The 55,058-nt window shown below is 70.2% G+C and carries 56 protein-coding genes (2 of these 56 only partly in view); 22 read left to right on the top strand and 34 right to left on the bottom strand.

What is annotated here, in order from left to right; all coding sequences use genetic code 11:
• From JMJ56_RS02250 to JMJ56_RS02215, 8 genes are all read right to left on the bottom strand, one after another.
• Positions 1–21 carry the 5' portion of a molybdopterin-dependent oxidoreductase gene (locus JMJ56_RS02250; RefSeq protein ID WP_202829974.1) on the bottom strand. The gene continues 2,691 nt to the left of window position 1, outside the view, so only the first 21 of its 2,712 coding nucleotides appear in the window; it begins with the start codon at positions 19–21; its stop codon lies off the left edge, out of view.
• Entirely contained in the window at positions 18–842 is an 825-nt protein-coding gene (locus JMJ56_RS02245) for an FAD binding domain-containing protein (RefSeq protein ID WP_202829973.1), read from the bottom strand. The genes JMJ56_RS02250 and JMJ56_RS02245 overlap by 4 nt, the downstream gene beginning before the upstream one ends.
• Before the next feature lie 12 nt (positions 843–854).
• Entirely contained in the window at positions 855–1,970 is a 1,116-nt protein-coding gene (locus tag JMJ56_RS02240) for a hypothetical protein (protein WP_202829972.1), read from the bottom strand.
• Positions 1,971–2,253: 283 nt separating this feature from the next.
• Positions 2,254–3,717 carry an L-lactate permease gene (locus JMJ56_RS02235; protein ID WP_202829971.1) on the bottom strand — a complete coding sequence of 488 codons (1,464 nt, stop codon included), beginning with the start codon at positions 3,715–3,717 and terminating at the stop codon, positions 2,254–2,256.
• Between the two features lie 87 nt (positions 3,718–3,804).
• The gene (locus JMJ56_RS02230; RefSeq protein ID WP_202829970.1) at positions 3,805–4,920 is read right to left on the bottom strand and encodes an Ldh family oxidoreductase; all 1,116 of its coding nucleotides are present in this window, start codon (positions 4,918–4,920) and stop codon (positions 3,805–3,807) included.
• A gap of 3 nt (positions 4,921–4,923) precedes the next feature.
• A complete protein-coding gene (locus tag JMJ56_RS02225; protein WP_202829969.1) occupies positions 4,924–5,907 on the bottom strand; it encodes a Bug family tripartite tricarboxylate transporter substrate binding protein in 984 nt (327 codons plus the stop codon).
• Positions 5,907–6,809: a fumarylacetoacetate hydrolase family protein gene (locus tag JMJ56_RS02220; RefSeq protein ID WP_202829968.1), complete on the bottom strand. Its 903-nt coding sequence runs from the start codon at positions 6,807–6,809 to the stop codon at positions 5,907–5,909. The genes JMJ56_RS02225 and JMJ56_RS02220 overlap by 1 nt, the downstream gene beginning before the upstream one ends.
• Before the next feature lies 1 nt (position 6,810).
• Positions 6,811–7,692: a TauD/TfdA dioxygenase family protein gene (locus JMJ56_RS02215; RefSeq protein WP_202829967.1), complete on the bottom strand. Its 882-nt coding sequence runs from the start codon at positions 7,690–7,692 to the stop codon at positions 6,811–6,813.
• Positions 7,693–7,857: 165 nt separating this feature from the next.
• On the opposite strand from JMJ56_RS02215, the gene queA reads away from it, so the two are divergent.
• Genes queA through queF form a run of 3 tightly spaced genes read left to right on the top strand, consistent with a single transcriptional unit; the run spans position 7,858 to position 10,491 of the window.
• Positions 7,858–8,904 (top strand): tRNA preQ1(34) S-adenosylmethionine ribosyltransferase-isomerase QueA, encoded by a 1,047-nt coding sequence (gene queA, locus JMJ56_RS02210; RefSeq protein ID WP_202829966.1) that lies wholly within the window; start codon positions 7,858–7,860, stop codon positions 8,902–8,904.
• The gene (tgt, locus tag JMJ56_RS02205; RefSeq protein ID WP_202829965.1) at positions 8,901–10,028 is read left to right on the top strand and encodes a tRNA guanosine(34) transglycosylase Tgt; all 1,128 of its coding nucleotides are present in this window, start codon (positions 8,901–8,903) and stop codon (positions 10,026–10,028) included. Before queA ends, tgt begins: the two co-directional genes overlap by 4 nt.
• On the top strand, positions 10,021–10,491 hold the full coding sequence (gene queF / locus JMJ56_RS02200; protein ID WP_202829964.1) for a preQ(1) synthase: 471 nt from the start codon (positions 10,021–10,023) through the stop codon (positions 10,489–10,491). The genes tgt and queF overlap by 8 nt, the downstream gene beginning before the upstream one ends.
• On the opposite strand, the gene JMJ56_RS02195 is transcribed toward queF, so the two are convergent.
• Complete coding sequence (locus tag JMJ56_RS02195) at positions 10,488–11,144, bottom strand: hypothetical protein (protein ID WP_202829963.1); 657 nt, start codon at positions 11,142–11,144, stop codon at positions 10,488–10,490. The genes queF and JMJ56_RS02195 overlap by 4 nt on opposite strands.
• A 141-nt stretch (positions 11,145–11,285) precedes the next feature.
• Here JMJ56_RS02195 and queG point away from each other — a divergent pair, with 141 nt between their 5' ends.
• Positions 11,286–12,317, top strand: a complete 1,032-nt coding sequence (gene queG, locus JMJ56_RS02190; RefSeq protein WP_328702237.1) for a tRNA epoxyqueuosine(34) reductase QueG — start codon at positions 11,286–11,288, stop codon at positions 12,315–12,317.
• Positions 12,317–13,021 (top strand): 7-cyano-7-deazaguanine synthase QueC, encoded by a 705-nt coding sequence (gene queC, locus JMJ56_RS02185; protein ID WP_202830843.1) that lies wholly within the window; start codon positions 12,317–12,319, stop codon positions 13,019–13,021. The genes queG and queC overlap by 1 nt, the downstream gene beginning before the upstream one ends.
• Positions 13,022–13,292: 271 nt before the next feature.
• Here the strand turns inward: queC and JMJ56_RS02180 are convergent, their stop codons facing one another.
• The 12 genes from JMJ56_RS02180 to JMJ56_RS02125 form a co-directional block, all read right to left on the bottom strand.
• Positions 13,293–13,493, bottom strand: coding sequence for a hypothetical protein (locus JMJ56_RS02180; protein WP_202829962.1), 201 nt, complete (start codon positions 13,491–13,493; stop codon positions 13,293–13,295).
• A gap of 206 nt (positions 13,494–13,699) precedes the next feature.
• A complete protein-coding gene (locus tag JMJ56_RS02175) occupies positions 13,700–14,098 on the bottom strand; it encodes a hypothetical protein (RefSeq protein WP_202829961.1) in 399 nt (132 codons plus the stop codon).
• A complete protein-coding gene (locus tag JMJ56_RS02170) occupies positions 14,095–16,362 on the bottom strand; it encodes a xanthine dehydrogenase family protein molybdopterin-binding subunit (protein WP_202829960.1) in 2,268 nt (755 codons plus the stop codon). The genes JMJ56_RS02175 and JMJ56_RS02170 overlap by 4 nt, the downstream gene beginning before the upstream one ends.
• The gene (locus tag JMJ56_RS02165) at positions 16,359–16,817 is read right to left on the bottom strand and encodes a (2Fe-2S)-binding protein (RefSeq protein ID WP_202829959.1); all 459 of its coding nucleotides are present in this window, start codon (positions 16,815–16,817) and stop codon (positions 16,359–16,361) included. The genes JMJ56_RS02170 and JMJ56_RS02165 overlap by 4 nt, the downstream gene beginning before the upstream one ends.
• Before the next feature lie 80 nt (positions 16,818–16,897).
• The gene (locus tag JMJ56_RS02160; RefSeq protein WP_202829958.1) at positions 16,898–18,979 is read right to left on the bottom strand and encodes an acetate--CoA ligase family protein; all 2,082 of its coding nucleotides are present in this window, start codon (positions 18,977–18,979) and stop codon (positions 16,898–16,900) included.
• On the bottom strand, positions 18,976–19,923 hold the full coding sequence (locus JMJ56_RS02155; RefSeq protein ID WP_202829957.1) for a substrate-binding domain-containing protein: 948 nt from the start codon (positions 19,921–19,923) through the stop codon (positions 18,976–18,978). Before JMJ56_RS02155 ends, JMJ56_RS02160 begins: the two co-directional genes overlap by 4 nt.
• Positions 19,920–22,016, bottom strand: a complete 2,097-nt coding sequence (locus JMJ56_RS02150; protein ID WP_202829956.1) for a xanthine dehydrogenase family protein molybdopterin-binding subunit — start codon at positions 22,014–22,016, stop codon at positions 19,920–19,922. Before JMJ56_RS02150 ends, JMJ56_RS02155 begins: the two co-directional genes overlap by 4 nt.
• Entirely contained in the window at positions 22,016–22,474 is a 459-nt protein-coding gene (locus JMJ56_RS02145) for a (2Fe-2S)-binding protein (protein WP_202829955.1), read from the bottom strand. Before JMJ56_RS02145 ends, JMJ56_RS02150 begins: the two co-directional genes overlap by 1 nt.
• A gap of 5 nt (positions 22,475–22,479) precedes the next feature.
• On the bottom strand, positions 22,480–23,439 hold the full coding sequence (locus JMJ56_RS02140; RefSeq protein WP_202829954.1) for a Bug family tripartite tricarboxylate transporter substrate binding protein: 960 nt from the start codon (positions 23,437–23,439) through the stop codon (positions 22,480–22,482).
• A gap of 34 nt (positions 23,440–23,473) precedes the next feature.
• Positions 23,474–24,226, bottom strand: a complete 753-nt coding sequence (locus JMJ56_RS02135; RefSeq protein ID WP_202829953.1) for a proteasome-type protease — start codon at positions 24,224–24,226, stop codon at positions 23,474–23,476.
• Positions 24,227–24,233: 7 nt separating this feature from the next.
• On the bottom strand, positions 24,234–25,172 hold the full coding sequence (locus JMJ56_RS02130; RefSeq protein WP_202829952.1) for an alpha-E domain-containing protein: 939 nt from the start codon (positions 25,170–25,172) through the stop codon (positions 24,234–24,236).
• Complete coding sequence (locus tag JMJ56_RS02125) at positions 25,172–26,668, bottom strand: circularly permuted type 2 ATP-grasp protein (RefSeq protein ID WP_456318775.1); 1,497 nt, start codon at positions 26,666–26,668, stop codon at positions 25,172–25,174. Before JMJ56_RS02125 ends, JMJ56_RS02130 begins: the two co-directional genes overlap by 1 nt.
• 201 nt (positions 26,669–26,869) lie before the next feature.
• Between JMJ56_RS02125 and JMJ56_RS02120 the strand changes: the two genes are divergently transcribed.
• Together JMJ56_RS02120 and JMJ56_RS02115 are read left to right on the top strand one after the other, a co-directional pair.
• Complete coding sequence (locus tag JMJ56_RS02120; protein WP_202829951.1) at positions 26,870–28,480, top strand: thiamine pyrophosphate-binding protein; 1,611 nt, start codon at positions 26,870–26,872, stop codon at positions 28,478–28,480.
• Between the two features lie 210 nt (positions 28,481–28,690).
• Positions 28,691–30,418, top strand: a complete 1,728-nt coding sequence (locus tag JMJ56_RS02115; protein WP_202829950.1) for a carbohydrate-binding domain-containing protein — start codon at positions 28,691–28,693, stop codon at positions 30,416–30,418.
• 45 nt (positions 30,419–30,463) lie between these two features.
• On the opposite strand, the gene JMJ56_RS02110 is transcribed toward JMJ56_RS02115, so the two are convergent.
• Positions 30,464–31,888, bottom strand: a complete 1,425-nt coding sequence (locus JMJ56_RS02110) for an amidase (protein WP_202829949.1) — start codon at positions 31,886–31,888, stop codon at positions 30,464–30,466.
• Positions 31,885–32,085 carry a hypothetical protein gene (locus JMJ56_RS02105; RefSeq protein ID WP_202829948.1) on the bottom strand — a complete coding sequence of 67 codons (201 nt, stop codon included), beginning with the start codon at positions 32,083–32,085 and terminating at the stop codon, positions 31,885–31,887. The genes JMJ56_RS02110 and JMJ56_RS02105 overlap by 4 nt, the downstream gene beginning before the upstream one ends.
• 136 nt (positions 32,086–32,221) lie before the next feature.
• Here JMJ56_RS02105 and JMJ56_RS02100 point away from each other — a divergent pair, with 136 nt between their 5' ends.
• Both JMJ56_RS02100 and JMJ56_RS02095 read left to right on the top strand, forming a co-directional pair.
• Positions 32,222–32,836: a hypothetical protein gene (locus JMJ56_RS02100; protein ID WP_202829947.1), complete on the top strand. Its 615-nt coding sequence runs from the start codon at positions 32,222–32,224 to the stop codon at positions 32,834–32,836.
• A gap of 64 nt (positions 32,837–32,900) precedes the next feature.
• Positions 32,901–33,107 carry a PsiF family protein gene (locus JMJ56_RS02095; RefSeq protein WP_202829946.1) on the top strand — a complete coding sequence of 69 codons (207 nt, stop codon included), beginning with the start codon at positions 32,901–32,903 and terminating at the stop codon, positions 33,105–33,107.
• Here the strand turns inward: JMJ56_RS02095 and JMJ56_RS02090 are convergent, their stop codons facing one another.
• The 3 genes from JMJ56_RS02090 to JMJ56_RS02080 form a co-directional block, all read right to left on the bottom strand.
• Positions 33,108–35,027, bottom strand: coding sequence for an AsmA family protein (locus tag JMJ56_RS02090; RefSeq protein WP_202830840.1), 1,920 nt, complete (start codon positions 35,025–35,027; stop codon positions 33,108–33,110).
• Between the two features lie 334 nt (positions 35,028–35,361).
• Complete coding sequence (locus JMJ56_RS02085) at positions 35,362–36,060, bottom strand: GntR family transcriptional regulator (RefSeq protein ID WP_202829945.1); 699 nt, start codon at positions 36,058–36,060, stop codon at positions 35,362–35,364.
• 122 nt (positions 36,061–36,182) lie between these two features.
• Complete coding sequence (locus JMJ56_RS02080) at positions 36,183–37,166, bottom strand: Bug family tripartite tricarboxylate transporter substrate binding protein (RefSeq protein ID WP_202829944.1); 984 nt, start codon at positions 37,164–37,166, stop codon at positions 36,183–36,185.
• A 53-nt stretch (positions 37,167–37,219) separates the two neighbouring features.
• On the opposite strand from JMJ56_RS02080, the gene JMJ56_RS02075 reads away from it, so the two are divergent.
• The gene (locus JMJ56_RS02075; protein WP_202829943.1) at positions 37,220–37,969 is read left to right on the top strand and encodes an aspartate/glutamate racemase family protein; all 750 of its coding nucleotides are present in this window, start codon (positions 37,220–37,222) and stop codon (positions 37,967–37,969) included.
• Between the two features lie 145 nt (positions 37,970–38,114).
• Positions 38,115–38,930, top strand: coding sequence for an alpha/beta hydrolase (locus tag JMJ56_RS02070; protein ID WP_202829942.1), 816 nt, complete (start codon positions 38,115–38,117; stop codon positions 38,928–38,930).
• A gap of 1 nt (position 38,931) precedes the next feature.
• Here JMJ56_RS02070 and JMJ56_RS02065 read toward each other — a convergent pair whose 3' ends face one another.
• Both JMJ56_RS02065 and JMJ56_RS02060 read right to left on the bottom strand, forming a co-directional pair.
• A complete protein-coding gene (locus JMJ56_RS02065; protein ID WP_202829941.1) occupies positions 38,932–39,876 on the bottom strand; it encodes a YsnF/AvaK domain-containing protein in 945 nt (314 codons plus the stop codon).
• Entirely contained in the window at positions 39,873–40,316 is a 444-nt protein-coding gene (locus JMJ56_RS02060; RefSeq protein ID WP_202829940.1) for a YsnF/AvaK domain-containing protein, read from the bottom strand. The genes JMJ56_RS02065 and JMJ56_RS02060 overlap by 4 nt, the downstream gene beginning before the upstream one ends.
• 194 nt (positions 40,317–40,510) lie before the next feature.
• Here JMJ56_RS02060 and JMJ56_RS02055 point away from each other — a divergent pair, with 194 nt between their 5' ends.
• The 6 genes from JMJ56_RS02055 to JMJ56_RS02030 are packed head-to-tail and all read left to right on the top strand — an operon-like array spanning position 40,511 to position 45,420.
• Entirely contained in the window at positions 40,511–41,683 is a 1,173-nt protein-coding gene (locus tag JMJ56_RS02055; RefSeq protein WP_202829939.1) for an ABC transporter substrate-binding protein, read from the top strand.
• The gene (locus tag JMJ56_RS02050) at positions 41,680–42,600 is read left to right on the top strand and encodes a branched-chain amino acid ABC transporter permease (protein WP_202829938.1); all 921 of its coding nucleotides are present in this window, start codon (positions 41,680–41,682) and stop codon (positions 42,598–42,600) included. Before JMJ56_RS02055 ends, JMJ56_RS02050 begins: the two co-directional genes overlap by 4 nt.
• Positions 42,600–43,508: a branched-chain amino acid ABC transporter permease gene (locus JMJ56_RS02045; protein WP_202829937.1), complete on the top strand. Its 909-nt coding sequence runs from the start codon at positions 42,600–42,602 to the stop codon at positions 43,506–43,508. Before JMJ56_RS02050 ends, JMJ56_RS02045 begins: the two co-directional genes overlap by 1 nt.
• A complete protein-coding gene (locus JMJ56_RS02040) occupies positions 43,501–44,256 on the top strand; it encodes an ABC transporter ATP-binding protein (protein ID WP_202829936.1) in 756 nt (251 codons plus the stop codon). The genes JMJ56_RS02045 and JMJ56_RS02040 overlap by 8 nt, the downstream gene beginning before the upstream one ends.
• Positions 44,253–44,960 carry an ABC transporter ATP-binding protein gene (locus tag JMJ56_RS02035; RefSeq protein ID WP_202829935.1) on the top strand — a complete coding sequence of 236 codons (708 nt, stop codon included), beginning with the start codon at positions 44,253–44,255 and terminating at the stop codon, positions 44,958–44,960. The genes JMJ56_RS02040 and JMJ56_RS02035 overlap by 4 nt, the downstream gene beginning before the upstream one ends.
• A gap of 25 nt (positions 44,961–44,985) precedes the next feature.
• A complete protein-coding gene (locus tag JMJ56_RS02030) occupies positions 44,986–45,420 on the top strand; it encodes a cupin domain-containing protein (RefSeq protein ID WP_202829934.1) in 435 nt (144 codons plus the stop codon).
• A 6-nt stretch (positions 45,421–45,426) separates the two neighbouring features.
• Here the strand turns inward: JMJ56_RS02030 and JMJ56_RS02025 are convergent, their stop codons facing one another.
• The 4 genes from JMJ56_RS02025 to JMJ56_RS02010 form a co-directional block, all read right to left on the bottom strand.
• On the bottom strand, positions 45,427–45,918 hold the full coding sequence (locus JMJ56_RS02025; protein ID WP_202829933.1) for a hypothetical protein: 492 nt from the start codon (positions 45,916–45,918) through the stop codon (positions 45,427–45,429).
• Between the two features lie 91 nt (positions 45,919–46,009).
• A complete protein-coding gene (locus JMJ56_RS02020; RefSeq protein WP_202829932.1) occupies positions 46,010–46,786 on the bottom strand; it encodes an enoyl-CoA hydratase in 777 nt (258 codons plus the stop codon).
• Positions 46,786–47,991, bottom strand: a complete 1,206-nt coding sequence (locus tag JMJ56_RS02015; RefSeq protein ID WP_202829931.1) for a flavin-dependent oxidoreductase — start codon at positions 47,989–47,991, stop codon at positions 46,786–46,788. The genes JMJ56_RS02020 and JMJ56_RS02015 overlap by 1 nt, the downstream gene beginning before the upstream one ends.
• Positions 47,992–48,025: 34 nt before the next feature.
• On the bottom strand, positions 48,026–50,344 hold the full coding sequence (locus JMJ56_RS02010; RefSeq protein ID WP_202829930.1) for a bifunctional salicylyl-CoA 5-hydroxylase/oxidoreductase: 2,319 nt from the start codon (positions 50,342–50,344) through the stop codon (positions 48,026–48,028).
• A 105-nt stretch (positions 50,345–50,449) separates the two neighbouring features.
• Between JMJ56_RS02010 and JMJ56_RS02005 the strand changes: the two genes are divergently transcribed.
• Genes JMJ56_RS02005 through JMJ56_RS01985 form a run of 5 tightly spaced genes read left to right on the top strand, consistent with a single transcriptional unit; the run spans position 50,450 to position 54,559 of the window.
• Entirely contained in the window at positions 50,450–51,193 is a 744-nt protein-coding gene (locus tag JMJ56_RS02005; protein WP_202829929.1) for an SDR family NAD(P)-dependent oxidoreductase, read from the top strand.
• On the top strand, positions 51,193–51,687 hold the full coding sequence (locus JMJ56_RS02000; RefSeq protein WP_236037380.1) for a MarR family winged helix-turn-helix transcriptional regulator: 495 nt from the start codon (positions 51,193–51,195) through the stop codon (positions 51,685–51,687). The genes JMJ56_RS02005 and JMJ56_RS02000 overlap by 1 nt, the downstream gene beginning before the upstream one ends.
• A complete protein-coding gene (locus JMJ56_RS01995; protein ID WP_202829927.1) occupies positions 51,684–52,496 on the top strand; it encodes an enoyl-CoA hydratase family protein in 813 nt (270 codons plus the stop codon). Before JMJ56_RS02000 ends, JMJ56_RS01995 begins: the two co-directional genes overlap by 4 nt.
• Before the next feature lie 51 nt (positions 52,497–52,547).
• Positions 52,548–54,167: a benzoate-CoA ligase family protein gene (locus tag JMJ56_RS01990; RefSeq protein WP_236037379.1), complete on the top strand. Its 1,620-nt coding sequence runs from the start codon at positions 52,548–52,550 to the stop codon at positions 54,165–54,167.
• Positions 54,164–54,559 carry a RidA family protein gene (locus JMJ56_RS01985; RefSeq protein ID WP_328702235.1) on the top strand — a complete coding sequence of 132 codons (396 nt, stop codon included), beginning with the start codon at positions 54,164–54,166 and terminating at the stop codon, positions 54,557–54,559. Before JMJ56_RS01990 ends, JMJ56_RS01985 begins: the two co-directional genes overlap by 4 nt.
• A 35-nt stretch (positions 54,560–54,594) precedes the next feature.
• On the opposite strand, the gene JMJ56_RS01980 is transcribed toward JMJ56_RS01985, so the two are convergent.
• On the bottom strand, positions 54,595–54,831 hold the full coding sequence (locus tag JMJ56_RS01980) for a hypothetical protein (RefSeq protein WP_202829926.1): 237 nt from the start codon (positions 54,829–54,831) through the stop codon (positions 54,595–54,597).
• A 17-nt stretch (positions 54,832–54,848) separates the two neighbouring features.
• Positions 54,849–55,058, bottom strand: the end of a protein-coding gene (gene pqqE / locus JMJ56_RS01975) for a pyrroloquinoline quinone biosynthesis protein PqqE (RefSeq protein WP_202829925.1). The gene runs 903 nt beyond the window's last position; the window shows 210 of its 1,113 coding nt (coding positions 904–1,113); its start codon lies off the right edge, out of view; the stop codon is at positions 54,849–54,851.

Here is a 55,058-nt window from a genome sequence, read left to right as displayed (position 1 = left end):
GCCGTCTATCGTGCAGCTCATGCGCCCGCGTCCAGTTCCGCTCGAATCTGCTCGGCGAATTGATAGGTGAGGTGCCGCTTGTAGGCAGGAGTGCCGTTGACGTCGTCGAAGAAGCCATCGTCCGGCACGCGGGCGCGAATGGCCCCGGCGAGTGTCCGGGCATCGGGCATGGCCGCGAAGTGCAGCCGCACCGGGCGCGGCGTCGACGCGGTGATGGTAAGCGTCAGGTTGCGCCGGCCCGGCGCCTGTGTGCCGATCAGCAAAGCGGCGGAACGGCCGAGATGGGTCAGCGTCATCCGCCGCATCGCATAGCGCTTGGACAGCGACGCGGCAGGAATCCCAATGCCGCGCAGCAGCTCGCCCGGCTGGAGGATGTTGCGGTGGTCGCCCGTGACGAACTCCGCGGCATCGACGCTGCGCGCGGCGCCGTCGCGGGACCAGAGCGTGTAACGGGCCTCGAGTGCCACCGTCAGCGCGATCAGAGCGCCGGCCGGCAGCGACATGCAGATGTTGCCGCCGACGGTCGCCGTGTTCATCACCTTGAAGGAGGCCAGGAGCGAACGGCAGCAGGCGCGCAGCAAGGGCCCTGCCGGCCACTCCGCCGGTGGGACGAAGCGGTCGAGGGCGATGATCGGGCAGGTCGCGGCGATCTCCAACCCCGCTTCCGCCACCGTCAGTGCCGGCCAGCCGAAGCCATCGAGATCGACCAGCGTGTCGAGCCCGGGCTGCGGCTCGGAGAACAGCCAGGTGCCGCCGCCGAGCCAGGCATGCCCCTTGGGCCAGCCGACGACCTCCGCAGGCGAGGATGGCCGCCTCACCTGCGTGATGCTGTGCAGGTCCATGCGCGGCGCTCCCTACGGCAGGTCGGCGAGCGAGGTGGGCCCTTCGCCCGGGGTGATCAGGGTCGGCCACTGGGTCGAGCCGAAGGGAACCCGGGGCGGCAGGTTCGTCGGCATGCCCTGGGCCTTGGCGATGCGCTCGATGCTGTCCCGCGCGTCGCCGCCCATCAGCTCGTAGTCCATCAGGTAGCGGCTGCCGAAGAAGGTCTCGCCCACCGTGCGGTCGGAGATGATGCGGGTGAGCGACTCCAGCATGTCGGCCGGGGTCGTAGTGAAGGAGACGGTCTCGATGAGGATGAGGCGCGAATTGATGTCCTGCGGCTGGAAGAACTGTGCCAACACGCTGAACAGCACGTTGTTCTGCCGGGCCACGTAGATGGTGTTGCTGGCGGCGTAGACCTTGCTCCAGTCGGCGCCGAGCATGCGCTTCCATTCGGCCAGAACGCGCATCCAATGGGTCACCTGGGTATCGGCTGCCCACCGGATGTTGTTCTTGAGCGCCGCTCGCTGCCGCGCGGCGAAGTCCTGCACCGCGGCGAAGGTGATGACCTTCTCGCCCAGGATGCGGTCGATGAAGGCGATGTTCTCGCGGATGAGCGCCGCGTTGTTGGCGCGCCACTCGGCCGGCAGGCTGGTCGCGTCGAGGCTGCCGAGCGCGGCCTGCAGCTTGACGCGATAGGCCGCGACCGAGGACTGCCAGGAGTTGTCGTCTGCCTTGCCGATATGCGGCCCGACGACCACGCCGAGCGCCATGACGCTGTGCCCGACGGACTTCAGGATCTGGTAGGCTTCCGGCACCTGCGGCCCCTCCAGCGACGGCTGGCCCGGCCGGTAGAGGATCATGCGGCCCCCGGCGCCCGAGAAGAGGCCGAGGATCACCGGATGCTGCGCCAGGATGCTGCCCTGCACGAGCTTGCCGGCACTGCCGTAGAGCTCGAACATGCCGGCGTTCAGCGCGACCAGGGTCTGGAACGCGACCCGGTCCGGGGACGGCACGGCCGCCCCGGTAATGACGTTCATATAGGCAGGAGCGGCCGGCTGAACCTGCGACCAGGCGGAAGCATGGACCATCGCCAGGGCGCTTGCCGCAAACAAGGTGGAGCGCAACCCGGCCAGCCGAAATAGTGTCAAGGTCGCCAGCTCCCATAGGCTTGGGACAGGAAACCTTCGCATGCCACTAGGCATATGCAGGATTTTCTGTCGTTGGTTCGTGTCCCACGGTTTTCGTATGAAAACCAGTATTATTCTGTTTTCATCCTCACCGTGCTTGATGGAAGAAGCCGATCGGTTAAGGGAGCCGCTTGGAGCGACTTCCGCTCGCGCTGACTTCCGCTCCGGCCTCCCGATGCGGGGCGCCAGCACGCCCGATCCGGCAGCCCGCCTCCGCGCCGCGTCCAGGAATCAACTTCGGCGCTTATACCCAGCCCATGGCAACCACGGTCGCCGCACCGAGCAAGACTGCGATGGCCGCAAGGGCGAAGGGCAGCATGGCCCCATAGGCATCGCGCTCGCGGCCCGGCGTGCCGGCGAGGCTGCACGCGATGGACATCCGCACCGGCGAGACCATGTTCAGCGACAGGGCCGCGGCATGCTGCAAGGCAATCGCGGCCGGGAGGTCGAGGCCGGCTGCGGTCGCCAGGCTGACCTGCGCGGTCATGAAGAGCCCGTTGGCGGCGTTGCTGCTGTTGGCCAGGGCACCGTAGACGGCCGAGACCAGCGGCATCAGCACGACCGCGACCCCGCCGAATGCGTGGAACAGGCCCCCGGCAAGGCCGGTGGCGATGCCCGAGCCGGACAGGATCTCGGCGATGGCGGAGAAGGTGAAGATGCTGAACACGGCGAGGCGGCCGGTCTTCCATGCCGTCCCGAGATCAGCCGCGAAGGCCCCTGCCCTGCCCCGTAGCAGCCCTGTGAGCACCGCCGCGACGATGAGCCAGGTGCCGGCATGGAGGAAGGGCGCCCAGGCCGGTGCGCCCTCGAAGGGTTGCATTCGCCCTGTATCGGCGAGGAACGCCTCGACGGGCGGGATCAGTCGGGTCGCCGCCAACCAGGCGATCAGCAAGGCGAAAGGCAGCATCCGGCGCGCCATCCGGATCAGGGTGCGGGCATCGGGGCGTTCGTCCAGCAAGTAGCGAAGCGCGATCACCGGGCCATAGGCGGCGAGCATCGCCGTCTCCGCTCCGAAAACGGCGGTTGCGGCGATCACCAGGCCGAGGCTGGCCCCGAGCCACAGGGCCTCGCTGGACCGCTCCCGCCAACCGGCCTTGAAGCCGGCCCGGTCCGCCAGGCGCCAGTAGAGCGCCAGCCAGGCGATGTTGAAGGCGACCACCAGGACACTGGTATGAATGACCAGCACGGCGGGATCGGTGCGGGCCAGGGCCGCCGCGACGATCGCGCCGCTGCCCATGGCGCCCCAGAGGATCATCGTCTGGCTCAGCAGGGAGAAGGCGAGAAGCTGGACCGGACCCATGCCGAACCGCCGCACCAGCGTCATGGTGCCGATGATGCCCACACCGAAGCCCGTCGCCGATTCCGCGAAGGGACCGATGAGGAAGCAGGCCGCGAACAGCAACCGCCGTGCGGCCTGGCCCTCCGGTGCGGCCGTCGCGGCTGGCAGGATGGCATCGCCGGTCCGCACCGCGATCTGCCAAAACAGCAAGCCGCCCATGATGTAGGGGACGACGACCCAACCGATCCAGGCGCCCCGGACCAGGGAAAGACCGGCATCCACAAGTTGGTAGCCCTGTGGCGCGGTCGTCAGGGCGACCACCAGCGAGACGGCGAGGCCGCACATCGATGCACCGAGCGCGCCCATGCGCCCGCTCACGATGGCGCCGATGACGACCAGCGCAGGCAGGCTCCAGACGAGGTAGATCAATGGCGGCCTTGCCCTGGCTGTGCTGCGTTGAGGTGCCGGTCGCGCACCGGAGCGGATGGGCAGCCAGGCGGCGCCGAGCCGACGGGTTCAGCCATTCGGCCTGAGCAGGTAGGGGGCGCCGGCGCGTTCGCATATGCCGCGGATGAGGGCATCCAGGCTGTCCGGCACCGGCACGCCCTGCGCCAGCCGCTCGGCCCGCATCCGGTCTTCCGGCTCGCCGGCCACCAGCACCGGCTCGGCGGGGTCGGCCGGCGGCGTGGCGTGCAGCACGTCGAGCGCATCGTCGAGATTGGCGGCGAAGGCGTCGGCCGTGCGGAAGGCGTCGGGATCGAGCGCCAGGAAGAAGTGCCCGATATTGTGCGGCTGGCCCGGCGCCTGCGTGCGGTTGCGGATCGGCGAGAAGCTGGCGCCGACCAGGGTGCCGGCCAGGATATGGACCATCATGGCCAGCCCGTAGCCCTTGGCGCTGCCCGTGGACTCCGCGCCGCCCAGCGGCGTGATGCCGCCTTCCGGGCGCTGGAAGACCAGGGCATTGGCCTCATGCGGATCGGTGACGCCCTGCCCGGCGCCGTCGATCACCCAGCCATCGGGCAGGGGCGCATCGTTCAGGTGATGCACCTTGACCTTGTTGGCGGCGACGGTCGTGGTCGCCATGTCCAGCACGAAGGGCGGATTGCGGCCGGCGGGTGCGGCGAAGGCGATCGGGTTGGTGCCGAGCACCGGCATGGCGCCGCGGGTCGGCACCAGCGACACGCCACGCGTCGAGGAGGTCACCAGGCCGATGGCGCCGCGCGCCGAGGCGATGCGGGCATAGGCGCCGGCAGCCCCGAAATGGTGGCTGTTGACGACGCCCACCGCGCCGACACCGAATTGCTTCGCCTTGTCCACCGCCATGGTCATGGCCATGGCCGAAACCGGGTGGCCGAGCCCGTCAGCGCCATCGAGCAGGGCGGTCGGCCCGGTGTCGCGCAGCGGCTTCGGCTGGGCGGCGAGCCGGATGCGTCCTTCGCGCACGCCCTCCTCATAGGCCATCAGCATCGACACGCCATGGCTGTCGATGCCCATCAGGTCCGTCTCCACCATGATGTCGGCGGTGGTCGCAGCGTGTTCCGCCGGCATGCCCCAGGCGCCGAGGATGGCGAGGATCTGGGCGCGGAGGGTTTCGGCCGGCACGCGGCGGCCGGTGGTGACGTTGCGGGCCATGGCTCAGTCCACCCTTGCGCCGGTGGCGCGCACGATCGGCACCCAGCGGTCGATCTCGGAGGCGATGAAGGCGCGGGTGCGCTCCGGCGTCATCCCCTCGGGGATGGTGTTGCCGAGGCCGGTGAGGCGGTCGCGCACCGCGGGCTCGCGCAGTGCCTCGGCGATATGCTCGTAGAGGAACTGGCGGATCGGCGCCGGCGTGCCGAGAGTCGCGGACCAGGGCGTCCAGGTCGTCGCCTGATAGGCCGGCAGCCCGGCCTCGGCGCTGGTTGGCAGATCCGGCGCGAGGGACGAGCGCTCGGGTGTGGCGATGACCAGGCCGCGCACCGTCCCGGCCTTCAGCGGCTCGGCGAGGAAGGAGATGGTATCGGCCTGGAAGGCGGTGCGCCCGGCGGCGAGGTCGGTAAAGGCGGCGGCCGAGCCTCGATAGGGGACATGCTGCGCCTGTACGCCGAGGAGCTGGACCAGCATGGCGCCAGCGATGTGCCCCGTCGTGCCGTTGCCAGAGGAGCCGTAGTCGTAACGGCCGGGATTGGCCCGCAGCAGCGCGGCGAATTCGGTGAGCGTCCTGATCGGCAGTGAGGGATTGACGGCGACCGCGATGGCCGAATGGCTGGAGATGGTGATGTGATCGACGCCGGTCAGTGGATGGACACGGAGACGGTCGCCATAGAGGCCGATATTCAGCGCATGCGAGCCGAGCGCGCCGACCAGCAGCGTGTAGCCGTCGGGTGCCGATGCGGCGAGCGTCTCAAAGGCCACGGTGCCACCGCCGGAGGGACGGTTCTCCACCAGGAATTGCTGGCCGAGCTGGGCGGAGAGCTGGCCGGCGACGACGCGCGCGTTGATGTCGGCATTGCCGCCCGGGGCCAGCGCCACGATGACCCGCACGGGGCGCGCCGGATAGTCGGAGCCCGGCGCCCTCGGCTGGGCCTGCGCGGTGCCGATGGCGAAGGCCGTCAGCGCCGCCGCGATCCATCTCGTCATCATCCGATCCCGTGCTCCAGCACGCCGACGCGCTCCACCTCCAGCCGCATGCGGTCGCCCGCGCGCAGATAGCGAGGCGGCTTGCGGAAATGGCCGGAGCCGGCCGGCGTGCCGGTTGCGATCACGTCCCCCGGCTGCAGCGCCATGTAGCGCGAGACATAGGCGATCAGCGCGGCGACGCTGAAGATGAGGTCCCTCGTATTGCCTTCCTGCACCAGCTCGCCATTCAGCCAGCAGCGCAAGCCGAGCTGCCAGGGCTCGCCAACCTCCTCGGCGGTGACGAGCCAGGGGCCGATCGGGCAAAAACCGTCCATCCCCTTGGCGAAGCTCGTCATCGGCAGGGGCTGGTCGAACTGGAATTCCCGTGCGGAGACGTCGTTCAGCACCGTATAGCCGGCGACATGCTCGAGAGCGGTGCCATCGCTCACCTGCCAGGCGGTGCGCCCGATGACGACAGCGAGCTCCACCTCCCAGTCCGGCTTGGTGACGCCGGGTGGGATGCGCACCACGTCGCCCGGTCCGCTGACCGAGGAGCCGGGCTTCAGGAACAGCCGCGGCGCCGTGGGCGCCGGGCCGCCGACCTCTTTCGCATGGTCCGCATAGTTGCGGCCGACGCCGATGACCTTGCCGGGCACCAGCGGCGCGCAGAGCGCTACCGAGGTCAGCGGGCGGCGCAGCGCCGCCTGATCCGGACGGCTGGCGAAGGCCAGAGCCCGGCCGGCGGCGACCATCGCCCCTTCCCCGGCGGCAAGCAGGCCGAGCATGGTGTCCGGCAGCGCCTCGGGCGGCTGGCCGGCGGCGGCGCGGGCGGCGTCGAGCGCGGGTTGCAGCGGTACGATGGCATCGCCGTGCACTGCCCCGATCCGCCGTGCGCCATCGGCGCGGAAGGTCGCCAGCTTCATCTCAGGCAGCCAGCGCGGCGTAGTCGAGCGTCGCCATGACCTGCACCCGCAGGATGGTGCGCGGCTCGTCCGCGGCATAGTCGGCAACGGCGTTGTGGGTGGTGCCGATATTGTCCCACATCAGCAGGTCGCCCGGTGTCCAGGCATGGCTGTGGAGGTATTTCGGCTGCGCCTGGTGTTGGAACAGGTATTCCAGCAGGGCGTCGCTCTCGCTGCGCTCGAGCCCTTCGATATGCATCGCGTAGCCAGGGTTGCAGTAGAGCACGCGGCGGCCGGTGATCGGGTGCGTACGGAAGATCGGCTGCGCGACCGGCGGCTTCTTTGCGCGCTGTGCCGGAGTCAGCGGGCCGCGGATGCTGCCCGGGCGCTGGCGCATCACGTCCCAGAATTTCTCGAAGTCGTGGATGGCGACGCGCCCTTCCAGCCGCGCCACCACCTCGGCCGGGAGGTCGTCATAGGCGGCGTGCATGTTGCGGAACTGGGTGTCGCCGAGCGGCCTGCCGTCGCGCTGCGGCACCTCCCTGGCATGCAGCACATTGGCCAGCGCGATCTCGGTCGAATAGGACATGTCGGTGTGCCAGCCCTGGCCGGCGTCGTTCAGCCCAGCGGGCTTGCCCTCGGCATCCTTCCGGTTCGAGAGGATCATGACCTCCGGGTGGCCAGGGGAATGGAACAGGTTCGCGACGTTCACCTCGAGCATGCCGAAGCCGCTGCCGAAGGCGGAAAGCTGCGGCGCATCGAGATCCTGACCGGGGAAGCAGAGTACGCCATGCCGGCCAAGAGCACGCAGCACGTCGCGCCGATCCTTGGTCGATAGCGGGGTCGCAAGGTCGATATCCTCCACCCTGGCGCCCAGTGCAGCGTTATTCGGAATGATCCGCATGGCTACGCCTCTCCCTTTCGGGGCAGCGTCAGGCGACCGCGCGCTTCCGTCAACCTTGCCGCACGGCGGTCGGCGGACAGGGGCAGGGACACGCCTCGCCGCCTTGGGCTTCAGGACGCGGCGGCGCGGTTGCCTTCTGCGCCCCACCGGGCTACCGCCCCGCCCATGCGCACCGAGGATTTCGACTTCGACCTGCCCGAGCGGCTGATTGCCCAGGCGCCGGCCCGGCCACGCGACGCGGCGCGGCTGCTGCAGGTGGGGCGCGACGGGCTGGCGGACCGCATCATCGGCGACCTGCCGGGCCTGCTCCGGCCGGGCGACATCCTGGTGGTCAACGACACGCGGGTGATCCCGGCCCGGCTGCGCGGCCGGCGCGGGGACGCCTCGGTCGAGATCATGCTGAACCGCGCCGAGGGCGGCGGGCTGTGGGAGGCGCTGGTGCGCAACGCCAGGCGGTTGCGCCCGGGCGACACGGTCGCCATCGAGGGCGCGCCCGGCCTCGCCCCACGCGTCGTCGAGCGCCGGGAGGGCGGCATGGCGCTGCTCGATTTCGGCCCCGATCAGGCGGCGCTGGCCGCGGCGCTGGAGGCGGCTGGCGAAGTGCCGCTGCCGCCCTACATCGCCCGTCCGGAGGGGCCGCTGCCGGAGGACCGGGAGGACTACCAGACCATCTTCGCGGCCCGCCCCGGCGCCGTCGCCGCGCCGACAGCGAGCCTCCACTTCACGCCTGCGCTGCTGGAGGCAATCGCCGCCCGCGGCATCGGCCAGGCCGTGGTGACGCTGCATGTCGGCGCCGGCACCTTCCTGCCGATGAGGGCCGAAGATCCGCGCGGGCACAAGCTCCATCCCGAATGGGGCGAGGTGACGGAGGAGGCCGCGGCTGCGATCAACGCCGCACGGGCGGCGGGCGGCCGCGTGGTCGCCATCGGCACCACGGCGCTGCGGCTGCTCGAGACGGCGGTGGGCGAGGACGGCGTGGTCCGGCCGTTCCGGGGGCTCACCGACATCTACCTACTGCCCGGCCACCGCTTCCGCGGCGGCGACCTGCTGCTGACCAATTTCCACCTGCCGCGGAGCACGCTCTTCATGCTGGTCTCGGCCTTCGCCGGCGTCGGGCGGATGCGGGCGGCCTATGCCCATGCGATCGCGGCCGGCTACCGCTTCTACAGCTATGGCGACGGCAGCCTGCTGGAGCGGGAGGAGGCCCCATGACCCTGCACTGGACCCCCCTCGCCCGCGACGGCGCCGCCCGTGCCGGCGTGCTGCACACCGCCCATGGCACGGTCGAGACGCCGGTCTTCATGCCGGTCGGCACCGCCGGCACAGTCAAGGCGATGACCGCCGATGCGGTGCGGACGACCGGGGCGCGGATGGTGCTGGGCAATACCTATCATCTCATGCTCCGTCCGGGGGCGGAGCGGGTGGGGCGGCTCGGCGGGCTGCATTGCTTCATGGACTGGCGCGGGCCGATCCTCACCGACAGCGGCGGCTTCCAGGTGATGAGCCTGGCTGGGCTACGCAGCATGGACGAGGAGGGCGTTACCTTCCGCAGCCATGTCGATGGCACGAAGCACCGGCTGACGCCGGAGCGGAGCGTCGAGATCCAGCGCCTGCTCGGCGCCGACGTGACCATGTGCTTCGACGAATGCACGCCCTTCCCGGCGACGGAGGAGCAGGTGGCGGCCTCGATGCGCCTGTCGATGCGCTGGGCGGCGCGGTCGCGGGCGGCCTATGAGCCGCGCGAGGGGCACGGGCTGTTCGGCATCGTCCAGGGCGGGGTGCATCCGGCGCTCCGGGCCGAAAGCGTGGAGGCGCTGACGGCGATCGGCTTCGAGGGCTATGCGGTCGGCGGGCTCGCGGTCGGCGAGGGACAGGCTGCGATGTTCGCGACGCTCGACTGCACCGTCCCGCTGATGCCGCAGGACGCGCCGCGCTACTTGATGGGCGTCGGCACGCCGGCCGATATCCTCGGCGCCGTCCGGCGCGGGATCGACATGTTCGACTGCGTCATCCCGACCCGCTCCGGCCGCACCGGGCGGGCCTATACCAGCCGCGGCATGCTGAACCTCCGCAATGCCCGCCACGCCGAGGACCCCTCGCCGCTCGACCCCGCCTGCGGCTGCCCGGCCTGCGCCCGGCATTCGCGGGCCTATCTGCACCACCTCATCAAGGCCGAGGAGATGCTCGGGCCGATGCTGCTGACTTGGCACAACATCCAGTACTACCAGGATTTGATGCGGGGCCTCCGCATTGCCATATGCGAGGGGCGCCTCGACGAGCATGCGGCGGCGCTGGAAGCGGGCTGGGCCCCGCTGCGCGAGGAGAATGATGGCTGAGGCGACCACCGACACCACCGGGCTGACCCTGCTCGGCCGCAACGCCGCCCTGCCGGCCAGCCCGGAGGAGGCGCGGCTCGAGCGCGTGCCGAACCCGCATCCGGGACTGCGCTATCTCGTGCGCTTCGCGGCGCCCGAGTTCACCTCGCTCTGCCCGCTGACCGGGCAGCCGGATTTCGCGCATCTGGTGATCGACTACGTGCCGCGCGGCTGGCTGGTGGAGAGCAAGTCGCTGAAGCTCTATCTCGGCGCCTTCCGCAACCATGGCGCCTTCCACGAGGCCTGCACCGTCGCCATCGGCCGGCGGCTGGTGGAGGAGCTTGATCCGGAATGGCTGCGCATCGGCGGCTACTGGTACCCGCGCGGCGGCATCCCGATCGATGTCTTCTACGCCACGGGGCCGGCGCCGGAGGGCGTCTGGGTGCCAGATCAGGGCGTGCCGGGGTATCGGGGGCGGGGCTAGAGCTCCGCCGCGATCTCCTCCTCGCTCATGAAGGGGAAGCGCAGCCAGAGCGTGCTCTTCGGGTCGCCAAGCGCCTTGATCCAGGCGGGGATCTTCCCGGCCGGCGCGGTTTTGATGCCGGTGACGGCACCCCCATTCGGGTATTGCCGCACCTGCGGGTTCATGAAGGAATGGCCTGCGCTGGCATGGCCGTACACGCCGTAGCCTTCCTGTGCCCAGGGCTTCATCGCTTCCGAGATGCGCCAGGCATAGCCGCCGTCGATGCCGCAGGTGCAGGCATAAAGCACGACCTTCACCGAATACTGGCCATAGGACCAGATGGCATTGGTCAGTTGGTCGATGGATTTCAGGGCGAAGCCGGCCGAGGGCATGCCGTCCTTGTAGCCATGGCCGAAATAGACGATGGCGTCGTACCAGCCATCGGCGGCGCCGATGGCGAGTGCGTTCAGGATCTGCGCGCGACGCTGGTCCCCGGGCAGGTGGTTGTCGAACTTGCACATGGTCACGTCGCAGCCGAGCTTCGTGTAGTACTTCTCGTACATGGCGGCGCCGGGGTGGAATGCCCCAGTCGCGTCATTACCTTGAGGATTGTGGACATCCGGTGCTTGGTTGTGCATCGGATAGAAGACAAAGCTGCGCTGCGGTGCGTCCATCGGTCGCCTCCTGCCGTCTCTTCCACAACATCCTAACCGTATTGTCCGACTACCCGATCTCATCTGCCCGTTATTATTGTTGCGACTCACCGGGCATCCCTCCTGTCGCCGGAAGGGCTTGCCGGGTGCTATGGAGGCCGTGTGACGAAGGACCTGATCCGCACCGAGGCCGGGCGCCTCGGCTTCGATGCCGTCGGCTTCACCGCCGCTACCCTGCCGGAGGAGGTGCGCGCCCGGTTGAACCGCTTCCTCGCCGAGGGCCTGCACGGCACGATGGGCTGGATGGAAGCACGCGCCGAGCAGCGGGCGCATCCCCGCGCGCTCTGGCCGGAGGCGGTAAGCGTGGTCTCGCTCGGCATGAGCTACGCGCCGGCGGAGGACCCGCTGGCGGTGTTGGAACAGCGCGACCGTGGCGCCATCAGCGTCTATGCGCGGAACCGCGACTATCATGACGTGGTGAAGTCCCATCTCAAATCCCTCGCCCGCTGGATGGTCGCCCGCTGGCCGGAGGCGCTGGTGAAGGTCTTCGTCGACACCGCGCCGGTGATGGAGAAGCCGCTGGCGCAGCAGGCCGGGCTCGGCTGGCAGGGCAAGCACACCAACCTTGTCAGCCGCCAGCACGGCTCCTGGCTCTTCCTCGGCGAGATCTACACGACGCTCGACCTGCCGCCCGACCCGCCGGGTAGGGACCGTTGCGGCAGTTGCAGCGCCTGCCTCGACATCTGCCCGACCCGCGCCTTCCCGGCGCCGCGGCGGCTCGATGCGCGGCGCTGCATCAGCTACCTCACCATCGAGCATCGCGGGCCAATCCCCGAGGAGCATCGCGCGGCGATGGGCAACCGCATCTATGGCTGCGACGATTGCCTCGCCGTCTGTCCCTGGAACAAATTCGCCCGTGCCCATAGCGAGCCTGCCTTCGCCCCGCGTGCCTCGCTCGATGCCCCGCGCCTGGCGGAGCTGGCAGCGCTGGACGATGCCGGCTTCCGCGCCCTCTTCACCGCAAGTCCGGTGAAGCGCATCGGGCGGGACCGCTTCGTACGGAACGTGCTGGTGGCGATCGGCAATTCCAGCGAGCCTGCGCTGCGCCCCACCGCGCAGGCCCTCGCCGGCGATGCCGACCCGGTGGTAGCGGAGGCGGCACGTTGGGCGGCAGGGAGGCTGGAAGCGGCATGATGCGCGACGACGCGGCGCTCGTATTGTTCAGCGGCGGCCAGGACAGCGCCACCTGCCTTGCCTGGGCGCTCACGCGCTTCGCCCATGTCGAGACGATCGGCTTCGACTACGGCCAGCGGCACCGGGTGGAGCTGGAGGTGCGGCAGACCTTCCGCACCCGGCTGCTCCACGAAAATCCTGGCTGGGCAGCGAAGCTCGGCGAGGATCATCTATTGGCGCTCGACGCCCTGCGCGCCGTCTCCGACACGGCGCTGACGCGGGAGACGGCGATCGCCATGCAGACGGACGGATTGCCGAACACCTTCGTCCCCGGCCGCAACCTGCTCTTCCTCACCTTCGCCGCGGCGCTCGCCTACCGGCGCGGGCTGAGGCACCTTGTCGCCGGCATGTGCGAGACGGATTACTCCGGCTATCCCGATTGCCGCGACGACACGCTGAAGGCGCTGCAGGTCGCACTCAATCTCGGAATGGACCGGCGCTTCGTGCTGCACACCCCGCTGATGTGGCGCGACAAGGCGGCGACCTGGGCGCTGGCGGCGCGGCTCGGCGGCGCGCCGCTGGTGGAAGCGATCCGCCTCGACACGCATAGCTGCTATCTAGGCGACCGCAGCAGGCTGCACGACTGGGGCCATGGCTGCGGCACCTGCCCGGCCTGCGACCTGCGCCGCAAGGGTTGGGAAGGTTGGCGGCTCACGGCAGACTGACCGCCCCGGCAGGCGACGCCACCGGGCGCATTGCGCTGGAGCGGGATGCCCCTGCTGCTGTTCCTGATCCTCTCCACCCTCGCCGCCTGTGGCCAGCTGCAACCAACCAGCGGCCCACCGACCTACAACGAACGCGGCATGGGCGGCAGCAACAGCGGCGCATGAGTGGCCGGAGCGGTACTCGCTCGGCCACGCTGGCGGAAGCCGCTCCAGACATTGTTGGACCGAACCAACTGCCTTGCTCGGATGGGCTTATCCGGGCGCGTCTGCCTTAACGCTTCGGATGTTCCACCTCGGCCTCGTCGGCCGGCGGGCAGACGGTGACCTGGCCGCCGCGGGCGTAGAATTCGGCGACCATGCGGCTCGCCTCATCCTCGCTCGGCTTGCCGCCGGCCTGCTCGCTGCGGGCGCGTTGCTCGGCGATGCGGTAGCGCGTGCGCTGCTGCTCCGCGCGCCTTGCGGCAGCGGACATCACCTTGTCTTCGGAGGTGGGATCGGGTTGTTCATCGGGGGAAGAGGCCATGCCGGCAACCTACCCAGCATGGTCCGAGCCCGCCAGCGCCCGGGCGTCACGTCGCCGTTAGCCGCTGCCGATGCTACCGGGATGCAATGCCGCAAACCTCCCACGCATGCCCTATCCGAAGCCTTAGCGAAACATACTACGACGACATCTGGCTACTACCGGTTCACCTGCCGCCGCACCTCGGCCAGGCTGGCGAGGCAGCCGGCTTCGTCGCCCCGACCTGCCCGCTCGCGCGCCTCGTTGAGCCGGGCGCGGGCCTGCACCACGCCATCGCCGCCAGCCCCGGCCTCGGCGGCACGCTGCGTCGCCTGGGCCTCGCGCGGCGCGGCCTGGAAGGGCCCGCTCGGCGGCGCAGGCTGGTTCGCCGGGGGCGGCTGCAACGCCTGGCTCTCCCGCGCCGCGGCGACGCCCTGCCCACCGGAGGAGGCGGCCGCCGCCTCCGCCCCGGCGCCGGACACTTGCCGCTCCAACGCCGCGATCTGCTCGGTGCAGGGCGAGGCGAGGGCCGGCCCGGCGAGCAGCGCCAGGCCAAGAAAGGTCAGGGCCGTCCTCATGTCGTCACCTGATCCCGGATCGGCAGCTGTCGTATCCGCTTGCCCGAGGCGGCGAAGATCGCATTGGCGATGGCCGGCGCGATCGGCGGCACCCCCGGCTCGCCCACGCCGCCAAGCGGCTGGTTGTAGTCGCGCGAGGGCAGCAGGTGGACGTGGATCTCGCGCGGCGCGGTGTCGATGCGCGTCAGCTCATAGGCGTCGAAATTGTTCTGCTGCACACGGCCATCCTTGAAGCTGATCTCGGCCGAGAGGGCGAGGCCAGTGCCCATGACGACGGCGCCCTCCATCTGGGAGCGGATGCGCTCCGGGTTCACCTGCGGCCCGCAATCGATGGCAATGTCAACGCGCGGGAAGCTCAGCTCGCCGCGGCTGCCGAGCTTCACTTCGATGGCGGCGGCGACATAGGAGACGAAGCTGTAATGCCCGGCGATGCCGAGGCCGCTGCCTTGCGGCATCGCCCTGCCCCAGCCAATGCCCCCGGCCGCCGTCTCGATCACCCGGCGCAGCCGGCCGGTATCGATCGGGTAGCGCTTCGGATCCTCGCCATGGTTCCAGACATCGCCGAGCGTGGTCGGGTCGACGACGCGGGGCGCGCCGATCAGCTCCAGCAGGTAGTCCTTCGGGTCCTTGCCCGCGGCATGCGCCAGCTCGGCGACGAAGGACTGGATGGCGAAGGCATGCGGGATGTTGGAGACGGAGCGGAACCAGCCGATCCGCGCATGCGCCTGCGCCTCGGGGTTCTCGATCCGGATGTTGGGGAGGGGGAACGGCGTGTTGACCAGCCCCATGCCGAGTTCGACCGGCAGCTCGTGCTTCGGGTCGGGCGCGAAGATGGAGCCGATGGTCGGTGCCACGCTGCGATGCAGCCAGGCGACCGGCTTGCCGGCGGCATCCAGCCCCGCCTCGATCCGCTCGACGGAGACGGTGTGGTAATAGCCGTGGTGCAGGTCGTCCTCGCGGGTCCAGGTCATCTTGACCGGGGCGCCGTCCATGGCCTGGCTGCACAGCCCCGCCTCGAGGACGAAGTCGGGCTTCGACTTCCGCCCGAAGCCGCCGCCGAGCAGCGTCACATGCACCGTGACCTTGTCCTCGGGAATGTTCAGTCGCTGCGCGAGACGGGTCCGCGTTGCCTGCGGCGCCTGGGTGCAGGCCCAGGCCTCGCAGCGCCCGCCGGCGATGCGGACGAGCGCGGCGGGCGGCTCCAGCGGCGTCTGGGCGAGGTGGGGGATGTAGTATTCCGCCTCGACGCGCTTTGCCGCGCCCGCCATCGCGCGGTCCACGTCGCCGGCAGTGCGGACGACCTTGCCCGGCTTGCGCGCCGCCTCCTGCAGCTGGGCGCGGTAGGTGTCGGAGGAATAGACGGCATGCGGCCCGTCATCCCAGCTGATCTTCAGCTTGTCGCGCCCCTGCATCGCCGCCCAGGTGTTGCGGGCGATGACGGCGATGCCGCCGAGCGGCTGGAACTCGGAGGGGATCGCCGGCGGGTCGATCGCCACCACCTTGACGACGCCCGGCACCTTCATGGTCTCGGCCGCGTCGAAGGAGGTCACCTTGCCGCCGAAGACCGGCGGGCGGGCGACGACGGCGTAGAACATGCCCTCCACCCGCGCGTCGATGCCATAGATGGCCTTTCCGGTGGTGATGTCGCGGTTGTCGAGAAGCTCCGTGCCTTCCTTGCCGATCAAGCGGAAATTGGCCGGGTCCTTCAGCCGCACGGTTGCACGGTCCGGCACCGGCATGTCGGCCGCCGCCTTCGCCAGCGCGCCGTAGCCGAGCGCGCGGCCGGACTTCTCGTGCAGCACCTGATGGTTCGCGGCCCGAACCTCGGCAACGGGCACGCCCCATTGCTTCGCCGCCGCCGCCTCCAGCATCGTCCGCGCCGCGGCACCGGCCCGGCGCATCGGCATGAAGAAGTGCCGCAGGCTGCGCGAGCCGTCGGTGTCCTGGTTGCCGAAGCGCCCCTCGTCGCCATCCGCCTGGGTGACGCGCACCTTCGACCAGTCGGCTTCCAGTTCCTCGGCGACGACCATGGGGATGGAGGTCCGCACCCCCTGCCCCATCTCCTGCCGGTGGCAGGTGACGGTGACGATGCCGTCCTCGGCGATGGCGATGAAGAGGCGCGGGTCGTCGCGCCAGCCATTCGGCATGCCATCGGCGCCGAAGCCCGCCTGCTGCGCCTCGACGCGCGGCAGGCCGATGCCGAGGACGAGGCCGCCGCCGGCAAGGCCGCCCAGCAGCCCGCGCCGGCTGAGATTGACGATCATGGCCGCCCCCCCTTCGCTGCCTGCTTGATCGCCGCCCGGATGCGCGGATAGGTGCCGCAGCGGCAGAGATTGCCGCTCATCGCCGTGTCGATGTCGTCGTCGCTCGGGTCAGGGATGTCCTTCAGCAGCGCGGCGGCCTGCATGATCTGCCCGGTCTGGCAATAGCCGCATTGCGCCACGTTGAGCCCCCTCCAGGCGACCTGGACCGGGTGCTCGCCATCGGGCGAGAGCCCCTCGATGGTCGTCACCTTGGCGCCGTCGATGGCGGAAACCGGCGTCTGGCAGGCGCGCACGGCATTGCCGTCGACATGCACGGTGCAGGCGCCGCACAGCGCCTGGCCGCAGCCGAATTTGGTGCCGGTAAGGCCGAGCTCGTCGCGCAGGAACCAGAGCAGGGGCATGTCGGGGTCGCCCTCGAAGCGGCGCTCCGTCCCGTTGATGGTCAGCGTGGTCATTGGGATCGATCCTCCCGCATCCGTGTGCCGATCAAACCACGCGGCGGAAGCGGGCCGGAGTGCCGTTCTCGCGACCTGCCTCAGCCCAGCCGCACCAGCCCGTCCAGCGCAACAACTCCGCCTTCCGCCCCGGCGCGGATCATCAGCGGATTGATCTCCGCCTCCTGCACCTCGGGCAGCGCGGCGAGCGTGGAGAAGGCCGCGACCGCGTGGGCGAGCGCGCCGAGATCGCCGCGCGGCAGGTTGCGCCACCCGGCGAGCGGCTTCAGCTCGGGCAGAACGCCGATCATCTCACCCGCCTCGGCAACGGTGACCGCGGCGAGACGAAGGGTGAAGCTGCGGCGCAGCTCCGCCATCACCCCGCCCATGCCGAGCACGACGACCGGCCCGACCTCCGGATCGCGGCGGAAGCCGAGGATGACCTCGGCAAGGCCCTGCTGCATCGGCGCTGCCAGCACGCCGCGCAGCCGCGCAGCGGGGAAACGGCTGCGGGCACGCTCCAGCAGCCCAGCCGCCGCCGCGCGCACCGCGGCCTCGCCCTCGAGGCCAAGGCGGACCAGCCCGGCATCGGTCTTGTGGGCGATGTCAGGCGAAAGGATCTTCACCGCGAAGCGACCCTCGCCGGTGAACTCATCCGGCGACTGCAACACCTGGAGCGGCGGCACCGGCAGGCCGAGGGCAGCGAAGAGGGCGCAGGACTCCGCCTCGTCCAGAACGCCGGCGGCACGGCCGGCGAGCAATGCCCGTGGGCCCTCCATCGCCTGCGCCGGCACCGGGGGGCGGCGGCGCGGTGCCTCCCAGGCGAGCGTGGCATGCAGCGCGTCGGCGCAGCTCTCCGGGGTGCGAAAGCCGGCGATGCCGGCCCGGTCGAGCACGGCGAGCGCGCCATCCGCCTGCGGCGCGCAGAAGACGGCAAGCGGCTTCGCCCCCGGGCCGGCGGCGAGGATGAACTCCTCGACATGGCTCTCAGGCCTCAGCCGTGCGGTGCTGCCGAGCACGGCCAGCACAGCATCGCAATGGTCGGAGCGCAGCAGGGCCCGCAGCGCCGCAGGGTACTGGCCCTTGGTGCCGCCCATCGGCAGGTCGATCAGCGGCGAGTCGGAAACGGGCACGCCCTCTGTGGCGAGAGCGGCACGGAAGTCCTCCGGCGGCACCAGCACCTCGTCGCCCAGCAGGCCCAGCCGATCGACGATCATTCCCGCGCCGCCGCCGGTGCCGGTGAGCGCCGCGACGCGCCGCCGCGCCCCCGTCCCCGGCCTGTGGCCGAGCACCAGCCGCGGCAGCTCGACCAGCGCCTCCAGCGTCTCAACGCGGAGAATGCCGTGGTCGCGGAAGAAGGCCGCGGCCAGTTCGTCGCCGCCCACCATCGCCCCGGTATGGGAGACGGCGATGCGCCGCCCGAGCTCCGACCGGCCCAGTTTGTAGGCGATGACCGGCTTGCCGAGCGCATGGGCGCGGTGCGCGGCCCGCGCCAGCGCCTCCGCGTCGCGGAAGGTCTCGAGGAAGAGGAGGATTGCCTTGGTCGCCTCGTCCTCGACCAGGATCTCGGCGATCTCGCCGACACCGAGGTCGCACTCGTTGCCAACCGAAGTAAGCTTCGAGAAGCCGAGGCCGCGCGCCGCGCAGCGCGAGAGCAGCGCGCCCATCATGCTGCCGCTCTGCGAGACCATGCCGAGCCAGCCGGGCAGCAGCGGCTCCGCCTCCACCGCGGCGTTGACGGTGATCGGGATGGCATCGGTGACGTTCAGCAGGCCGAGGCAGTTCGGTCCGACCAGACGCAGCCCGCCCGCGCGCGCGATGCCGACGATCCGGTCCTGCAGCGCGCGCCCCTCCTCGCCGATCTCGGCGAAGCCGGCGCTATAGATGGTGGCGGCCGGGACTCCGGCGGCGACGCAATCCTCGATAGCGCCAAGCACGGCGGCGGCGGGCACCATGATGAGCGCATGATCGACCGGCCCTGGCGCCTCGCGCACCGAGGGATAAGCCGGCAGCCCGCCAATCTCGCTGCGCGACGGGTTGATCGGCAGGATGCGCCCGGCATAGCCCGCCTTGGCGAGGATGCGCTGCGGACGCGAATTCGTCTTGGCCGGGTCCGGGCTGGCGCCGATCAGCGCGATGGAGCGCGGGTGGAACAGCGCCTCGGCGAGGCTGGCCCTGGTCATGCGCCTTCTCCCAGTGTGCTCGGATGGAACAACGCCTCGGGCGCGATCGGCTCAGCCGCAAGCCCGTCGGCGACGGCGAAGCGGATCATCGCCGCCACCTCAGCGCGGTTGCGGGCGAAGCCGTAGGGCCAGGGATCGCCGCCCATGATCGCCGCCTGTTCCTCGAAGGCCACGGCGATCCAGGGCAGCGAGGCCCGGAGGACGTTGACCAGTTGCAGCTCGCCGAGCGCCAGATCCCGCGCCCTGGTGAAGGCGCGGAAAAGCTCGACGGGTAGCCAGGGATGGCGCTCGGCCAGATCCCGCCGCAGGGCAATGCAATGCATGATGGGGAAGAAGCCGGTGGCGCGGTGCCAGGCGATCTCCTCTGCCTTGTAGTCCGTGTAGAGCCGGGCGATGCCGGGGCCGCCCGGCGGGCGCGGGGCGATGAGTGCATCTACGGCGCCCTCGGCGAGCGCCATGGCGGGATCGCGGCCGAGGGGCTGCACGTCGAAGCCGGGCGGCAGGGTGATGGCGATGCGCTCGGCGCCGATCCGCCAGGCAATGCCGCGCGTGTCGACGCCGTACTGCTCGCGCAGGATGCCGCGCACCCAGAGCGCCGCGGTCTGCTGGTATTCCGGCAGGCCGATGGTGCGGCCCGCAAGATCGACGGCGCTGCGGATGCCGCAATCCGTACGGACATAGATCGCCGAGTGGCGGAAGGCGCGGCTCGGGAACACCGGCACGCCGACATAGGCGCTGTCGCCCCGCGCGGTGGTGACGATGTGTGAGCCCATCGAGAGCTCGGTGATGTCGAAGGCCTTGTCGCGCAGGGCACGGCGAAAGATGTCCTCCGGCTCGCCGACCAGCGGCACGAGGTCGACGCCGGGAATGGTCACGCGCCCGTCCAGCAGCGGCCGCGTGCGGTCCGAAGCGTGGCAGGCGAGGCTGAGGGTCAGGCGGCTCATGCGCGGGCCAGGTTCTCGGGGGTGAAGGGAAGCTGGCGCGGGCGAATGCCAAGCGCCTGGGTGATGCCGCCGGCGATGGCGGCGATGGTCGGCGCCATGCTGGCCTCCCCGGCGCCGAGGAAGGGCTCCTCCGGACGGTCGATCAGGGCGAGTTCCACCTGCGGCACCTCGGAGAAGCGGAGGATCGGGTAACCCTCCCACTGGTCGCTGGTGACGGTGCGGCGGTCGAAGCGCACTTCCTCCAGCAGGGCGACGGAGGCGCCGTGGATGGCGCCGCCCTCGAGCTGGTTCAGCACGCCATCCGGGTTGACCGCCTCGCCCACATCGCCAGCGATCCAGAGGCGGCGGCAGAAGACGCGGTCCAGCGCCTCCACCTCCGCGATGACGGCGGCCCAGGCGCCGGTGTTCTTGTAGCGGGCGAAGCCGATGCCCATGCCGAAGCCCTCGCGCCGTGTGCGTCCCGTCCAGCCGGCGAGGTCGGCCGCGCGCCGCAGCACGGCGATGGCGCGCGGGTCGTCGAGATGGCGCAGCCGGTAATCGAGCGGATCGAGGCCGGCCAGCGCCGCAGCCTCGTCCATCACGCTCTCGATCGACCAGACATTGAGCGTCGCGCCGAGGCCGCGCAGGGCGGAGGTACGGATCGGCATCTCCAGCAGCCGCGTCGTCTCCACGCCGAGCGCCGGGATGCGGTAGAGCGGGATGCCGTTGCGCGGCGCCCCGCCACCCGCCGCCATGGCCGGATTGATGCTCGGCTTTACCGCGAAGGGCGTGGCGAGCATGGAGGCCGAGAGCAGCGTCGGCTCCGGGTCCCGCCCCGGCCGGCTTGAATGACCGTTGCTGACGATGTGGCTGCGCCATCCGACGATCGTGCCGGCGGTGTCGAGATCGGCCTCCACATCGACCAGCATGGCCGGCGAGAAGGGCGACCAGCCCAGCTCCTCGGCGCGCGACCAAAGCAGGCGGACGGGCGTGTTGGGCACGGCGCGGGCGGCAAGCACCGCATCCAGCGCCACGTCATCGGCGCCGTTATGGCCGTAGCAGCCAGCGCCCTCGCGATGGCGGACGGTGATGAGCGCCGGGTCGCAGCGCAGCGTCTTCGCCAGGTCGGCACGGAGGTTGTAGGGGCCCTGGCTGTGGGTGAAGACCTCGACGCGCTCACCCTCCCAGCGCGCGACGGCACAGGAAGGGGCGATGGAGGCATGCGCCAGATAGGGCCGGTGGAAGCTGCGCCGCAGCGTCCGTGCGACGGGCGGCGCCAGGTCGCCGCGGCTTTCGACGGGGCTGCGTTCACCGCGTGTCGCGGCCTCGCGCAGCCAATCGGTGAGCAGGGCCTGCTCCGGCAGGCTGTCTGCCACCTCCCATTCCGCGCGGGCGGCAAGGCGAGCGGCTGCGGCCTCGGCCTCCCATTCCGCCTCTGCCAGCACGGCGAGGAAATCGCCGTCCCGCACCACCTGCGCTGCGCCCGGCAGCGGCCCCTCGCGCAACCCGGCCAGCCGCGCCCCACGCGCCGGCGGCCGCACCATCCGCGCATGCAGCATTCCCGGCAGGCGCAGGTCATGGACGTAGCGCGCGGCGCCGAAGACCTTGTCGGGCAGGTCGATCCGCGGGACGGAACGCCCAGCGATCCGCCGCTCGCCGGGCGCGCGCGGCCTAGCCTCGGCCGGCGCATCGCAGTCCAGCAGCGCCTGGTCTGCCAGCGCCCAGTAGCTGCCGATAGGCCCGGCCGGGCCATGGAAGATGCCGTCCTCGACGCGGATGGCCTCCAGCGGCACGCCGACGCGCTGCGCGACCACGCCGAGGAAGATCGCCCGCGCCGCCGCGCAGGCATGGCGCAGCGCCCCGCCGCTGTCCTGCGTCGAGAGCGAGCCGGAGGTGACGCCTTCGTCGGGGCTGTCCGGTGTCGAGGCCGCTCGCGCCTCGATGCGGGCGAGATCGACCTCCAGCTCCTCCGCCGCGATCTGGCTGAGTGTGGTCAGGATCCCCTGCCCCAGTTCCACCTTGCCTGGGGTGATCGTCACCTTCCCTTCGGGATGGATGGCCAGCCATTGCGAGAGCCGGCGGTTGGTCTGGAGGTTGCCCGGCAGCCGGTGCATCACGCCATCTCCCGCGCGGCCCGCGCCACTGCGCGGAGGATTCGGTTGTGGCTGCCGCAGCGGCAGAGATGCGGATCGAGCGCCGCGCGGATCGCCGCCTCCCCCGGCCGTGGGTCGCGCGCCAGCAGCGCCGCCGCGCTGACCAGGATGCCGGAGAGGCAATAGCCGCATTGCCCGGCCTGCTCGGCGAGACAGGCTGCCTGCAACGGATGCGGCGCCTCCGGCGTGCCAAGCCCCTCCACCGTCACCACCGCCTTCCCGGCAATGGCGGCAGCGGGCAGGGTGCAGGCGCATCGCGGCTCGCCCTCCACCAGCACCATGCAGGCGCCGCACTGCTCCGTGCCGCAGCCGAAGCGGGGGCCGGAAAGGCCGAGCGGGCCGCGCAAGGCGTGCAGCAGCGCGACATCCTCGGGCAGGTCGAGGGTGACAGCCGCGCCGTTCAGGGTGAAGGAGAGCATCGGCCTCAACCCATCTCGATCTTCGCCATGCGGATCCAATCCCGTTGCCGCTCGATGTCGCGGCGAAGGAAGGCGTCGAACTCCGCAGTCGTCATCGGCATCGGCTCCGCCCCGCCCTTCGCCATCACATCGCGCCCCGCGGGCGAGGCGAGGACCTTGCCCACTTCCTCGTGCAGCCGCGCCGCGATGGGCACCGGCATCCCGGCCGGCCCCATCAGCCCGAGCCAGATCGAAGCCTCGAAGCCGGGCACGGTCTCCGCCACCGCCGGCAGGTCCGGCAGCAGCGGGCTACGGGCGAGGCCGGTGGTGCCGAGGCCGGTGACGCGGCCATTGACGATCTGTTCCCGCATGGTCGGGATGGCGTCGAACATAATCGGCACCTGGCCGGCGATCAGCGCCGTCCGCGCCTCGTTGCTGCCGCGGAAGGGGATGTGGTTCAGCCGGATGCCGGCCATCGCCGCGAAGACCTCGGAGGCGATGTGATAGGGAGTCCCCGGCCCGGAGGAGGCATAGTCCAGCCGGCCCGGCGCGGCCCTGGCCCGGGCGATCAGCTCCGGCACCGTCCTGACGCCGAGGGAACCATGCACGGCAAGGATATGATAGGCAATGTTGATGGCGGCGACCGGCGCCAGGTCGCGCATCAGCACATAGGGCCGGTTCGGCAGCAGCGTCTCGTTGGCGGTGTGGGTGTTCGACATCAGCAGCAGCGTGTGGCCGTCGGGCGCCGACTTCGCCACCACATCCGTGCCGATGACAGCCCCCGCCCCCGGGCGGTTCTCGACGACGACGGGCTGACCCAGTGCCGCGCTCAGCGGCTCGGCCAGGAAGCGGGCGGCAATGTCGGCCGAGCCGCCGAGGCCGAATGGCACGACGATGCGGACCGGCCGGCTCGGCCAGGCCTGCGCGAAGCCGGGGCGCGGCGAGGCAAGGAGGCACGGCGCGGCAAGCAGCATGCGGCGACGCATGGATGTTCCCCCGGGACCATTCTTGTCCCCAAGGCTACTCCCCCGCCCCCGCCTCCGCCAGCCAGTCCGGGCGCGGCAGGGCCATATAGGCGTTGCGCAACGCCCGGGACCAACCCTCCGACACCGCGCGGAAATAGGGATCCTCCTCGGTGATCCGCCGCCGCAGCGCCACCCCGAAGCTGTCCGTCCGGTAGACAAGCAGGTCGATAGGCATGCCGACGGTGAGGTTGGAGCGCAGCGTGCTGTCCATGCTGATCAGCACCAGCTTCACGCCATCTATCAGCGGCGTGTCGAAGCCGACGGCGCGGTCGAGGATAGGCTTGCCGTATTTATGCTCGCCGATCTGGAGGAAGGGCGTGTCCGCGGTCGCCTCGATGAAATTTCCTGCCGCATAGACGAGGAAGAGCCGTGGCGGCCCGCCGGCGATCTGCCCGCCGAGCATCAGCGATATGTCGAAGCCGACGCCCTGCGCCGAAAGCGATGGCCCGTCCGCCGCATAGACCTCCCGAACCGCCTGGCCGACCAGCTGCGCGGCGCGGAACATGCTGGGCACGCTGCGCAGCGTCAGCGTCTCGCCGCCGAGGGAGACGCCCTCCTGCAGCCGGCTCCACACCGCCTGGGTGATAGCGAGGTTGCCGGCCGAGAGCATGACGAGCACCCGCTCGTGCGGCACCGCCTCCACCTGCATCTTGCCGAAGGTCGAGATGTTGTCGACGCCGGCGTTGGTCCGGGTGTCGGAGAGGAAGACCAGCCCCTCGCGCAGATGCAGGCCGACGCAATAGGTCACTGTCCGCTCAATGCCGGATGTAGAAGGCGTCGATCTCGCCGCCGAGTGCGGCGACACGTTCGATCATGATGGTGAGGAAGGCGTGCAGCCCTTCCTCCATGATGGCGTCGATCCGTCCGTAGCGCAGCTGCGCCTGCAGGGTGCCGGCGAGGCGGTGGCACTCGCCGCGCCGCCCACCCTGGCCGAGCGCGATTGCGTCCAGCGTCTCCGCCACCTCGGCCAGGCAGGCCATCAGGCTGCGCGGCAACTCCGGCCGCAGGATCATCAGCTCAGCGATGCGACGTGGGTTCAGCCGGTCGCGGTAGATCCACTGGTAGGAGCGGAGCGCGGAGACGGAGCGCAGCACCGCCTGCCACTGCACGTAATCGACTGCGCCCTCCGCCTCAGCCGTCAGCAGGTGGTGCTTCACGTCGAGCAGCCGCGCGGTGTTGTCGGCGCGCTCCAGCATGGTGCCAAGATGGACGAAGCGCCAGGCTTCGTTCCGCAGCATCGTGTCATGCGCCGCTCCGTTGAACAGCGTGACGCGCTCGCGCACCCAGCCGAGGAAGTCGGCCAACTTCTCTCCCTCCATCGCTTCGGGCGGCAGGGCGCGGAGATGGTTCCAGGTGTCGTTCAGCGCTTCCCACATATCGACGGTGAGCGCCGTCCGCACCGCCCGCGCATTGCGCCGCGCCGCCTCAATGCAGGGCAGGATGCCGGAGGCATTGTCCGGGTCGAAGATCAGCCAGTGAACGACGGAATCCGCCGTTGGCGCCTCATATTTGCGGTAGAAGCTGGCATCCTCGCCCGAGGCGGTCAGCAGCGAGCGCCACTCATCGACCTCGGCGCCGAGCCGGGCGGAGACGGCGGCCATGCGCGAGGCGACGCCGAGGCCCCGGGCAACGTTGCCGGCCCGTTCGGTGTAGCGCGCCAGCCAGAACAGGTTGTCGGCGGTGCGGCTGAGCATCAGCCCGCGGCCGACTGGGATTGCGATTGCGATGACTGCGATTGCGACCGGAAGCCGGCCTCGCCGGGGCCCTCGTCCTCGAGGATCCAGGTATCCTTCGTTCCGCCGCCCTGCGAGGAGTTGACGACGAGCGAGCCCTCGCGGATGGCGACGCGCGTCAGCCCGCCCGGGACGATGCGAATCTCCCGGCCCGAGAGCACGAAGGGCCGCAGGTCGACATGGCGCGGCGCGATCCCCTGCTCCACCACGGTCGGGCAGGTGGAGAGCGCAAGCGTCGGCTGCGCGATGTAGTCGCCGGGCCGGGCCAGGATGCGGGCGCGGAATTCCTCGCGCACGTCGCGTGTCGCATGCGGGCCGATCATCATGCCGTAGCCGCCCGAGCCCTTGGCGAGCTTCACCACCAGCTTGTCGAGATTGGCGAGGACGTAGCGCCGGTCCTCGTCGCGGTCACAGAGATAGGTCGGGACATTGGCGAGCAGCGGTTCCTCGCCGAGGTAGAAGCGCACCATCTCCGGCACATAGGGGTAGACAGCCTTGTCGTCGGCGATCCCCGCCCCCGGCGCATTGGCCAGCGCGACGTTGCCGGCGCGGTAGGCCGCCATCAGCCCCGGCACCCCGACCAGGCTGTCCGGGCGGAAGGCCTTGGGGTCCAGGAATTCGTCGTCGATCCGGCGGTAAATGACGTCGACGCGCCGTGGCCCCGCCGTGGTACGCATGTAGACGACATCGTCATCGACGCAGAGATCGGCACCCTCCACCACTTCGATGCCCATCTCGTCGGCGAGGAAGCAGTGTTCGTAATAGGCGCTGTTGTAGGGGCCGGGCGTCAGCAACACGACGCAGGGCTCGGCCCCGGCGCGGGCCGGGGCGACGGCCTTCAGCGTCTCCAGCAGCTCCTCCGGGTAGCGGCCAACCGGTGCCACGCGGTGCTGGGCGCAGAGATTGGGAAAGAGGCGCAGCATCGCCTCGCGGTTCTCCAGCATGTAGGAGACGCCGGAGGGCGTGCGGCAATTGTCCTCGAGCACGTAGAACTCGTCCGGCCCGGTGCGCACCATGTCGATGCCGGCGACATGGGTAAAGACCCCGCCGGGCGGCGCGATGCCCACCATCTCCGCGCGGTAGCCCTCGTTCTCCAGCACCAGGGCGGCCGGGATGCGGCCTGCCCTCAGGATCTCCTGCTTGCCATAGACATCGGCGAGGAAGGCGTTCAGCGCCCGCACCCGCTGGCTGAGGCCGAGCGCCATGCGCTCCCATTCCGACCGAGCGATGATGCGGGGGATGATGTCGAACGGGATCAGCCGTTCCGGGTCGCCGCCCTCGCCATAGACGGCGAAGGTGATGCCGATGCGGCGGAACAACAGCTCCGCCTCCCGCCGCTTGGCGTCCAGCCGCTCCCGCGGTGTGGCGCGAAGCCAGCGATCGATCTCGGCATAGGCGGCACGGATGCCGTCCTCTGCCCGCATTTCGTCGAAAGCGGCGATTCTAGCCTGCGACACGGACGATGCGGCCCCCATTCTGCGTTCCCGTTCCACAAAAGCAGCACGGACCGTGGCTCCGCCGCAAGCGCCCCGCCGCGATGTTTTGCCCGCCCCGCCACCGTTCTGCCCAACCCATGGCCAGCCCCACCCGGATCACGGCGATTTTGGCGCCAGCGGAGGGCAGCCCTAGGATCGCCTCGTTCCGGAAGGGTGGAAGCGATGACAGGTGCGGAGGCGGTGGCCGCGGCTTTGGCGGCGGCAGGGGTGGAGCGCATCCATGGCGTGCCCGGCGGCGGATCGAGCCTTGCGCTGATCGAGGCGGCGGAGGCGCGCGGCATCCGCTTCGTGCTGGCGCGGCAGGAGACGGCCGCCGTCATCATGGCGGCGACCGAGGCGGAGCTGACCGGCCTGCCCGGGGTCGCCCTGGTGACGCGCGGCCCCGGCGTCTCCAACGCCGCCAACGGCATGGCCCAGGCAAGTCTCGACCGCGCCCCGGTGCTGCTGCTGGCCGATGGCTTCACCGGCGCCGAGCGCGCCTTCGCCGACCACCAGTTCTTCGACCAAGCCGCGCTGCTGGCGCCGGTGACCAAGGGAGCGGCGCGTGCGGTGGAACCGGGCGCCGCCGCCGGGGTGATGGCCGCGAGCCTCCTCGCCCTTGCCATGCAGGCACCGCGCGGCCCGGTGCTGCTGGAGCTCTCCGCGGCTGCGGCCCGCGCCCCCGCCCTGCCCCCGCCGATCGCCGGTGCCGCGCCGCCTGGCTTCGCCCCGGGCGCGGCCCTCGCCGAAGCGAACCGAATCCTCTCTGCCGCCCGCCGCCCGGTGCTGGTCGCGGGGCTGGAGGCCACGGAGCCCGCCGCCTGCGCCGCGCTCCGCGACCTGATCGCCCGGCTCGGCTGCCCTGCCCTGGTGACCTACAAAGCCAAGGGCGTGGTGCCCGATGCCGATCCGCTCTTCGCCGGCGTCTTCACCGGCGGCGCCGCCGAGGCGCCGGTCCTGTCCGAGGCGGACTGCATCCTGCTTGCCGGCGCCGATCCGGTGGAGTTCATCCCGCAGGCTTGGCGCTACGCCGCGCCCGTCATCGAGCTGGCGACGGCGCCGCGACCGCTGGCCTACCGCGCGCCGGAGGTGGCGCTGCACGGCCCCCTCGCCCCGGCCCTTGTCGCGTTGGAGGCGCCGCGCAGCGCCTGGGCGCCGGAGGCCATCGCCGGGCACCGCCGCCGCTGGCGCGAGTCGCTCGGCAACGGCCCGAGCGGCAATCGGGGCCTCTCGCCCCAGGCGGTGGTGGAACTCGCCCAGCTCGCCTGCCGCGAGGCCGGGGCCGAGCCGCGCATCGCCGTCGACGCAGGGGCCCATATGTTTCCCTGCACCAGCTTCTGGGAGGCCAGGCGCCCCGGCGACCTGCTGATCTCGAACGGCCTCGCCACCATGGGCTTTGCGCTCCCGGCCGGCATCGCCGCGGCGATGCAGGATCCGGCGCGCGGCGCCATCGCCTTCACCGGGGACGGCGGGCTGCTGATGGCGCTCGGCGAGCTGGCCACAGCGGCGGTGCTCGGCACCCGCCTCACCATCATCGTCTTCAACGACGCGACGCTCTCGCTGATCGACATCAAGAAAGACGGTCGCAGCATCCCGGAGGCGGCACTGGGCTGGCCGGAGGCCGATTTCGCCGCAGCCTTCACGGCGCTGGGCGGCACCGGCCTACGGGCCTGCAACGAGTTGGAATACCGTGCGGCCCTCGCCGTCGCACTTGCAGCATCCGGCACGGTGCTGCTCGACGTACGAGTCGATCCGGCAAGCTATCCAAGCCAGATCAAAGCCTTGCGCGGCTGACGAGGAGGATCTGGACCTCGAGGGTGAGAGGTTTCTTGGCAAACTCTCAACCACAGAGCGATTTAATGTGCAAAATTCCGTGAATACGATATACCAACACTCACGGCGCCGTGAGGATTTGGCGTCCGGAACATTCCCGGAGGCCAGAGGGCCTCTTCCACAGGGCCCTCCGTGGGCCGCCCCATTTTGCGGGGCAGAACGGACGGAACGATGACGACCGACGTGAACATCCTCATCCGCGGCCAGAGCAACGCGCTCCTGTTCGTCGCCAATGGCGGGGCGCGGGATCTCGAGAAGCAACTCGAGGCCAACCTGCCGGGTGTCAACGTCAACCTCATCCAGCATTATGGCGACAAGAATTCGACGATCTATTCCGGCACCGCCTTCCTCAAATGGGACACCGACGGCCAGCAGCAGGGCCTGCTGAACTACGTGAAGGCCGAGCCGGCCGACATCAAGGACAACCCGACCGTCACGCTATGGATGCACAACGAGTATGATGGCAACACCGGCGGCGTGACGACGGCGACCTGGGTTTCCGAAGTGAAGACCGACGCCGCGATGGTGCGGTCCGCGCTCGGCCAGGACGCATCGACCACGCCCTATGTCTTCACCTATGTCCCCTACGCCTACGCCCAGGGGAACAGCCCGGCCAACATCCAGGCCGGCATGCGCCAGCTCTCGGCCGACCCCTCCTTCAACGCCAGTTTCGACAGCACGGCGATGAACGGCCTCCGCATGGACGGCGACGGCTATGCCCATAGCAGCCACATGGGCCAGCAGGACGCCATGCTCGTCGCCGACCGGCTGGCCGACTCCATGAAGGGCATCGTCTCCGATCTCGCCAAGGGCTCGGGCTCGACACCCACTCCGAAGCCGCCCGTGCCGACGCCGCCGAAGCCCGCCCCGGACGATGGCATCGTCAAGACCATCGGCTCCGGATCCGACAGCCTCGTGCTCAAGATCAGCCAGGACTCCTGGAACGGCAGCGCGCAATACACGATCAGCGTCGACGGCAAGCAGATCGGCGGCACGCAGACCGCCCGCGCCTCGCATGCCGCCGGCCAGGACGATATCATCACCGTGAAGGGTGACTGGGCGACTGGCGCGCACAAGGTGACGGTCAACTTCCTCAACGATGCCTGGGGCGGCTCTGCCGCGACCGACCGCAACCTCCATGTCGACGGCATCACCTACAACGGCAAGGCGCTCGCCAAGGGCACCGCCGACCTGCTGAGGAATGGCCCGGTCGACTTCGCCTTCACCGACGGCGCCGCCGCTCCGGCCCCGAGCCCCGGCCCGGGAGCCGGCACGGGCACCGCCGTGGTGAAGACCATCGGCGCCGGCGCCGACAGCCTGGTGCTGAAGGTCAGCCAGGATGCCTGGCAGGGCAATGCGCAGTACAGCGTATTCGTCGACGGCAAGCAGATCGGCGGCACGCTGACGGCAGGCGCACTGCATGGCTCGGGCAATGAGGACAAGCTCACCGTCAAAGGCGACTGGAGCACCGGCGATCACAAGCTGACCGTCCGCTTCCTGAACGACGCCGCGGGCCCTGGCGGCGACCGCAACCTCTATGTCGAGGATGCCAGCTTCAACGACGCGACCCTCGGTAAGCACTACTCCGTCTTCAACATTAACGGCCCGGACGACTTCCGCTTCACCAAGACGGCGGACGGGCTCGGCGCCACCTTCAGCGGCACGACGGGCAAGGATGTCTTCACCGTGCAGCATGGCGACGGCGACATGGTGATCGCCAACTTCACCGCCGGCACCGACAAGCTGAAGTTCGAGGGCTTCGACAAGGCCACGATGCACATGGTCGCGGCGAGCGAGGGCGGCGTCTCCGGCACGCTCGTCATTTTCGACGCGACGGCGGAGAACGTCTTCCTGCCGTACGTCACGAACCTGGCCGTGGCCGACACGCTCTTCGTCTGAGCCGGCCACGACCGGCCCCGCCCCGCGAGGGGCGGAGCCATGGGTCTAGAGGGCTGGCGCCTTGCGGTGCCAGCCCGTTTCCTGCTGGAAGGCGTCCGCCGCGCGCAGCACCGTCGCCTCGGCGAAGGGCCGCCCCGCCAGTTGAAGTCCAATCGGCAGGCCCCGGTCATCGAAGCCGCAAGGCACGCTGATCGCCGGCAGGCCGAGATAGTTGAAGGGCCGCGTATTGGCGGACACCGCCATGAAGCGCGACCAGTTGGCCGGGTCGGCGTCGATATCCGTCTCGGCCAGCGTCGGCACCCGCGTCCGCAGCGTCGGCGTCGCCACCAGGTCATGCCCGGTCAGCGCCTCGGTGACGAATTGCCGCAGCAAGGATCCGCGCCGCGACAGCGCCTCGACATAGAGATGCGCGGGAAAGGCATAGCCGCCATAAAGCCGCGCACTGAGATGGATGGCGTAGTCGCCGGGGTGCTCGCGCATCCAATTGGCATGGATCGCCGCCCCTTCGACGCGGCTGACCAGTGCCGTATAGGCATTGATCGCGCGCAGCGACGGCACGGCGATGCGGGTGACGACCGCGCCCCGCGCCCGCAGCGCATCGAGCGCCGCCTCGAAGGCCGCGACCACCGGCGCATCGGCCCCCTCAAGGAACCAGGTCTCGCAGACCGCGATGCGCATGCCGCGGATGTCGCCGGTCAGCGCTGCCTCGTAATCCGGCACCGCCTCGCGCGCACTGGTGGGGTCGCGTGGGTCCTGTCCCGCCGTCACGGCGAGGAAGCGCGCCGCATCGCGCGCCGTCCGCACCAGAGGGCCGACATTGTCGCAGGAGAAGGAGAGCGGCATCACTCCTGCCCGCGAGACGCGCGTCTGCGTCGGCTTCAGCCCCGTCACGCCGCAGAGCGTCGCCGGCAGGCGGATCGACCCGCCGGTATCGGAGCCGAGCGCCGCGTAGAAGAAGCGCGCCGCCACGCCCGCGCCGGAGCCCGAGGAGGAGCCGCCCGTGCAGTAGGCCGGACTCCAGGGGTTGTGACAGTCGCCGAAATGCCGGTTATGGCCGGTCGGGTTCTGCGCGAACTCGGCCATGTTCAGCGTGCCCATGTCGACGGCGCCTGCGGCATCCAGCCGCTCCAGCACCGTCGCCGTCGCCGCCGGCCGAAAGTCGCGGCGAATGCGGGAGCCGCAGCTGCTCACCTTTCCGGCACGGTAGTACATGTCCTTATGCATCATCGGCACGCCCGCAAGCTTGCCAAGTCGCCGCCCCGCCCGCCGCGCCGCATCCGCCGCGGCGGCGGCCTCCAGTGCCGCCCCGCTGTCGAGGCGGATGACGCTGTTCACCACGCCGTCCTGCGCTGCGATTCGGGCGAGGCAGGCCTCCGCCAGCGCAGTGGCCGTCACCTCGCCCGCAGCGAAGGCATCCGCCGCCTCGGTCATGGAGAGGAAGGCGAGGTCGGCGGCGACGGGGGCGTTCATCGGCTGGGCTCCTTGCAATCGCGCAGCGCAGCATCGAAGCCGCTCGGCTCCTCCTCGAATCCCATCGTGCCGCGCAGCGCCTCAAGCTCCGCGATCAGCGCCGCATTGTCGGCGAGGCCGATCCGCGCCGCCTTATTGGGCAGGACGATGCCGCCCCATCGGGTGATCGCCTCTATGGTTACCTGATCGGGTTCCATCGCAATCCTCTATCCTTGGCCCTGGCGACGTTAGCAAGCCGCGTGCCCGCCTTCGGCTCGCGAAGTTTCGCGAGACGGTGAGGGCTGGAGTTCCATCCGCTCCGATTACAATCAGCCCCGGATCGAGGAGGACTGCATGGCCGAGACGCTGACCGTCTATCTCGTCAACAAGGCCGGCGATCTCGAAGGCCTTTTCGACGAGACGAAGCGTCGTGCCTGCGCCGCTGCCCTTCAGGGTTATTTCTCCACCATCGTCAACGGCGTCGCGGCCTTCGGCAGCGTCAGCGTCACCTGGGAGGGCAAGGCCGGCCAGCCGAAGCTGCGCGACTTCGTCTGCTACCTGCTGACCACGGCGAAGGAGAGTATCGTCGCCTCGAAGGCAACCGGGGACCTGGCGCTCGGCCCCGCCGGCTCCACCCTGTTCAGCACGGCGGAACAGGCGGTGATCTGCGAGGTCTACATGCGCCAGATCGTCCAGGGCGGCGTCCAGCGCGGCAATGCAACGCCGGATGCGGAATGGGTGGTTGCCAATTGCATCCTGCATGAGCTTGGCCATGCGCTGCTCGATGCCAAGCCGCCCATCGTCACAGAGGTCCACAAGCTGAAGGGAGGCACCATCCTTCGCGACACCGACGGCAAGCCGCTTACCGAGCGGGACCGCCCCTCCGATGCCGACTACCGTGCTTTCCAGACCGGCTTCGGCCGCCCCGGCGCAGGTGCGAAGCCTTATACCGGCGCCATGCCCGCCTGATTTTTCGGTTGAACTTGGCCACCAGCCATGGCACCCCATCACCATTCGTTGCGAAGACGATGCGATGCGATGGCTGGCCCTGACCCTTGTCCTCACCCTGGCACCCAGCCTCGCCGAGGCCGCCGCCCAACAACGCGAGCCGAGCCCCGCCCAGCGCGCCCAACAGGCGAAGATGCGGAGCTGCTCCACCCAGGCCTCCGGCCAGCAGCTGCGCGGTCAGCCGCGGCGCGACTTCATGAAGACCTGCCTTTCCGGCCGCGCCGCGTCCTGATCAGCCGGCGCGGCGCGTCAGCCGCTCGCACTGGTTGTTCTCGCCGACGCCGAGCTGGATGGTCGGCAGCAGCGCGAGCGGCGGGAAGATCAGTCCGAGGCCGACCGCCGCAGCGCCACGCGCTGCCAGCTCGCCCAGCTCGGGCATGATCGAAGGATTCTTGAAGGTGCCGCCGATGCCGATCGGCGCTGGCAGCGAGCCGATCGTGACGGTCTTGCTGCGCGTGCGCAGCCAGAGATCCAGGATCTCCCGCCCGAGACCGGCCACACCGCCGCCGGTCACCACATGACTGTCGGTATCCAGCATCAGCGTCCGCGTCTCAAGCCGACCGCGCTGCAGGCCGAAATCCGCGATCAGGCATTCGATCTCGGTCCGCGCCGGGATGCCCAGCGCCGAGAGTAGCGCGTTGCCGAACTGCAGGCCGGAGAGATCGACCAACAGCGAGGAGAGGTTGCCGCCGACCGTCACCAAGGTCAGCTCGCCATTGGCATTGCCAAGCAATTCCGAGACGGAGCGTCCGATACCGTCGATCCTGCCGACGCCGCCGAGCGTCCCTGCCCCCCCTGCCCCCGCCGCCTGCAACAGGCGGGAGATGTCGACCCGGCGCAGGTCGAGTTCGCCCTTAGCCCGCACCGCACCATTCTCCAGCGGCGTCAGGGTGAAGTCGCCGGAGATTCGGCCCCGGCCGACGCCGAACTGCACCGGATGCAGCCGGATATTGCCGTCCTCGATATCCGCGGTGACATTGAGGCTGTCGAAGGGCATCCCCTTGCCCTGTATGGAAGCTGCCCGGTAGCGCAGGTGGATATCCGCCGCCCGCAACCGGGGAATGCTGATAGGTTGCGTCGGCAACAGGCGCGGGTTGGCCTCGGAGCGAACCAGGGCCTGGCGCTGCTGCGCCGTCTGTCCCGGTGTGCCGATCCGCCCCGGCGTCGTGCCGACAAAGCCGCCGAGATCGGCGAGGTCCACTCGGCGCGAGTAGACATCCGCATCCAGCACTGGCCGCTCGCCGCCCGGGGTGATGCTGAAGCGGCCATTGAGGTCGCTGCTGCCGAGCCGGCCCTCCACATCGGAGAAGCGGAAGGCGCGGTCGCCATAGTCGAGCTTGCCGGTGACGCGGAAGGGCGTGGTCGCCGGGATGGCAATCCCGGTGAGCGGCGCCAGCAGCGCCATGTCCGGCCCGCTGATGTCGAGCCGAATATCCGCGCCGGCGAGCGCCAGCGGGTCCTGCACCGTGCCGCGCAGCCCAACCTTGGTTGGCCCGTTTGCAAGGTCGAGGCCGATCGGCCAGGGCCGCTCTTGGTCCCGCAGGTTGAGGATGGCACCTCCGCGCAACTCGGCGGTGATCGGTTGCGCCGCATAGGTGCCCTGCGCCCGGGCAACGAGCCGCGGCTCCCCATCCGGCACATCCTCGGTGGAGGCTGTGACGCGGAAATCCGATTTCAGCTTGGCAATGGCGACATGCGCCCCGCCCTCCACCAGCCGCAGCGCGCCTACGCGCGGTCCCAGACCGCCCGACGTGGATGCACCGCCGCCGAGATCGAAGCTGTAGTTGTTGCTGCCATCCGGCTTGCCGAGCACCTCGAATTGCGGCCGCTCCAGCGTCACCGATGGGATGACGATGGCGCTGCTCTCAATATAGGCGCCAACATCGAGGTCGAGGCTGGCGCGCTGCACCTCCGCGAAGGGCGGCGCGTCTTCGAATCCCGGCGGATTGCCGATCCGCAGCCCCTCGGCGCTGATCGTGGTGATCCGGCCGAGCGAGACATGCAAATGCTCGATCGTCACCTTCCGGCCGAGCTTGGCGCTCGCCTGCGCCTCCACGACCGGGATCAGCCAATCCCAGCGGAACAGCGCGACGAAAACACCGATCGCCAGCAGCGGCACGCCCAATCCCAATGCCCAACGGCGCCAGCGCATCATTCGACCTCCGCAGGCAGAGCGCGGCACGGAGGCGGGAGTTCATCGTCCCAGCCGCATGGACGCCGTTGAGGAAGCGGCTGGCCCTTGTGCCTCCAACTCCGGTTGCAGAATTAGCCTCACGATCATTATCCACGTCATGTCGCCGCTGCGGCCGAAAGGCATTCGCAGGCGTCCGTTCTTCGCTGGATGACGGCGACGAGTGTGTCGCACTGCTTCATGACCGGTTGCAGCCAGTCCGGTTTGGCGGTGAGGCCGACGCGGCGCTCCGGCTCGGCGATATGGTCGCGCGACGCGGAGTGTTCGGTGGAGCGGAGCAGCCTTGCCGGGACGGCTAGGATACCGAAATCGCCGCATCCGGCGCGGTGAGCGCGGCCAGCACCATGTCACGGCTGGCACTGACCTGGGCCTGCATTCGCGCCTCGGCCGCCGGCGCGTCGCCGGTGGCGAGAGCCGCGATCAGGGCGCGGTGCTCATGCGCCATCTCGCCGCTGCGGTCGCGCCGGCGGAGGCCGAGGACGAGCATCCGCGTGCTCTCGTCGAGCAGTCGGCCGATCTGGCGGGCGAGGCGAGCATTGCCGGAAAGTCCCGCGACGGCGACGTGGAATGCGCGGTTGGCCTCGAGGAAGCCGAGGGCGGTCTCGGTCGCTTCCGGCCTGTAGCCGGCGGCGCAGAGGGCGTCGAGCTGCGCCAGCGCCGCCGCATCGGCGCGGGCGAGTGGGTTGAGCGCGGCGCGGCGGGCCGCTTCCGGCTCCAGCAGGAGGCGGAGGTCGAAGACCTCGTGGATGTCGCGGATGGTGACGAGGGAGACGACCCAGCCACGGCGGGGCACGGCTTGTACCAGGCCTTCTTCCGCAAGGCGGGCGAGGGCGGCGCGGACCGGCGCCTTGCCGAGGCCGAGGCGGGCGGCGGTGGCGGCCTCCGACAAGATCTCGCCCGGTGCAAGGCGGGCCGCGAGGATATCGCAGCGGATCGCCTCCAGCGCCCTCGCAGTGAGCGGCGCGGGCATGGCGATGGGTGCGAGGAATGACATGCGGCGCGCCCCGAGGCTGGTGGAGGCGTGAGATTATACGGCGATGGATGACGCCGCAAATCATGGCACGATTCTAGATCGCGATATTCGGACCGTGCCACGGGTTGAGGGCCTCAGGTGGCTCAGTCCACGCTGGCACCGGATTGCCGGACAATCTCGCCCCAACGGCCAATGTCCCGCTCATGGATGCGGCGGAAGCCTTCCGGCGTGAGGTCGGCCGGCGGGGTGATGCCCTGGGCCTCGACCAGCCATTGGCGGAATTTCGGCGTCGAGAGAATGCGACCGATCTCGGCATTCATCCGTGCCTGGATAGCCGATGGCAGGCCGGGCGGGGCGAAGAGGCCGTACCAGGTGCTGGTCTCGAATCCCGGCAGGTTGCAGGCCGCCGCGATGGTGGGCACGCCCTGCAGTGCCTGGACGGGGGCGAGGGTGCTGGTGCCGAGGGCGCGTACCTGACCCTGCCGCACGGGGCCGATGGATGGGCCGGTCTGGTTGAAGAACAGGTCCACATCGCCAGCGAGCAGGGCCGACATCGCGCCAGGCTGGCCGCGATAGGGAACATGGATCAGCTCGATCCCGGTCGCCGCGGCGAATTGGGCTGCGGCGAGATGCGTCGAGGCGCCGTTGCCGGTGGAGGAGTAGTTCAGCGTGCCGGGGCGGGCGCGGGCCGCCGCCAACAGGTCGCTGCAGCTGCGGTATTGTGGCCGCTTCTCCGGGTTGACCAGCAGCACGTTGGGGACATCGCCGAGCAGGGTGACATGGGTCACGTCGCGCAGGGCATCGAAGGGCAGGCTGCGATAGAGGCCGGGGTTGATGGCATGCGTCCCCGCCGTGCCGAGGAGGAAGAGGTAGCCGTCGGGTTTCGCCTTGGCCACGGCGTCGGATGCGATGTTGCCGCCGGCGCCGCTGCGGTTGTCCACCACCACCGGCTGGCCGAGGGCGCGGCTCAGCGGCTCCGCCAGCTTGCGGGCGTAGATGTCGGTGCCAGCGCCGTTGGGAAAGCCGCCGAGGATGGTGATGGGGCGGCTCGGCCAGGGCTCCTCCGCGCGGGCGGGGGCGAGGGTGGGCGGCAGGGCCAGCAAGGCGGCGAACATCCAGCGGAGCATCCCGGCTCTCCTTTCGGTTTCGGTGCGTACATGGTGTGGGCTAGGCTCGCTGCATGACCAGTTCTTTCGGCCGCGTCGCACGCGGCGGCAGATCCATCTATGGCGCACCCCTCGGCATCCTGATGTTGGAAGCCCGTTTTCCGCGCATTCCCGGCGATATGGGCAACGGCGAAACCTGGCCCTTCCCGGTGCTGTTCCGCGTGGTGCGGGGGGCGACGCCGGAGCGGGTGGTGCTCCAGGGTGCGCGCGGGCTGCTGCCGGACTTCATCGCCGCGGCGCAGGAGCTGGTGGCGCTGGGGGCGGAGGCAATTACGACCAATTGCGGCTTCCTCTCCCTGTTCCAGCGCGAACTGGCGGAGGCAGTGGGCGTGCCGGTCGCCACCTCCTCGCTGATGCAGGTGCCCTGGGTACAGGCGATGCTGCCGCCGGGGCAGCGGGTCGGCATCGTCACGGTGAGCCGATCCTCGCTGACGGCGGCGCATCTGGCCGCGGCGGGGGTGCCAGCCGACACGCCCATCGCCGGGACCGAGGGCGGGCGGGAATTCTTCCGCGTGCTGATCGCAGCGGAGAAGGACGATCTCGATATCGATCTAGCCGAGCAGGACATCCTCGAGGCCGGCCGGGCGCTGGTCGGGGCGCACCCAGAGGTGGGCGCGATCGTGCTCGAATGCACCAACATGCCGCCCTACGCTGCGGCGCTGCGCGCGGCGGTGGGCAGGCCGGTCTACGACATCTACTCGATGGTGTCGTGGTTCCAGGCGGGGCTCCGGCCACGGCGCTTCAACTCCCTCACTCCGCTTTAGCCGGCGGGCGGCACAGGGCCGATAAGGGATTGATTTACCTAAGACTCAGGTCGCGCAATTGAGATGTTGAGGGTTTGAGGCAACTCCCGGCTCCCGGTCGGGGAACAAGGCACTTGCTATGATTTTAGTCCTATAGCGCCGACGGATGACGGGGGCAAGCGCGATGGATGCGGAGGCGGAATACAACAACCGGGCGCGGGTACCGGAGAGCGGGACCATCATCGCCGGCTGGGCCAGGGATGCGGCGGCCTTCCGCGAGAACTGGGCGGAGAAGGAGCTTGGCATTCCCTATGGGCCAGGGGAGCGGGAGAGGCTCGACCTGTTCCGGCCGGGGCCGGGCGGGGACTGGCCGGTCGCGCTTTTCATCCACGGCGGGTATTGGCAAGCGCTGGACCGCAGCTTCGCCAGCCATTGCGCGCGGGGGCTGCTGGCGCACGGGGTGGCGGTAGCAGTGCCGTCCTACGACCTGTGCCCGAGCGTGGCGCTCGCAACCATCGTCGAGCAGATGCGGACGGCGGCGGGGCTGCTGCACCGGCGCGGAGCCAGGCGGGTGCTCGGCATGGGGCATTCGGCCGGCGGGCATCTGACGGCGATGCTGATGGCGACGGACTGGGCGGCGCGAGGGCTGCCGCCGGGGCTGGTGTCCCGGGGGGTCGCGATCTCGGGCGTGTTCGAACTCTGGCCGTTGCTCGGGACCAGCGTGGGCGCCGGGCTGCGGCTCGACGCCGCGGGGGCGCGGGCCTTGTCCCCTGCCTTGCTGGCGCCGCCGGAGGGGGCCGTGCTGCATGCCGTGGTGGGTGGGGCGGAGAGCAGGGAGTTCCGGCGTCAGACGCGGGACTTCGCGGCGCATTGGGCCGGCACCGCCGAAGAGCTGGCGGGGCTCGACCACTTCACCGTGCTCGAGCCGCTCGCCGATCCGGGCAGCGCGCTGGTCGAGCGCGCTGCCCAACTCGCCAGTTAGGTCAGCGAGTGGGGTTCCGAGGCGTGCCAGTGGTCGTGTCGGTGGTCGTACCAGTGGTCGTGCCCGTTCCGCGGGCGCCGACCTGGCGGTCGTCCTCGATCTCCACCTCGGTGCGGCGGACGGTGTCCTGCACCGTGCGGGTCTCGTCATCGGCCGTCTTGCGGATGACGACTTCCTCCTTCACCCGGGCCTCCTTGGCGATGACCGCTTCCTCGGCCGTCTCGGTGGCCTCGATGGTCCGCTCGCGGAAGGCGTCGGCGCCGACTTCCACCGGGCGGTCGACAGGGCGGCGGTCGACCTGCACATGCTCCTGGTGCAGCGTCACCTGCTCCTGCACCGGCGTCTCGACGACATAGGAGCGGATGCGGACACGGCCATGCGTGGTCTCGCGCTTGCCGACGCGGAGGCGCTCCTCAACGATGGGGATGCTCTCCTCGCGACCGGCGGCGAGGCCGGTGGCGCCGGTGGATGCGCCCGTCGCCATACCCCCGGTCATGCCGGTGGTGGTGATGGTGGCGGCGGTCGGGGTGCCGGCATTGGCGGCGAGGTCAGCGCGGCCCATGGTCGCCTGCTGCGGCGTCGCCGGGGCGGTCGCGGTCGTCATGCTGCCGCTCTCGGCGATGTTGTCCTCGCTCCAGCCGGCGCCGCGCCACTCCGCCTCACGGCTGTCGAGGTCGATGGCGCCGGAGGATTCGATCACGTCGGCGGCGGCGGCGAAGCGGTCCTCGGGGACAGTGGCGGAGAGGACGACGCTGCCACGGCGCATCGCTTCCTCGAGCACGCTGCGGTCGGGGCCGGCGATGCCGAGCTGGTCGAATTCGCTGGTCTGGTTGGCATTGGTAAAGACGGCGGCGCGGACGCCACCGACCTTGGTGGCGAGATCACGAGAGGCGGCGTCGGCTTCGGCGGCGGAATCGAAGACGGCGGTGATGGTGCGATTGCTCATGCGTTTGGCTTCCCTGTTTCTTCAGTGGCCCGAGGCGGTAGCCTCTCGATCTCGGCGTGCTGGCGCCGCAACGTGACCGGCGTTTCGAACGCCTCGCTGGCACTGGTGCGGTGGAGGCGTATTTCCTCGCGCAGCACCAGGCGCTTCTCGACAACCAGCACTTCCTCGAAGACGGGGATGACAAGCACCCTGCCTTCGTCCTCCTCGCGCGGTCCGGGCGGCGCCTCGCCCTCAGCCAGTTGGCGGCCGATGGGAATGCGCTCGACCTCGACCGCCTCGGACCGAAGATCGGCATGGAGCTGGGTCTCCTCCGTCTCGGTGCGGAGCCGAACGCGTAAGCGCCCGGTCTCCACCTCGCGGCGGTGGATGCTCAGCTTTTCCTCCAAGATAGGAACCGCTTCAGTATCGTCGGAAGGCGGTATTTCGTTCTTCTCTGACACGTATTGCGGTTCCCACGGCATTTGCCTGCCTCGACTGCGGACACAACAGGACAGCGCCCGATTCGTTCATTGCAGAGCTGGCGGAGACCGGTCATTGCGGCAAGGCTTCTGCAAAGCGTCACCCTTCGGAATGCTGCTTGAGTGGCGAAGCGATATGGTTGAGGCTTAAAGCAATCAGGCCGGGGAGAGCGGGGATGACGGGGATCGGCAGGCGGGGCGTGCTGGGGGCGGCGCTGGCGTTGCCGGCGCTGCGGGCGCGGGCCCAGGGTGCTGGCGTGAAGATCGGGCTCGTCGCGGTGCAGACGGGGCCGCAGGCGGCGCTCGGGACACAGCTGCGCGACGGCTTCCTCCAGGGGCTGAAGCATCTCGACGGCAAGCTGGGCGGGCTGCCGGCCGAGGTGCTGGTCATCGATGACGAGCTGCGGCCGGAGGTGGCCGTGACCAAGGTGCGGGCGGCGATCGAGCGCGACAAGGTCGATTTCGTCGTCGGCGTGGTGTTCTCGAACATCCTCGCCGCCATCGTCCGGCCAGTGACGGAATCGGGCACCTTCCTGATCTCGACCAATGCGGGGCCTTCGACCCTGGCGGGGCGCGGGTGCAACGCGAATTTCTTCACCACCTCCTACAACAACGACCAGGTCCACAGCGTGATGGGCCAGGCGGCGCAGGACACCGGGTACAAGCGCGTCTTCGTCATGACGCCGAACTACCAGGCGGGGCGGGATGCGGCGGCGGGGTTCAAGTCGCGCTTCAAGGGCGAGGTGGTGGACGAGGTCTATGTGCCGCTGACGCAGCTCGACTTCTCGGCGGAGCTGGCGAAGATCGCGGCGGCGAAGCCGGATGCGGTCTTCACCTTCATGCCGGGTGGGCTCGGGGTGAACCTCGTCCGGCAGTACCGGCAGGCGGGGCTGGCCAATATCCCGTTCCTCTCGACCTTCACCGTGGACGAGGCGACGCTGCCGGCGCAGGGCGAGGCGGCACTCGGCTTCTACTCGGCGGCGTCCTGGGCGCCGAACATGGACAATCCGGCGAACACGAAGTTCGTGAAGGATTTCGAGGCATCCTACGGCTACGTGCCGGCGACCTATGCGGCGCAGGCCTATGACGGGGCGATGCTGCTCGACAGCGCGGTGCGCAAGGTGGGCGGCAGGCTCGGCGACAAGGACGCGCTACGGGCGGCGATCCGGGCGGCGCAGTTCACCTCCGTGCGCGGGCCCTTCGAGTTCGGCACCAACCATTATCCGGTGCAGGATTTCTGGCTCTGTCAGGTGGCGAAGCGGGCGGACGGCAAGTTCCAGACCGAGACGGTGCGGAAGGTGCTGTCGCACGACACGGACCCCTACGCCGCCGAGTGCCGCATGCGATGAGCCTTGGGCTGCTACTGGTCCAGGGACTGAACGGGCTGCAATTCGGGGTGCTGCTCTTCCTCGTGGCGGCGGGGCTGACGCTGGTCTTCGGGGTGATGGATTTCATCAACCTGGCGCATGGCGTGCAGTACATGCTGGGCGCCTATCTGGGCGCGAGCCTGGCGGCCTGGACAGGGAGCTTCTGGCTGGGGCTGGTGCTGGCGCTGCCGGCCGCGCTGGTGTGCGGGCTGGTGCTGGAGTGGTTGGTGTTCCGGCATCTCTACGAGCGGGACCATCTGAGCCAGGTGCTGGCGACCTTCGGCGTCATCCTGTTCCTCAACCAGGCGGTGCGGGCGATCTGGGGGTCGGCGCCGTTGCAGATGCCCGTCCCCGCCCTGCTCGAAGGGGGCGTGATGCTGATGCCGGGGTTGCAGTATCCGGTCTATCGGATCGCCATCCTCGTGGCGGGGCTTGCGGTGGCCGGGCTGCTCTGGGTGCTGGTGGAGCGGACTCGGATCGGGGCGCTGGTGCGGGCGGGGGCGACGCATGCGCCGATGGTTGCGGCGCTCGGCGTCGATATCCGCGGGCTGTTCATGCTGGTCTTCGGCTTCGGGGCGATGCTGGCGGGCTTCGCCGGGGTGATGGCGGCGCCGGTGCTCTCGGTCGATCCGGGGATGGGCGACACGGTGCTGATCCTCGCCTTCGTCGTCATCACCATCGGCGGGATCGGCAGCGTGCGCGGAGCCTTCATCGCGGCGTTGCTGGTGGGGGTGATCGAGACGCTGGGGCGGTCGCTGCTGCCGGACCTGCTGCGGCTGGTGATGGCGGCCTCGCCGGCGCGGCAGGCGGGGGCGGCGCTCGGCTCCATGCTGGTCTACATCGCTATGGCGCTGATCCTGGCGGTCAGGCCGCGCGGGCTGTTTCCGGTGCGGGGCTGATGCGGGCGGCGCTGGTGGTGCTGGCGGCGCTCGCGGCGGCGCCCTTCCTCGGCTTCGGCGAGGGGTATTCGCTGACCTTGCTGGCGCGGGTCATGATCCTGGCGATGGCGGCCGTCAGCCTGTGGCTGCTGGTGGGCGGCGCGGGGCTGGTCAGCCTCGGGCATGCGGCGATGCTGGGGATCGGGGCCTATGCGGTGGTCGTGCTGGACGATGTGCGCATCACCGATGCCGCGGTCGTGGTGCCGGTGGCGATGGGGGCCGCCGGCCTGTTTGCGTTGGTGACGGGGGCGGTGGCGATCCGCACCAGCGGGGTGCATTTCATCATGATCACCCTGGCCTTCGGGCAGATGGCCTTCTTCACTGCGTCGTCCCTCGCCGCCTATGGCGGGGATGACGGGTACACGCTTTATGGGCGGATGACGGTGCTCGGGCATCGCTGGCTGGAGGACCGGCTGGTCTTCCACTACCTCTGCCTCGGGCTGCTGGCGCTGGCGTTGCTGGGGACGCAGATGGTGCTCGGCTCGCGCTTCGGGCGGGTGCTCAGGGCGGCGCGGGAGAATGAGTTGCGGGTGGAGGCGGTGGGGTTCTCGCCTTACCCGTATCGGCTGGTCGCTTATGCGGTCGCGGGGGCGGTGGCGGGGCTGGCGGGCGTGCTGCTGGCGAATGCGACGGAGTTCGTGGCGCCATCCTATCTCGCCTGGCAGAGGTCGGGGGATCTGCTCTTCATGGTGATCCTGGGGGGGCTCGGCTCCTTGCAGGGGGCGGTGCTGGGGGCGGTCGGCTTCGTGCTGCTGGAGGAGTGGCTGGGGCATCTCACCGAGCATTGGCGGCTGATCTTCGGGCCGTTGCTGGTGCTGTCGGTGCTGTTCCTCAAGGGCGGGCTGGTGGGGGTGCTCCGGCGTGGCTGAGGCGCTGCTGGAGGTGGCCGGGCTGCGCAAGCGCTTCGGCGGGCTGGCGGTGACGGATGACGTCTCCTTCGATGTCGCCGCGGGCGAGATCCATGCGGTGATCGGGCCGAACGGGGCGGGGAAGACGACGCTGATCCATCAGCTCTCGGGGACGCTCCGGCCGGAGGCGGGGAGCATTCGCTTCGGCGGGCGCGAGGTCGTCGGGATGGGGATGGCGAGACGGGCGAGGCTGGGGCTGGCGCGGAGCTTTCAGATCACCTCGGTACTGCCGGGGTTCTCGGCGCTGGAGAATGCGGCGCTGGCGGTGCAGGCTAGGTGCGGGTCGTCCTTTCGGTTCCTGCGGATGGCGGCCGCGGAGCGGGGGCTCAACGATGAGGCGATGGCGGCGCTGGAGCAGGTGGGGCTCGGGGCGCGGGCGGGGGTGATGGCGGGGCGGCTGTCGCATGGGGAGAAGCGGCAGCTCGAACTCGCCATCGCGCTGGCCATGCGGCCGAGGCTTCTGCTGCTCGACGAGCCGCTGGCGGGCGCGGGGCCGGAGGAGACGGAGCGGCTGGTCGGCATCCTGCGCGGGTTGCGGGGGCAGTATGCGATCCTGCTGGTCGAGCATGACATGCAGGCGGTGTTCGCACTGGCGGACCGGATCTCGGTGCTGGTCTATGGACGGGTGATTGCGACCGACGTGCCCGCCGTGATCCGGGCCAATGCGGAGGTCAGGGCGGCGTATCTCGGCGAGGATGAGGCCGCATGAGCCTTGTCGTCGAGGAGTTGCGGGCGGCCTATGGCGAGAGCCAGGTGTTGCAGGACGTCTCGCTCACCATCGGCGCGGGGGAGGTCGTCACCCTGCTCGGGCGGAACGGGATGGGGAAGACGACGACCGTGCGCGCGGTGATGGGGCTGCTGCCCGGGATGGGCGGACGGGTGCTGGGCGGGCGAGCCGAGTGGGACGGGGTGGCACTGGCGGGGCTGGCGCCGCATCGGATCGGGCGGATGGGGCTCGGGCTGGTGCCGGAGGGGCGGCAGGTGTTCCCGCGGCTGACGGTCGAGGAGAACCTCACCGCCACGGCGAGGGCGGGCGGGCGGTGGACGCTGGACGCCGTGTATCGGTTCTTCCCGAGGCTCGCCGAGCGGCGGCGGAATATGGGCTCGCAGCTCTCGGGCGGCGAGCAGCAGATGCTGGCGATCGGGCGGGCGCTGATGACCCATCCGCGGCTGCTGCTGCTCGACGAGGCGACGGAGGGGCTGGCGCCGCTCATCCGCGCCGAGATCTGGGCGGTGCTGGCGGCGCTGAAGGCGGAGGGGCAGGCGATTCTGCTCATCGACAAGAACCTGGCCGCTGTGATGCGGCTGGCGGACCGGCATGTGGTGGTCGAGAAGGGACGCACCGTATGGTCGGGGACGAGCGAGGCGCTGGCGGCGTCGCCGGAGTTGCGCGAAGCGTATCTGCATCTGTGAGGAGGAGGCGAGAATGGTGGGACCGATGACGGCCGGAATCACGCCGGCGGGCGAGGGCGAAGGAGGCGTGGCCTGGAACATCCTCGGCCAGACCTACAAGCCGCTGCAGTATTCGGCGGCGTCCTTCGCCTTCCATACCTATTTTCCGGACGGGACCTTCGTGCCGCCGCATGTGCACCGGGAGCAGGACGAGTTCATCTACCTCCTCGATGGGCGCTTCGAGCTGATGCTCGACGGGCAGACGCAGCAGGCGGGCAAGGGCGACCTGATCCGCATGCCGATGGGGCTGCCGCACGGCATCTTCAACAAGTCGGGCAGCCCGGTGACGGCGCTGTTCTGGGTAGCGCCGAGCCATGGGCTCTACGAGCTGTTCAGCCGCATCGACAATCTCGGCGACCCGGCGGAGGTGGTGCGGATCGCCGCGGAGTATGCCGTGGACTTCCTGCCGCCGCCGGGCTGAGGCAGGTCAGGAGGGTGGGGCGGTGACCAGACTGGATTGCGCAGGCACTGACTCGAGGATCGAGAGAGTGACGCCCCCAATCAGCAGGGCGGCCAGCCCGGCGGCGATGGCGAGGCGCCGGGCGCGGCGGTGGCGCCGGCGGCGGGCGGGAATGGGGACCATCTCGCCCTGCGGCGCATCGCGCTCCAGCGCGCGGCGGGCGCAGGTCAGCCAGGCATCGCCGCCGGGCAGGTCGAGCGGCACATTCGGGTCGAAGCCGGTCTCCGGCGGCTGATCGGGTGCGGTGCGCACGACCGGCAGCGAGCCGGGGAAGATGGCTGGGAAGCGGGCCCGCTCCAGCCGCTGGTGAAGCAGCGCCACGGCATCCGGCGGGCCGCCCTGGATGGCGATGCCGTAGCGGGGATGCAGCAGCACCAGCGGCAGCAGCTGGCCGCCGACGCGGCAGCGCGGCAGCGCCAGCCAGCCGGTTGCGGGTTCGGGAGTGGGATCGGAAGACATCGTCTCCTGCGTTCCGACCTTGGCTCGCATGAGGGTAATGGATCGCGGAGGGCGATGTCGCTGCGTCGCACCATCACAGGCGCGGGAAGGCTTACCGCCGGCGGTGGGCGAAGGCGCCTAGCATGCGGCGGGGTTCATCCGTCCGCCATGCGCTGGCAAAGCTTGGGATGCCGGCGGCGATGGCCTCCGTCACCGGCAGGTCCTCCCAGCGGCGGATGAGGGCCTTCTGCAGGCGGAGCGCCTCCCGCCCGGCGGCGCCGAGCATGGCAAGCCAATCGGACAGCGAGGTGTCGAGGGCTTCATCCGGGCAGATGCGCTCGACGAGGCCCCAGTCGAGGGCTTCCGCCGCATCGATGGTCTCGCCAAGCAGGAGCAGGCGGCGGGTGCGGCCCCAGCCGATGAGGCCGGGGAGCAGGGCGGCTTCCACCACCGAGGGGATGCCGACGCGGACTTCGGGCATGCCGAAGCGGGCGGAATGGGCGGCGAGGCGGAGGTCGCAGGCGGCGGCGAGCTCGAGGCCGGCGCCCAAGGTCCAGCCGTTGATGCGGGCGACGACCGGGGCGGGGCAGGCGCGGACGGCGCGGCAGCAGTCATGGACCTGGGTGATGAAGGCCTCCGCCTCGGCCCCGGTGGCGATGGCGGCCATGGTGTTGATGTCGGCGCCGCCGATGAAGGCCTTGGGGCCGGCGCCGGTCACCACCACGGCGTGCAGGCTGTCGTCGCCCGAGAGGCTGGCCATGGCGGCGACGAAGTCGGCCATCAACTGCGGGTTCAGCGTGTTCAGCTTGGCCTGATTCTCGATGGTGAGATGGGCGATGCGGCCGGTCTCGGGCGCCTCGCTATGGGTGATGTGGATGGTGCCGGGCATCAGCGGGCGACCGCGAAGCCAGCGGTCTGGGCATAGCCACGGGCGATGGCGGCCAGGTCTTCCATGGGGATCACATCCTCGATGCGGGTGAAGCCGCGGGGCGCGCGTTCGCAGACCACGTCCACGACGCGTTCCGGCCCGCCGCGGCGGTTGCTGGCGACGAGGGCCGCCGTTTTCGGCAGTCGGTCGGCCTCATAGGCCTTGAGCGCGGCGGCGACTGGCTGGGTGGCCAGGAGATCGGCCAGGCAACGGGCGTCGAGGATCGCCTGGGAGGCGCCATTGGAGCCGACGGGGTACATCGGATGCGCAGCGTCGCCGAGCAAGGTGACGCGGCCGGCCGTCCACCAGGGGAGCGGGTCGCGGTCGCACATCGGGTATTCGAGGCGCATGGGCGAGGTGCGGATCATCGCCTCGACGTCGAGGAAGGGCAGCTTCAGGCGACGGGCGAGCGGGAGAACATCCTTCAGCCGGCCGGGGCGGGACCAGTCCTCGCGGCGGGGCGGGGGCGCCTCGCCTGTCGCGGTGCGGGCGTAGATCACCCAGTTGGTGAGGCGGTGCGCCGGCGTGCTGCCGGGGGCAATGGGGTAGAAGACGAGCTTCGCCTTGAGGTCGCCGGCGATGAGCATGACGTCGCCAGTCTCGAAGGCGGGCCAGTCGAGGGCGCCGCGCCACATCTGGATGCCCTGCCAGCGGATGCCGCCGTCATCGGGGTGAAGCAGGGTGCGCAGGGCGGAGTGGATGCCGTCGGCGCCGATTAGGGCAGTGCCGCGGAGCGGGCCGGAGGTGGTCTGGGCGGTGACGCCTTCCGCATCCTGCTCGAGGCCGAGCAAGCGCTCGCCGGTGCGGAGCGCGCCGGCGGGCAGGCGCTCGGCGGCAGCGCGCCAGAGCAGGCCGTGCAGGCGGCCGCGATGGATGGAGAATTGCGGCATCGCATGGCCGGCATGGAGGCCACGGGGTTCCGACCACAGGGTCTGGCCGAGATGGTTGAGGTAGCGCAGCTCGCGCGTGCGGATCGCCGCGGCGTCGAGGGCGGGGAGCAGGCCGAGTTCCCCAAGCTCCGCGATGCCGTGCGGCAGAGTGTTGATGCCGACGCCCAGCTCGCGCAGTTCCGTCGCCGCTTCGAGGACGGTGCAGGGGATGCCGCGCCGGTGCAGCATCAGCGCGAGGGTGAGGCCGCCGACGCCGCCGCCTGCGATCAGGATCATCCCGGTCCCTCCCCTTCCCTGCGATGGCGCGAGGCTACTCCGCGGCGCGCGGCAACGTCCATTGGGGGGTGTGGCTGCGGGGGCGGGCCTTGAGGCGGAGATCGCGGAGGTCGGACTGCTCGCGGGCGGCGTTGCGCAGCAAGGCGTCCTTACCCCAGCGGTATTGCGGCGGGCAGGCGATGTCGGCGACGCCGTAGCCGGCGGCGGCGCGGAGGGTGAAGCTGGGGTCCGTCAGGTGCGGGCGGGCGAGCGCGACGAGATCGGCACGGCCGGCGGCGAGGATGGTGTTCACCTGGTCGGCGGTGGTGATGTTGCCGACGCATAGGGTGGCGATGCCGGCCTCCTGGCGGATCATGTCGGACCAGGGGACCTGGAACATGCGGCCGAAGACGGGGGCGGCGTCGTGGACGGTCTGGCCGGTGGAGACGTCGATCAGGTCGCAGCCGGCGGCGGCGAAGGCGCGGGCGATCGCCAGCGTGTCCGCGTCGGAAATGCCGCCATCGGCCCAGTCGGTGGCGCTGAGGCGGACGGACATGGGCTTGTCCGCGGGCCAGAGGGCGCGGAGGGCGGTGAAGACCTCGAGCGGGTAGCGGAGGCGGTTGGCGATGGGGCCGCCGTACTCGTCGGTGCGGCGGTTGGTCAGTGGGGAGAGGAAGCTGGCGAGCAGGTAGCCATGGGCGCAGTGCAGTTCCAGCATGTCGAAGCCGCAGCGGAGGGCGCGCGTGGCGGCGGCCAGGAAGTCGGCCTTCACCGCGTCCATGTCGGTGCGGGTCATCTCGCGCGGGGTCTGGTTGTCGGGGCGGTAGGGAATGGGGCTGGCGGAGAGGATGGGCCAGGCGCCCTGCTCCAGCGGGCGGTCCATGCCTTCCCACATCAGCTTCGTCGCGCCCTTGCGGCCGGCGTGGCCCAACTGAAGCGCGATCTTCGTCGGGCCGTGCTGGTGGACGAAGGAGACGATGCGGGTCCAGGCGACTTCCTGCGCGTCGGTCCAGAGGCCGGTGCAGCCGGGGGTGATGCGCGCCTCGGCGGAGGGGCAGGTCATCTCGGTGAAGATGAGGCCGGCGCCGCCGACGGCACGCGCGCCGTAATGCATCAGGTGGAAGTCGGTGGGGAGGCCGTCTTCCGCACTGTACATGCACATGGGCGAGACGACGGTGCGGTTGGCGAGCTCCAGGCCGCGCAGGCGGAGGGGCTGGAACATGGGCGGCTTGGCGGGGTCGCCGTCTTCCTCCGTGGCGAAGACCGCTTGCGCCTCGGCGACGAATTCGGGGGCGCGGAGGGCGAGGTTGTCCCAGGTGATGGCCTTGCTGCGGGTCATCAGGCCGAAGGCGAAGCGCGTCGGGTGCATGTCCCAGAAGCGGCGGACATGCTCGAACCAGACGAGGGAGACATCCGCCGCGTGCTGGGTTTTCTCCACATCCTCGCGGCGGCCGTGCTCGAAGCGCGAGAGGGCGTCCGCCGTGTCGCCGGCCTGCAGGAAGGACTGGTGGAGGGCGATGGCGTCCTCCATCGCCAGCTTGGTGCCGGAGCCGATGGAGAAGTGGGCGCTGGCCTTGGCGTCGCCGATCAGGACGAGGTTGCCGCGCGTCCAGCGGGCGCATTTCAGCGCGGGGAAGCGGCGCCAGGCGGAGCGGTTGGTGATCAGGCGGTGGCCGGCGAGTTCCTCGGCAAAGACCTCCTCCATGAAGCGGGCGCTCTGCGCCTCGTCCATGGCGTCGAGCCCGGCGCGCACGAAGGTCTCCGGGTCGGTCTCGAGGACCCAGGTGCTGGCATTCGCCTCGTACTGGTAGCAATGGGCGATGAAGATGCCCTCGGGCCGCTCCTTGAAGAAGAAGGTGAAGGCGTCGAAGGGGCGCGTCGATCCCATCCAGGCGAAGCGGTTGGGGCGGAGGGTGACCTCGGGCTGGAAATGCTCGGCGAAGCGGGTGCGGATGGGGCTGTTGATGCCGTCGGCGGCGACGATGAGGTCGGCATCGGGGAAATCCTCGGGCTGGGCTTCCTCGCCGAAGCGGAGCTCGACGCCGAGCTGGCGGGCGCGCTGCTGGAGCAGCAGCAGCAGGGTACGGCGGGAGCAGCCGCAAAAGCCGTTGCCGCCGATGCGGTGGACCGCGCCCTTCGCGTGGATGGCGATGTCGTCCCAGTAGGCGAAGCTCTCGGTGATGGCGCGGTAGCTCGGCGCATCGGCGGCGGCGAAGGCGTCGAGCGTCGCGTCGCTGAAGACGACGCCGAAGCCGAAGGTGTCGTCGGCGCGGTTGCGCTCCACCACGGTGATGCGAGCGCTGGGGAAGTCGCGCTGCATCAGGATGGCGAAGTAGAGGCCGGCGGGGCCGCCGCCGATGATCGCGATGCGCATGGAGAGGCCTCCGCTGACCGGATAGTTTAGGCTTCAACTATTTTCCGCCGCAACCGGAATTGGGCGTTGCGGGATCTGGAGACGATGTTTTAGGCTTCAAGCATCATGGATCATGGCAGCGCCGCATTGAGGGGTCTGCCTGCGCTCGTCACCGGCGGGGGCAGCGGGATCGGCCTGGCTTGCGCGCGGGCGCTGAGCGCGGCGGGGGCAGAGGTGACGGTGCTCGGGCGGCGCGAGGCGCCGCTGCGGGCGGCGGTCGAAGCGGGAGCGGCGAGCGGCTTCGTCCTGGGCGATGTGGCGGGGGAACTCCCTCCCCTGCCCCGCTGTGCGCTGCTGGTGAATGCGGCCGGCGCGGCCGAGAGCGCGCCGTTTCTCAGGACCGATGATGCGCTCTGGGGGCGGATGCTGGGGGTGAACCTGCTGGGCGCCGCCGCCGTCATCCGCGCGGTGCTGCCGGGGATGCTCGGGACGGGGCATGGGCGCATCGTCAACATCGCCTCGACGGCAGCGGTGAAGGGCTATCCTTACGTCACGGCCTATGCGGCGGCGAAGCATGGGCTGCTCGGGCTGACGCGGGCGCTGGCGCTGGAAGTCGCCGGGCGGGGCGTAACCGTGAACTGCCTGTGTCCGGGCTTCACCGAGACGGAGATCGTCGCCGAGAGCGTCGCGCGCATCATGGCGAAGACCGGGCGGGGCGAGGCGGAGGCCAGGGCGGAGCTGACGCGGCACAATCCGCAGGGGCGGCTGGTGCAGCCGGAGGAGGTGGCGGCGGCTGTCGTCTTCCTGTGTCTGCCCGAGGCGGCGGCGGTGAATGGCGTGGCGCTGCCGGTGGCGGGGGGCGAGGCGTGATGCCGCTCGATGCGGAGACGGCGCTGGCCGATGCGCCGCCGGGGCACAAGGACGAGCTGCGGCTGTGGCTGCGGCTGCTGACCTGTACCAACCTGATCGAGGCGGAGATCAGGCGGAGACTCAGGGCCGAGTTCGACACGACGCTGCCGCGCTTCGACCTGCTGGCGCAGCTGGAACGGCATCCGGGCGGGCTGACGCTCGGCGAGATCTCGCGGCGGATGATGGTCAGCAACGGGAATGTCACGGGGCTTGCCGCGCGGCTGGAGGAGGAGGGGCTGGTCGAGCGGCGCGTCAGCGCGACCGATCGGCGGGCGCAGAGCCTTCGGCTGACGGCCAAGGGGCGGCGGGAATTCGCGCGGCAGTCGGCGGCGCATGAGGGCTGGGTGGCGGAGCTGCTGGGCGGGCTGAGCCTCGCCGAGCGGGAGGCGCTGCAGGCGCTGCTCGGGCGGGCGAAGGCGAGCGTGACGGCGGGCTTGGAGGAGAGTGGCGCATGATTCCGCTGGCAGGATATCGGGCGGAGCATTTTCGGCTCGCGGTGGAGGGGGCGGTGGCGACGATCACCCTCGACCGGCCGGAGCGGAAGAATCCGCTGACCTTCGAGAGCTATGCGGAGCTCGGCGCGCTGTTCCGGGCTGCCGTGCGCGAAGAGCAGGTGAAGGTCTTCGTCCTCGCCGGCGCGGGGGGGAATTTCTGCTCGGGCGGCGATGTGCACGAGATCATCGGGCCGCTCATCGAGCGCGATACCAAGGGGCTGATGCAGTTCACCGCGATGACGGGCGAGCTGGTGAAGGCGATGCGGGCCTGCCCGCAGCCGATCATCGCGGCCGTCGATGGCGTCGCTGCCGGGGCGGGCGCGATCCTCGCCATGAGCGCCGATCTGCGCCTTGCGACGCCGCGGGCGAAGGTGGCCTTCCTGTTCAACCGCGTCGGGCTGGCGGGCTGCGACATGGGCGCCTGCGCGATCCTGCCGCGGATCATAGGTCAGGGGCGGGCGAGCGAGCTGCTCTATCTCGGGCGGTCGATGACGGCGGAGGAAGGACACGCCTGGGGGTTCTTCAATGCGGTGCACGCGGCGGAGGAGCTGGCGGGGAAGGCGGCGGCGCTTGCTAGGGAGATTGCGGAGGGGCCGAGCTTCGGCCATGCGATGACCAAGCGCATGCTGCAGATGGAATGGGCGATGAGCGTCGAGCAGGCGATCGAGGCCGAGGCCGTCGCCCAGGCGCTCTGCATGACGACAGGGGATTTCCGCCGCGCCTATGAGGCATTCGCGGCCAAGCAGCGCCCGGTCTTCAAGGGCGACTAACTAGTGGATCACGCACAGCCGGCCGACTGCACTCCGGGATGGGAGGTGGCGATGGATGGCATGATGATGGAGACCGTCTCGGCGCATGCCGACGGCTTCGCGCGGGAGCGGTTGCCGCCGCGGGAAATGTGGCCGGAATTCCGCTTCACCTTGCCGCAGCTGCGGTATCCGGCGCGGGTCAATTGCGCAGGCGTGCTGCTGGATGGGAATCTGGCGAGGCGGGCGGATCATCCGGCGCTAGTGACGCCGACGGAGACGCTGACCTATGCGCAGCTCGCCGAGCGGGTGAACCGGATCGCTAATGTGCTCGTCCATCGCACGGGGCTGGTGCCGGGCAACCGGGTGCTGCTGCGGGGCGCCAATACGGCCTGGATGGTGGCGGCCTATTTCGCGGTGCTGAAGGCGGGCGGGATCGTCGTCGCCACCATGCCGTTGCTGCGTGCCAAGGAACTCGGGCAGATGCTGCGGAAGGCGTGCATCAGCCACGCGCTCTGCGATGCCAGGCTGGGCGAGGCGCTGGCCGGGGCGGAGGCGCCCGATCTCAGGCATGTGCTGCATTGGGGGGATGGGGAGCTGGAGGGGCTCTGCGCCCGGGAGAGCCCCGAGTTTGCCGCCTGCGATACGGCGGCCGACGACATCTGCTTGATCGGCTTCACCTCGGGCACCACTGGGGAACCGAAGGGGACACTGCATTTCCATCGCGACATGCTGGCGATCTGCGATGCCTATGGGCGGGAGGTGCTGCGGCCCGAGGCGTCGGATGTGTTCATCGGCTCGCCGCCACTGGCCTTCACCTTCGGGCTCGGGGGGCTGGTGCTGTTCCCGTTCAGCGTCGGCGCGACGGCGGTGCTGCTGGAACGGGCCTCGCCGGATGACCTGCTGCCGGCGATCGCGCGGCACCGGGCGACGGTGTGCTTCACCGCGCCGACCGCGTATCGGGCGATGGCGGCGAAGGCCGGGGAACATGACCTGTCCAGCTTGAGGAAGTGCGTCTCGGCGGGGGAGGTGTTGCCGAAGCCGATCTTCGAGGCGTGGCGGGCGGTGACTGGCCTCAAGTTGATGGACGGGATCGGGGCGACAGAGATGCTGCACATCTTCATCGCGGCGCGAGAGGAGGAGATCCGGCCCGGCGCGACCGGGCTGCCGGTGCCGGGCTACGAGGCGAAGGTCGTCGATGCGGATGGCGAGGAGGTGCCGCGCGGGGTGGCGGGGCGGCTCGCCGTGCGGGGGCCGACGGGGTGCCGCTACCTCGATGATCCGCGGCAGGCGCGGTATGTCGAGCGCGGCTGGAACATCACCGGGGATACCTACGTCCAGGACGAGGACGGGTATTTCTGGTACCAGGCGCGGAGCGACGACATGATCGTCTCCGCCGGCTACAACATCGCGGGACCGGAGGTGGAGGCGGCGCTGCTGACGCATCCGCTGGTGCGGGAATGCGGCGTGGTCGGCGTGCCGGATGACGAGCGGGGGATGGTGGTGAAGGCCTTCGTCGTGCTCGCCGCAGGCGCCATTGCCGATGCAGCGACCGAGCGTGCCCTGCAGGAGCATGTGAAGGCGGAGATCGCGCCCTACAAGTATCCGCGCCGGCTGGAGTTCGTGGCAAGCCTGCCGCGGACGGAGACCGGCAAGCTGCAACGCTTCGCCTTGCGTCGGGGAGGGATCGCGTGAGTCTCGAGAGCCTTCAGCCGCCGGGCTGGCCGCAGCCGAGGGGCTATGCGAACGGCATGGCAGGGCGCGGCAAGACCGTGCTGCTCGGCGGGCAGATCGGCTGGGATGCGGAGGGGCGCTTCGCCGGGGGCTTCATCGGGCAGGTGCAGCAGGCGCTGCGGAACATCCTCGCGGTGCTGGCCGAGGCGGGTGGCGGGCCGGAGCATATCGGGCGGATGACCTGGTACGTCACCGACATGGCGGAGTACCGGGACAGCCTGCGGGCGCTGGGGCCGGCCTACCGTGCCGTCATGGGGCGGCATTTTCCGGCGATGACGCTGGTGCAGGTGGTAGCGCTGGTGGAGCCGGAGGCGCGGGTCGAGATCGAGGCGACGGCGCTCATCCCGGACTGAGGCGAGATGGCCGGGCCAGGCCCGGCCATGGCGAGTCAGATGGGGTTGGCGCCGGCCATGGGCTCGCCTTCGTCCGGCATCGCCTCGGTCGTCGGCATGCTGGTGGTGTCGTCCTTCCAGCTGTTGCGGCGCTTCATCGCCTGGCGGGCGAGGCAGGCCCCGCCCACCGCGGCGGCGCCGAGGCCGAGGCCGGTGAGGAAGGCGAAGCTGGCGACGACCATGCCGGTTGTCGTGGCAGCGGCGGCGGTGGTGGCGGCGGCGCGCATGAACATGCTGATGTCTCCCGGGTTCAGGCTAGAGGTAGGACCGGCGCGGGCTGAGGCAAGCGGCCCGGCTCGCGGTAGGTGAAACCCTCCCCGGCTCGGTCGGAGGCTTCCAGCGCCAGGGCGAGCAAGGCGTGGTGAGGAGAAAGGGCGCAGGCGGGGTCGGTCGCCGCCGCGTCGCCGGTGAGGGCGAAGGCCTGGCAGCGGCAGCCGCCCCAATCCTGCTCGGCGCGGGC

Source organism: Belnapia arida, from assembly GCF_016773205.1.
Lineage (GTDB): Bacteria > Pseudomonadota > Alphaproteobacteria > Acetobacterales > Acetobacteraceae > Belnapia > Belnapia arida.
The sequence above is the reverse complement of the archived record's forward strand: the minus strand, read 5'-3'. Positions and strand labels throughout refer to the sequence as shown.

Coding starts and splice junctions, on each gene's coding strand:
- JMJ56_RS02245 (WP_202829973.1), bottom strand. CDS start 842: ATGGACCTGCACAGCATCACGCAGGTGAGGCGGCCATCCTCGCCTGCG.
- JMJ56_RS02230 (WP_202829970.1), bottom strand. CDS start 4,920: ATGGCCCGCAACGTCACCACCGGCCGCCGCGTGCCGGCCGAAACCCTC.
- JMJ56_RS02225 (WP_202829969.1), bottom strand. CDS start 5,907: ATGACGAGATGGATCGCGGCGGCGCTGACGGCCTTCGCCATCGGCACC.
- JMJ56_RS02220 (WP_202829968.1), bottom strand. CDS start 6,809: ATGAAGCTGGCGACCTTCCGCGCCGATGGCGCACGGCGGATCGGGGCA.
- JMJ56_RS02215 (WP_202829967.1), bottom strand. CDS start 7,692: ATGCGGATCATTCCGAATAACGCTGCACTGGGCGCCAGGGTGGAGGAT.
- queA (WP_202829966.1), top strand. CDS start 7,858: ATGCGCACCGAGGATTTCGACTTCGACCTGCCCGAGCGGCTGATTGCC.
- tgt (WP_202829965.1), top strand. CDS start 8,901: ATGACCCTGCACTGGACCCCCCTCGCCCGCGACGGCGCCGCCCGTGCC.
- queF (WP_202829964.1), top strand. CDS start 10,021: ATGGCTGAGGCGACCACCGACACCACCGGGCTGACCCTGCTCGGCCGC.
- JMJ56_RS02195 (WP_202829963.1), bottom strand. CDS start 11,144: ATGGACGCACCGCAGCGCAGCTTTGTCTTCTATCCGATGCACAACCAA.
- queC (WP_202830843.1), top strand. CDS start 12,317: ATGCGCGACGACGCGGCGCTCGTATTGTTCAGCGGCGGCCAGGACAGC.
- JMJ56_RS02180 (WP_202829962.1), bottom strand. CDS start 13,493: ATGTCCGCTGCCGCAAGGCGCGCGGAGCAGCAGCGCACGCGCTACCGC.
- JMJ56_RS02175 (WP_202829961.1), bottom strand. CDS start 14,098: ATGAGGACGGCCCTGACCTTTCTTGGCCTGGCGCTGCTCGCCGGGCCG.
- JMJ56_RS02170 (WP_202829960.1), bottom strand. CDS start 16,362: ATGATCGTCAATCTCAGCCGGCGCGGGCTGCTGGGCGGCCTTGCCGGC.
- JMJ56_RS02165 (WP_202829959.1), bottom strand. CDS start 16,817: ATGACCACGCTGACCATCAACGGGACGGAGCGCCGCTTCGAGGGCGAC.
- JMJ56_RS02160 (WP_202829958.1), bottom strand. CDS start 18,979: ATGACCAGGGCCAGCCTCGCCGAGGCGCTGTTCCACCCGCGCTCCATC.
- JMJ56_RS02155 (WP_202829957.1), bottom strand. CDS start 19,923: ATGAGCCGCCTGACCCTCAGCCTCGCCTGCCACGCTTCGGACCGCACG.
- JMJ56_RS02150 (WP_202829956.1), bottom strand. CDS start 22,016: ATGCACCGGCTGCCGGGCAACCTCCAGACCAACCGCCGGCTCTCGCAA.
- JMJ56_RS02145 (WP_202829955.1), bottom strand. CDS start 22,474: ATGCTCTCCTTCACCCTGAACGGCGCGGCTGTCACCCTCGACCTGCCC.
- JMJ56_RS02140 (WP_202829954.1), bottom strand. CDS start 23,439: ATGCGTCGCCGCATGCTGCTTGCCGCGCCGTGCCTCCTTGCCTCGCCG.
- JMJ56_RS02130 (WP_202829952.1), bottom strand. CDS start 25,172: ATGCTCAGCCGCACCGCCGACAACCTGTTCTGGCTGGCGCGCTACACC.
- JMJ56_RS02120 (WP_202829951.1), top strand. CDS start 26,870: ATGACAGGTGCGGAGGCGGTGGCCGCGGCTTTGGCGGCGGCAGGGGTG.
- JMJ56_RS02115 (WP_202829950.1), top strand. CDS start 28,691: ATGACGACCGACGTGAACATCCTCATCCGCGGCCAGAGCAACGCGCTC.
- JMJ56_RS02110 (WP_202829949.1), bottom strand. CDS start 31,888: ATGAACGCCCCCGTCGCCGCCGACCTCGCCTTCCTCTCCATGACCGAG.
- JMJ56_RS02105 (WP_202829948.1), bottom strand. CDS start 32,085: ATGGAACCCGATCAGGTAACCATAGAGGCGATCACCCGATGGGGCGGC.
- JMJ56_RS02100 (WP_202829947.1), top strand. CDS start 32,222: ATGGCCGAGACGCTGACCGTCTATCTCGTCAACAAGGCCGGCGATCTC.
- JMJ56_RS02095 (WP_202829946.1), top strand. CDS start 32,901: ATGCGATGGCTGGCCCTGACCCTTGTCCTCACCCTGGCACCCAGCCTC.
- JMJ56_RS02090 (WP_202830840.1), bottom strand. CDS start 35,027: ATGCGCTGGCGCCGTTGGGCATTGGGATTGGGCGTGCCGCTGCTGGCG.
- JMJ56_RS02085 (WP_202829945.1), bottom strand. CDS start 36,060: ATGTCATTCCTCGCACCCATCGCCATGCCCGCGCCGCTCACTGCGAGG.
- JMJ56_RS02080 (WP_202829944.1), bottom strand. CDS start 37,166: ATGCTCCGCTGGATGTTCGCCGCCTTGCTGGCCCTGCCGCCCACCCTC.
- JMJ56_RS02075 (WP_202829943.1), top strand. CDS start 37,220: ATGACCAGTTCTTTCGGCCGCGTCGCACGCGGCGGCAGATCCATCTAT.
- JMJ56_RS02070 (WP_202829942.1), top strand. CDS start 38,115: ATGACGGGGGCAAGCGCGATGGATGCGGAGGCGGAATACAACAACCGG.
- JMJ56_RS02065 (WP_202829941.1), bottom strand. CDS start 39,876: ATGAGCAATCGCACCATCACCGCCGTCTTCGATTCCGCCGCCGAAGCC.
- JMJ56_RS02055 (WP_202829939.1), top strand. CDS start 40,511: ATGACGGGGATCGGCAGGCGGGGCGTGCTGGGGGCGGCGCTGGCGTTG.
- JMJ56_RS02050 (WP_202829938.1), top strand. CDS start 41,680: ATGAGCCTTGGGCTGCTACTGGTCCAGGGACTGAACGGGCTGCAATTC.
- JMJ56_RS02045 (WP_202829937.1), top strand. CDS start 42,600: ATGCGGGCGGCGCTGGTGGTGCTGGCGGCGCTCGCGGCGGCGCCCTTC.
- JMJ56_RS02035 (WP_202829935.1), top strand. CDS start 44,253: ATGAGCCTTGTCGTCGAGGAGTTGCGGGCGGCCTATGGCGAGAGCCAG.
- JMJ56_RS02030 (WP_202829934.1), top strand. CDS start 44,986: ATGACGGCCGGAATCACGCCGGCGGGCGAGGGCGAAGGAGGCGTGGCC.
- JMJ56_RS02025 (WP_202829933.1), bottom strand. CDS start 45,918: ATGTCTTCCGATCCCACTCCCGAACCCGCAACCGGCTGGCTGGCGCTG.
- JMJ56_RS02020 (WP_202829932.1), bottom strand. CDS start 46,786: ATGCCCGGCACCATCCACATCACCCATAGCGAGGCGCCCGAGACCGGC.
- JMJ56_RS02015 (WP_202829931.1), bottom strand. CDS start 47,991: ATGATCCTGATCGCAGGCGGCGGCGTCGGCGGCCTCACCCTCGCGCTG.
- JMJ56_RS02010 (WP_202829930.1), bottom strand. CDS start 50,344: ATGCGCATCGCGATCATCGGCGGCGGCCCCGCCGGCCTCTACTTCGCC.
- JMJ56_RS02005 (WP_202829929.1), top strand. CDS start 50,450: ATGGATCATGGCAGCGCCGCATTGAGGGGTCTGCCTGCGCTCGTCACC.
- JMJ56_RS02000 (WP_236037380.1), top strand. CDS start 51,193: ATGCCGCTCGATGCGGAGACGGCGCTGGCCGATGCGCCGCCGGGGCAC.
- JMJ56_RS01995 (WP_202829927.1), top strand. CDS start 51,684: ATGATTCCGCTGGCAGGATATCGGGCGGAGCATTTTCGGCTCGCGGTG.
- JMJ56_RS01990 (WP_236037379.1), top strand. CDS start 52,548: ATGGATGGCATGATGATGGAGACCGTCTCGGCGCATGCCGACGGCTTC.
- JMJ56_RS01980 (WP_202829926.1), bottom strand. CDS start 54,831: ATGTTCATGCGCGCCGCCGCCACCACCGCCGCCGCTGCCACGACAACC.